Source organism: Lelliottia sp. WB101 (assembly GCF_003051885.1).
GTDB classification, from domain to species: Bacteria; Pseudomonadota; Gammaproteobacteria; order Enterobacterales; family Enterobacteriaceae; genus Enterobacter; species Enterobacter nimipressuralis.
The window spans coordinates 288,358-345,276 of record NZ_CP028520.1 but is presented as its reverse complement, the minus strand read 5'-3'; the positions used below and the strand labels follow the sequence as shown (position 1 = coordinate 345,276).

The window sequence follows — 56,919 nt, the reverse complement described above, 5'->3', positions numbered from 1 at the left end:
AGACCTGATCCGCAAGATCCTTCAGGAGAAGGGCCGGGTGGTCTGCACGGAGTTAGCCACCCAGATGAAGGTGTCTGAGCACACAATTCGCCGTGATTTACATGAGCTTAGCAAAGAGGGCTTATGCAAAAAGGTCTACGGTGGCGCGGTGCTTCAGCTGCCGGATGCGGGAAACTTCCTTAGCCGCGAGCAAAAAAATCCTGCAAAAAAAGACATGATCGCGCAGAAAGCGGCAACCTTTATCAAACCCGGCAGCTGCATTTTTATGGATACCGGCACAACCAATCTGGCCCTGGCGAAAGCGCTGCCTGCCGATCTTAAGGTGACTATCGTGACCAATTCGCCGGCGATCGCGGCGGAGCTGCTGCGCCACCCGCTGTGTGAGGTGATCATGACCGGCGGGCAGATTCAGCGCGCCTCCGGCGGCGCAGTTGGGGCGACGGCGGCCAGCCAGATCCAGGGGATTATCTTCGATCAGGCTTTTATCGGCGGCTGCGCAATGGACCCAGAAATGGGGCTGACCGGCTTTGATTTTGCCGACTGCGAGTTCAAGAAAACGGTGATTGCCCAAAGCAATCAGACCATCGTGGCGCTGACCACCGACAAGATCCCCGGCGTCGCGCGCTTCGTGGTCGCCAAAACCGGTGATATCGACGTGCTGGTGGTTGAAGCGAGTATGAACCAGGACGTTCTTAACGCGTTCGCGACTCAGGATGTTCGCATTGTGTGCGCCTGACGACTTTGCCAGGCAAAACAGGCTACACTCTCACTTTGAGCGCTAAAAGCCGAGGATAATAACAATGCACTTCACACAGAAAGATCGCGACAACACAGAAAAATCAGAAGGGAAAAACGGCGCGGGCGCGCTTCAGCAAAAACTGCTCGAGTCTCGCTCGATCATTATCTCCGGTGAAATTGATCAGGCGCTGGCCGAGAAAGTGATCACCCAACTGATCCTGCTGCAAAGCGTGAGCAACGATCCGATCAAGCTGTACATCAACAGCCAGGGCGGCCACGTGGAAGCGGGCGATACCATTCACGATTTTATCAAGTTTATCCGCCCGGACGTGCACGTGATCGGGACCGGCTGGGTGGCGAGCGCCGGGATCACTATTTTCCTGGCGGCGAAAAAAGAGCACCGCTATGCACTGCCGAATACCCGTTTCATGATCCATCAGCCGCTGGGCGGCGTGCGTGGTCAGGCAACGGATATTGAAATCGAAGCGCGTGAAATCATCCGCATGCTGGACCGCGTGAACAAGCTGATCGCCGATGCGACCGGCCAGCCGCTGGAAAAAGTGAAGAAAGACACCGACCGTAACTTCTGGATGTCTCCTGCCGAGGCGCTGGATTACGGCGTCGTGGGCAAAATCATCACCCAGTATGATGAACTGAAACTGGATTAAGTGTTCCTGTTAGCGCCCGGTTTCGGGCGCTAACGTTCATGTAAAATAATCGCTGTCCAGTTGGGTCTTATGACCTCCGGAAATTCCGGATACGGCTCCAGCCGTGTACAAGCCCCGGCCCAGATAAAGGTATCCTCGCCCACCCGATACCAGTGTGCATTGCCTTCCACCGCATCTCCCACCACCGCCCCCTGAACCGTCACGCGACTCCCGGCAGGTAGCGCATTCGCAACGGGCGAAAAAACCGACGGATTTTCCCTGCGTATGAAAACGCCCATCGTGGTGCTAACCGTTCCTGAAACAGGAAGTTCAGTGTAATGGCTCATATCAGGCCTCGTAACAGCGCGCTCATAGTCATTAACGATATAAGTCGCCAGGGATCGGGCGATAACCTTAAAGGCTGAAACTGTCACGGTGTGTCATGCGAACGGCTTAAGGGGAGGGATTTGGCGGCCAATTGACCCACGACAAAGCAGCCTCACGGCTCGTCTCTCATAATCGGACCTGTTTCCCTTCTCACTGGTGCTTTCCATGGCGTATCAACTGAATCTCAACTGGCCGGAATTTCTTGAAAAATACTGGCAAAAACAACCCGTTGTGCTGAAAAATGCCTTCCCGAATTTTGTCGATCCGATCACGCCTGATGAACTCGCGGGCCTGGCGATGGAGCCAGAAGTCGACAGCCGTCTGGTCAGCCATTTCAACGGTGAGTGGCAGGCGAGCAACGGTCCTTTCGAGCATTTTGACGGACTGGGTGAAAACGGCTGGTCGCTGCTGGCGCAGGCGGTGAACCACTGGCACATGCCGTCCGCAGAGCTGGTACGCCCGTTCCGCGTGCTGCCAGACTGGCGTCTGGACGATCTGATGATCTCCTACTCCGTGCCTGGCGGTGGCGTTGGCCCGCACATCGATCAGTATGATGTGTTTATTATTCAGGGGATGGGCAGCCGCCGCTGGCGCGTGGGCGACAAGCTGCCGATGCGTCAGTTCTGCCCGCATCCGGCGCTGCTGCACGTCGATCCCTTTACGCCGATTATCGACGAAGATCTGGAGCCGGGCGATATTCTCTACATTCCGCCTGGATTCCCGCACGACGGCTTTACCCACGAAACGGCGCTGAATTATTCCGTGGGCTTCCGTGGGCCTAACGGTCGTGATCTGATCAGCAGCTTTGCCGACTACGCGCTGGAAAACGATCTGGGCGGCGAGCACTACAGCGATCCGGATCTGACCTGTCGCGAACACCCTGGCCGCGTAGAGCAGTACGAACTTGATCGTCTGCGCAACATGATGATCGAGATGATCAGCCAGCCGGAAGATTTCAAAAAATGGTTCGGCAGCTTTGTCAGCACTCCGCGTCACGAGCTGGATATCGCCGCGGCGGAACCGGCTTATGAACCCGAAGAGGTGCTGGATGCTCTGCAGGGTGGCGAAACGCTCTCCCGCCTGAGCGGTCTGCGCGTGCTGAACGTGGGCGGCAGTTTCTTTATTAACAGCGAACTGCTCGAAACGGTGGATGCGAAAGCGGCCGACGTGCTGTGCCGTTACACCGAGTTTGGCCAGGACGAACTCGGCGACGCGCTGCAAAACCCGGCGTTTATCGCGGAACTGACGGATCTGATTAACCAGGGTTACTGGTACTTCGAAGAGTAATCCGAACGATGAACCTGCGGCGGCGTAGCCTTTGCGCCGCTGCAGTGTTAATGTTCGTGTGTCATCCGCCCACGCATACGCCATCATGAATCTTGCCGCACAGCCTGATAGCTCAACCAAACGCCTGTTCTGCGTTGAGGATTTTATTGGCTTTGGCGAGCGCTACGGTATTGATTATCGATTTCCGCATCTGGCAGATAACGCCTGGGACAGCCCCGTTTTGCACGGTGATGTCGAAGAGATGACCCTCTCCTCCGGTATTTCCCTGACGCATTCCGACGTGCGCGTGCTTCAGCCCTACGAAACCACCTCCCGCCACAGCAGCCCGCTTTATATGCTGGTGGTGCTGGAAGGTTGCGTCACGCTAACGCTGAACGGCCAGGAATATCAGGTGCTGCCGGGGATGGCCTTTAGCTCGCAGCTGAGCGAACAGCAGGCGATGAGCGCCCGTCACGATGCGGACTGCACCCTGAAAACCCTCTCCTTTGGCGTCTATCCGAATAATGCCGATCGCCAGAGCTTACTGGAAACGCTGCTTCAGGAATGGCAGCGTCTGGATGCGCCAACGTTCGTCTGGCCGGTGCCTGGATTTGTATTGATCGGCATTCAGCATGCGCAGCAGAAGGGGCTGAGCGCCGTGGCGCGCACGCTGTTGCTCGAAGGGCTGATGTACCAGTTGCTCGGCCACGGTCTGAACCAGTGCCAGCCGCAAACAGGACGCAGTGCTTTGCCGCCGAGCGGGGAACATGCCCGCCTGGAACGTATCCGGCGCATGCTGGAACAGTCGCCGGAACAGGAGTACACCCTCGCACAGCTGGCGACGCAGGCGGCGATGAGCTCTGGCAGCCTGCGGACGAAGTTCCGCCACGCCTATGGCAAAACGGTGTTTGATTACCTGCGCGACTGCCGTCTGGAGCTGGCACGCCGCTATCTGCTGGAAGGGCACAGCGTGCAGCAGGCCGCGTGGATGTCCGGCTATCAGCACGCGACCAATTTCGCCACTGCGTTTCGCCGTCGATACGGTATCTCCCCCGGCGATCTGCGCCGACACGGCTAACTCACTTTTCGCCATCGCGCGAATCTCCCGCATACGATTTGTCATTTCGCATACGTCACCTGGCGTCGCGCATAGCTGTTTGCGATCTCAAAAAGGTAATAATTCTTATTAACAATTAGAAATACCTTTGGAGACTTTCATGTTCGCTAAATCACGGCTGGCACTGCTGGTGGGATGGGTGACCGGCAGCGTTGCGTTCCCTTTGCTGGCGCAGGATACGCCGAAAACCGAAACCGTCGTTGTCACTTCGCAAATGCAGAGTGGTGCCACCAAACTCGAAACGCCGGATATCGAAACCCCGCAGTCGGTGTCGATCGTGACGCGCGAGCAGTTCGAAGAGCAGGGCGCGACCAGCGTGCGCCAGGCGGTGAGCTATACGCCTGGCGTCTACAGCAACCAGATTGGTGCGTCGAACCGCTTTGATTACATCGTGCTGCGCGGCTTCTCCGACGGCAGCCTGGATAACGTCTATCTCGACGGCCTGAAAATGATGGGGGACACCAACTCCCACAGCTCGCTGGTCGTCGATCCCTGGTTCCTGGAAAATATCGAAGTGGTGCGTGGCCCGGCATCCGTGCTGTACGGGCGCTCCTCGCCGGGCGGTATTGTGGCGCTGACCTCGCGCAAACCCTCATTTGATGCGGGCGGTGAGATCAAACTCTTCGCCGGGAATAACGATCAGCGCGGGGCGATGTTCGACGTCACCGGGCCTCTGGACGATAACGACCGCGTGGCCGCACGTCTGAGCGGGATGACCCGCTACGCCGATTCGCAGTTTGGCCCGCTGAAGGAAGAGCGCAACGCGCTGATGCCGAGCCTCACCTGGCGTATCACCGACAACACGCGTCTCGATCTGATGGCCTATCTGCATCGCGATCCGGAAGGCGGGAGCCACTCTGGCCTGCCGTACGAAGGCACCGTGGTTCCCCACGACGGCAAGAAGATTTCCAATACCTTCTTTGAAGGCGAAGACGATTACGACAAATATGACCGCCGCGAGAACATGGTCGGCTACAACATCGAACATATGTTTGATAGCGGCTGGTCGGTGCGCCAGAAGCTGCGCTATCTGCATACTAAAGTCGAGCTGAATCAGGTCTATGCCGCAGGATGGCTGAACGAAACGGATCTGAATCGCGGCTACTCCGGTTCCGACGAGAAGATGAACGCGATCACGCTGGATAACCAGGTGGACGGCAGCTTCGATACCTGGGCGGTGAACCACCGCGTGCTGATCGGTCTGGATTATCAGGATCGCAGCAACAATACCACCGGCTACTACGGCGGTTTCCCGCCGATTAACGCCTTCCATCCAGTGTACGGCGCGAAGCCGGATTACATCACGATGTACAGCAAAGAGAAGCACAAGCTGCGCCAGACGGGCTACTACCTGCAGGATCAGATGTCCATCGACCGCTGGCGACTGACGCTGGGCGGGCGTTACGACCAGGTGAGCGTCTCCAATATCGACAAGCTCAACAGCAGCCGCAGCGATCTGGATAAGAACAACTTCAGCAGCCGTGCGGCGCTGCTGTACCTGTTCGATAACGGCATTGCACCGTACATCAGCTACTCCACGGCCTTTACGCCGACCAGCTTTGCCGATGAGAACGGCCAGATCCTGGACCCGATGAAGGGCAAGCAGTGGGAAGCGGGCGTGAAGGTGGAGCCGGAGGGGATGAACAGCCAGTTCAGCGCGTCGGTGTTCCGCATTAACCAGAAAAACATCGCTACCAAAGAGGAGCCGACAGATCCGTACCGCTCTATCGGGGAGATCGAATCGGAAGGCGTGGAGCTGGAAGCTATCGGCCAGCTCACCGACAGCCTGCGCGTGCAGGCGGCCTATACCTACACGGACATTCGCTATAAGAAGAGCAGCCCGGAAGAGGAGGGCAAACGCGCCGTCTACGCCCCGCGCAATATGGCCAGCACCTGGCTGAGCTACGACGTCAAAACCGGTCCGTTTGACGGCCTGACGCTCGGTTCCGGCGTGCGTTACGTGAACGGTGTAACGAGCGATCGCCAGAACACGCACACGCTGCCGTCCTATACGCTGGTGGACGTGGCGGTGGGCTACGATCTGTCGAAACTGGGTGTGAAGGGGTTGAGCGCGCAGCTTAACGTGAACAACCTGACGGACGAAAGCTACGTGGCGGCATGTAACTCGCTCTCTTACTGCTACTTCGGCGCAGAGCGCAGTATCGTCGGCAGCGTGTCCTGGAAGTTCTGATGTGAGGCTCATGGAGAGTGTTGCCACCCTCCGGCAACACTACTCCTCCATGGCGATATAGATCGCCTCGCCCATTTTCTTCAGCGCCTCACGATTTCTCTCGTTGGGCGGCAACGCGACGTTAATCCGCAGACAGTTGCGATATTTCCCCGATGCGGAAAACAGCGATCCCGCCGCAGCCTGAATCTTCAGCGCGCACAGTTGCTTACTGACGCACACCATATCCACCTGCTCCGGTAATTCCACCCACAGCAAAAAACTTCCCTGCGGGCGCGTCACGCAAATCTCAGCCGGGAAGTATTGCCGCACCCAGCAGGTGTAACGCTCCATATTCTGCTGATAAATCTGACGCATACGCCGCACATGCCGGTGGTAATGCCCGTCGCGGATAAACGCCGCCACCGCCATCTGCGTGGCGGGAACGTTAAACCCGCCCGCCGCGTATTTCATGTGCATCACCCGGTCGTAATAGCGACCTGGCACAATCCAGCCGACGCGCAGCCCAGGGGCGACGGTTTTGGTAAACGAACTGCACAGCAGCACGCGCCCGTCGATATCGAAAGAGTGAATGGTGCGCGGGCGCGGGTATTCCGCCGCCAGCTCGCCGTAAATATCATCTTCGACGATCACAATATCGTGTCGCTGGGCCAGCGCCAGAACCTGCCGTTTGCGCGATTCTGGCATGATAAAGCCGAGCGGGTTATTACAGTTTGGTACCAGGATCACCGCTTTGATCGGCCACTGCTCCAGCGCCAGTTCCAGCGCTTCAATGCTGATCCCGGTTTCAGGATCCGTTGGGATCTCAATGGCTTTAATATCAAACCCGCGCAGCATCTGCATGGTGCCGTGAAACGACGGCGACTCTACCGCCACAATATCCCCCGGCTTACACACGGAGAGCAGCGCCAGAGAGAGCGCACCGTGACAGCCGTTGGTGATGACGATCTCGTCTGCCGCGACGGTCGATCCGCCGTCGAGCATCAGGCGCGCGATCTGCTCACGCAGCTCTTTACGCCCCTCCAGCACGTCATAGCTCAGCATTTCCGCCGGATTGTGCTGCGCGATGCGGCTCATCTCTCGCCACAGGGGTTTCAGGCTCGGCTGGGTCAGATCCGGCGAGCCGCCGCCAAAGGAGACCATCTCGCGATCGCCGCGCGCATCGAGCAGCATCATCACTTCATCCCACTGGGTGACGTCCACCGGGCGCTGCACCGGGCGGGTCATCGCCGGAACGGGCGGCAGGGCTTTTTTCTGCGAGACAAAATAGCCTGAACGGGGCTGGGGGGTAATCAGCTGAAGATTTTCGAGGATCTGATAGGCCTGCTGAATGGTGCTGATGCTGACGCCATGCTCCTGGCTAAGGGCACGCACCGACGGCAACCGCTCGCCGCTGCGATACAGCCCCTGTTCAATGCGTTGCGCCAGAAGATTGGCCAGATGTTGGTAGCGCGTCATGCTGTATCCTCGAATGGGACCATACAGATGGTTAAACCAGTACAGATAAGGGCGAAAATCGCCATGCAGATTCATTTTTAGCGGATCTGTATGTTAAAGAAAAGTTGTTTTTGAATCTGTATTGTAAAGCCGGTTTCCGACGATGATAGAGCCTCAAACAGCGTGAGGAGAACATCATGGAATTCAACGAAAACCGCCCAAACAGACCTTTTATTGGCTTCGTTTTTATCTGGCAGGCGTTTATTAAATGGCGTCGCCGCCAGCAGACGCGACGTGTGTTGCAGGGCATGAGCGACGAACAGCTGAAGGATGTTGGATTAACGCGAAATGATGCATGCAATATCTGAATGGCAGGGCATTTATCTGCGGGGGAGCAGATAAATGCCTGAAGATTACTCTGCGGTGGTTTTGCTGGTGTTCTCCGCGATGCGGCGCAGGTATTCGTTATTTTTAAACGCCACCATAATCAGCTCGAACATCACGCGACAGCCGATCAGGCTGAAAATCATGCCGATAAAACCGGTAAACAGATGCTCGGTGAACATGGAATACACACCGCCGATCAGAATCAGCACCATGGCGATCCAGTAGAAAAAGACCAGCACGCGCGGCGTTAACAGATAATCAAATCCTAAAATTGACTTCATTTTCTTGTCCTTAGAAAAATGTCGGAATCCGACGAAATAAGCCCGCAGAGTATAAAGAGATGTTCTGCCACGCACACCTACGAAATTTATCGGGTCCGATACTGGCTACTCCAGCAGGCGCAGGGTCTCGGCCTGCGGGCGTCGCAGCAGTTCCAGTGCCTCGTCATAGCTGCGCACGTTGTTATAGCCCATCACCAGCCCGTAGCGTTTACCGGAACCGCGATACCACTCTGAAAGCGCATTGACCTGCAGCTGCTGCGCCTGCCAGCAGCGGGCGATCTCGCGGTCGCAACTGCCTGCGCTCAGGAATGCCACGATATGCATTCCTCCATCGTTTTGCTCTGTGAAAAACCGCTCGCCATACACCTCATGCAGCGCGGCGATCATCCAGTCGCGACGCTGCTGGTAGAGTGTGCGCATCTTTTTCAAATGGCGAAAAAAGTGGCCATCGTTAAGAAAGGTGGTGAGAATTTTTTGCGTCAGCACCGGCTGGCCGCTGGCAACAATATCCGCGCAGTCGGTAAAGGCCTCGACGGTGCTGGCGGGCATCACCAGATAGCCCATGCGCAGGGAGGGCATCACGGTTTTGCTGAACGTGCCCATAAAGATCACCCGGTCGTGACGATCGAGGCTTTTCAACGACGGCAGCACTTTGCGGGTGTAGTGAAACTCGCCATCGTAGTCGTCCTCGATGATCCACGCCTCGTTATGCGTTGCCCAGTCGAGCAACTGCTGTTTGCGCGGCAGGGAAAGCGTTACCGCCAGCGGGCTTTGATGTGAAGGGGTGACGATGGCAAAACGGGCGTCGCGGTGGTGGCGCAGAAGATACTCCGTGTCCATCCCGGCGCGATCCACGGGCACCGTGTGCAGGCGCGGGACGATCCGCTTTAACAGCTGCTGCCCCATAAAATAGCCCGGATCTTCGAACACCACTTTATCGCTGCGACTTGCCAGCGTATCGAGGATCAGCCGTAGGCTGCCGCTGTACCCGCTGGTGATCAGCACCTGTTCTGCCGTGCAGGACAATCCGCGCGAAATGTTCAGGTAGCTGGCAATCGCCTGGCGCAGGGGATACCAGCCCATGACCGGCGGGTTCAGCATCTCTTCCTGACGCATCGATCGCGTCGCCTGGCCTGCCAGCAGCAGCCACTTTTTATAGGGAAAACTGTCCAGCGCCGGAATACCAGGACGCAGGAAACCGGCGCGCTCGCGCTGGCTGATGAGCGATTCCGGCAGCGTGCCGGTGGCCTGCTCAGCGGGAGCCGGTTGTTTCGCCGGGAGGGTTAAATCAGGATTCACCCGCGTCCCGCGCGCCCCCTCGCTCACCAGATAGCCCTCTCCGATCAGGATCGCGTAAGCCGTTTCGACGGTTTTGCGCGCCACTTTCAGCTCCTCGGCCAGCACGCGGATGGCAGGCACTTTGTCGCCGGGCTTCAGCACGCCGCGCGTGATGTTGTCGCGATAGCGGGTGTAGATATCGTGATAGCCCGATTTCATGTCCTACCTCGTTTCCTGGATATTGTATCTTTTTACTATGTCATGATCGGCGTAGATTTGCCCCATCGCATTTGATATGCCGCACAAAAAGAGGAAAGACAATGAGCACTCGCGTTAACCACCATAAAGCCACACCTGCACTTGCCAAAGCCCTGTCCGACCTGAGCATGGCGATCGGCAAAACCTCCATCGACCCGGCCCTGAAGCACTTGATCGATATCCGCGTCTCCCAGCTGAACGGCTGCACGTTCTGTCTGGATATGCATTCGAAAGAGGCGAAAATTGCCGGTGAGCGCGAGCTGCGCCTGTATCATCTGGCGGCCTGGCGCGAATCGCCGCTGTTCAGTGCCCGTGAAAAAGCGGCGCTGGCCTTCGCCGAAGCGCTGACCCAAATCAGCGTCCACGGCATCAGCGACGAACTGTACTGCAGCGTGGCTGAGCACTTCTCCGACACCGAGATTTCAGAGCTTAACTTCGCCATCGTGGCGATCAACGCCTGGAACCGTCTGGGCATTACCTCGCGCATGGAGCCGGGTGCAATGGATGCGGCTTACGGCCTGAACAAAGCTAACCTGGAATAATCCCGCGTTCGCGAACCAGCGCCACCAGCGCCCGCAACCCCGGCGGGACGTGCCGGTGGCCGGGATAGTAGAGGCGCAGTCCGGCAAAGGGCTGCGTCCAGTCATTTAACACGCTCACCAGTTCCCCCGATGCCAGCTCTTGCTGGATATAAAGTTCCGGTAAAAAACCGACTCCCAGCCCGGCTTTCACCGCCCGTATCGAGGCAAACAGATCCGACGTCGCAAAACGCGGCGGGACGGCCAGGGCATAGCGCTCGCCGCGCCGTTCCAGCTCCCAGCGATAAATCCCGCCGTGCGACATGCGCATTCCAATCCCCTGATGGTGGCGCAAATCATCCGGCGTTTGCGGAATACCGTGGCGGGCAAAATAGTCCGGTGTGGCAGTGACCAACTGGCGGATATCGCCGGTGAGCGGGATGGCGATCATGTCCTGTGGGACAGACTCTTCCAGGCGAATCCCGGCGTCAAACCCCTCGGCGACAATGTCGATCAGGCGCGCTTCACTGACGGTCTCCACGCGCATTTTGGGGTAGCGGATCATGTAGTCGATCAGCAGATCGTCCAGAAAAAGGGTGCCGATATTGTTCGGCACGTTCAGGCGCAGCGTTCCGGCAGGTTCGTCCGTCTCGCTGTGGATCTCTTCGCTGGCCTGGCGGATCGCCTGTAATGCCGGGCCGATACGCGCCACATAGCGCTGCCCGGCGTCCGTCAGCGCAACGCTGCGGGTGGTGCGGTTAAACAGCCGCGTCTGCAGGCGGCTTTCCAGCCCGGCGATGGCATTGCTCACTGCCGTCGCCGACATGTTGAGTTCCTGCGCTGCGCCGCGAAAACTGCCGCGCCGCACCACGGCCATCACCACTTCCAGCTCTGTCAGTCCTGAACGGTGCATAGATTGTCCTGAAAATCGCAATAACCTTTGCAGGATAGCGTGGATTATCGAAACGTAAAAGGCGTGCCAGACTGGGCTCTTCCAGCCTGAGGAGGTGTTATGCGTCATATCGATCGGATTTTTATCAACGGTGAATTTGTCACACCGCACGGCACAGAGCGTTTTGATCTCTACAACCCGGCGACCGCACAGGTGTTCGGGCAGGTCCGCCTTGCGGATGAACTCGACGCGGAACGCGCCATTAGTGCGGCCAAGGCTGCGTTTCCGGCATGGGCGAGGACCACTCGCGAGGCGCGCATTGCTGCCCTCAAACGGATGTATGCGGCGGTCGCGGCGCGTCATGACGATTTGCTGGAGGCGATTATTGAAGAGTACGGTGCCCCAGCGTCGCGATCGGCGTGGATGGCGAGTTATCCGGCAGAGGTGATAGCCCAGGCCATCGACGCGCTGACGGCGTTTGAATTCACGACCCAGGTCGGCGCCGCCACGGTACAGATGGTGCCGCTTGGCGTGGCGGGGCTTATCACGCCGTGGAACAGCGATGCAGGGTTTATCTGCGGCAAACTGGCGGCATCGCTGGCGGCGGGCTGTACGGCAGTGATCAAACCGAGCGAAATGAGCGCATGGCAGACGCAGATTATCACCGAAGCCCTGAGCGAAGCCGGATTACCACCGGGGGTGTTTAACATCGTCACCGGGCGCGGCGAGACGGTGGGGGAGACTATCAGCCGTCATCCGGACGTGGCAAAAATATCGTTTACCGGTTCAACCGCTACCGGCAAAGCGATTCTGCGCAACGCCGCTGAGAGCTTTAAGCGCGTAACGCTGGAGTTAGGCGGTAAATCGCCGACGATTGTGCTGGAAGACGCCGATTTAAGCCAGGCGGTTCCGCTGGCAATCCAGGCTGGCCTGATGAACAGCGGCCAGGCGTGCGTGGCCGGGACGCGTATTCTGGTGCCACGCTCGCGCAAAACGGAATGCGAAGCGGCGCTGGCGCAGGCGATGGCGGCAGTAAAATCGGGCGATCCGCGTGACCCGGCGACGGAAGTGGGGCCGATGGTCAGCGAAAAACAGTGGCGGCGCGTGCAGGGTTACATCCGCAAAGGCACAGAAGAGGGGGCGCGTTTGCTGGCAGGGGGGAAGGGCGTCCGGAGGGCACACAAAACGGCTGGTTTGTCCGTCCGACGCTGTTTACGGATGTCGATAACCAGATGACCATCGCCCGCGAGGAGATTTTTGGCCCGGTGCTGTCGATTATCGCCTATCGCGATGAGGCCGAAGCCATCGCCATTGCCAACGATACGGATTATGGCCTGAGCGCGCTGGTGCTGGGCGGCGAGCGTGCGCGTGGCGTTGCACAACAAATTGAGGCTGGCCGGGTACTGGTTAATACGCTCGCCCACGAACCGAAAGCACCTTTCGGCGGATTCAAACACTCGGGCGTAGGCCGCGAGATGGGCGCGTGGGGGATCAGCGCGTTTATGGAGCCTAAAACGATGATTGAATAAAACCCCGCCCGGTGGGCGCCTGCCCACCGGCCTATGAATTCGCAATTCCTGCTCTTTCCCCTCTCGTTTCTTGATAGTTACCCTGATAACTATTATCTTGCTTACGGTGATGAGAGGGGGTTTCCGTGAGCGAAGATGATCTGTTTTGCCGCAGGCCGATGGGTATGCGGATGGCGATGATTGTGCGTCAATGGCGCGCGGTTATTGATGATGCCATTCTCGATACGGGACTCACCCAGTCGAGCTGGACGGTGATGATGCAGCTTAAATCGCTTGGCGATAACGTCTCGGTCAGCGAACTGGCGGAAGTGCAGGGTATCGAACTGCCGCCGCTGATGCGTACCCTGACTCAGCTGGAAAAGCAGGGTTATCTGCTGCGCACGGTATCCCCTTATGACAAGCGCATCCGCTTGCTCACCCTCACGCCGGAAGGTCACGCGGTCCTGAAAACGCTCACCCAGGTGGTCGAAAATTTTCAGCAACGCGTGTCATATAATATCGCGCCTGAACATCTTGAGATTTTCTGCGCAACATTAAATCAAATCGCCTGCAATTTGCGGTCAATCCGCGAAGAAGACAACAAGATCTAAAAATAATGACTCCTGAACAAAAGTTTGCCCGCTGGGTTAGGGTGAGTATTGCCTCTTTCCTGCTGATGTTTGTCTATTTTATCGTCGCGGATATCTGGATCCCGCTGACGCCGGACTCCACCGTGATGCGTGTGGTGACGCCGGTTTCCGCGCGCGTTTCCGGCAACGTCGCGGCGGTGTACGTCCACAACAACAGCCAGGTTAAAAAGGGCGATGTGCTGTTCGAACTCGACCCGACGCCGTTTCGCAATAAGGTCGAAGCCGCCCAGATCGCTCTGGAACAGGCCCGGCTCGCTAATCAGCAGCTGGACGCGCAGATCGTTGCCGCGCAGGCCAATCTGAAAACGGCGCAGCTGACCGCCCGCAACGATAAAGTCACCTTTGACCGCTATCAGCGCCTGAGCACCCTGCAGAACGTTTCGCAATCGGATCTGGATAAGGTGCGCACCACCTGGCAGAGCAGCGAACAGTCGGTGGCGAATCTTGAAGCTAATATCCATAACCTGCGCATCGAGCGCGGTGAGCGGGATGAGAAGCGCAACGTAACGCTGCAAAAATATCGCAACGCACTGGAAGAGGCGGAGCTAAACCTGAGCTGGACGAAGGTCTACGCGCTGGCCGACGGCACCGTGAGCAACGTGCAGCTTAGCCCCGGTTTTTACGCCTCGTCAGGCTCTGCCGCGCTGGCGTTGGTGAATAACCAGACTGATATCGTCGCCGATTTCCGCGAGAAGAGCCTGCGCCATACCCATCAGGGCACCGACGCTGCGGTGGTGTTTGACGCCTTCCCGGGCCGCGTTTTCCGCGCGCACGTCACCAGCAGTGACGCCGGGATTTTGGCGGGACAGGAGGCGGTGAACGGCGAATTATCTCAGCCTGAAACCTCCAACCGCTGGGTGCGAGACGCGCAGCGCATGCGCATTCACATTGCGCTGGACGAAACGCTGCCAAAACACCTGCCAACCGGCGCCCGCGCCACGGTGCAGCTGTACAACAGCGAAGGGCCGTTCGCCCGCTTCTTCTCCGGGCTGCAAATTCACCTCGTGAGCCTGCTGCATTATGTCTATTAATACGCTCGCGCGGGTCTTTACCCCGCACGGCAACATCGTTTACACGGCGAACGACTTTCGCCAGACTCTGCGCATCGTCTTTGCCGGGATGATCGCGCTGAGCATTTCGACGTTCTACAACACCAGCTACGGCGTCTTTTACGTGGTCTACCCGATCATGCTGTTGTCGCTGGTGCCTGTGTTTAACCGCCATGTGGCAAAGCAGTTTATCTTTAGCGCGTCGCTGAACTGCATCGAAATGGTAATTATCATCGGCTATCTCTCACAATGGCCGCTGATCATGACGCTGGTGGTGTTCGCCCTCTACGTGATGCGTTTTCGGTTTATGAGCAAGGGGCCGCTGTTCCTGTTTGGCTCGATGGGGGTGGTGTGTCAGAGCGTGATGCTCAATTTTATGAGTTACCCGACCACGAACTGGCACACGCTGCTGTTCTCAAACGTCGAGGCCAGCATCATGGCGGTCTGTTTAAGCGCGCTGATGAACTACCTGCTGCCGGACGTCGAACCGCGCAAGCCGCCGCCGCTGATTGAGAAAAACGCTGCCCGCGTGCGCCACGAATCCTTGCTCTCCGGCACCGTGGCAACGCTGATTTTTGTTGTCTTTCAGATAAGCGATCTCAGCGATTCCCTCTCGGCGCTGATGGCGGGCGTGCTGATCCTCTTCCCGATGAACTATCGCGGCGCGGTGATAAGCTCCCTGTGGCGCGTGGTCGGGGTGATCCTCGGCTGTCTGTACATTCTGGTAATGCAGCTGGTGCTTTACGATCACAGCAGCCATATGTTGCTGATGATGCCGCTGATTGGCCTCGGGCTGGCGTTTGGCGCACGTCTGCACGTCATGGAAAAAGTCGGCGCGGGCGTCGGGTTTGCCAGCATCACCACCATCGGCATTATGTTTGGTCAGAACATGCATCCTGACGGCGATCTGGTGTTCAGCGATCTCTACCGCATCGTCTCGGTGACGGTGGCGCTGGTCTCGACGCTGACGCTGGTGTTCCTGGTGCATCTGTTCCTGAACCTTTTTGAGCCGACCCGCTACGTCATTCGAGAACCGTGACACACCTATTTTCTGCGTTCTGTGCTATGACTGTCGGCCGGTCAATTGGGCGACAAAAGGAGCAGGGAGATGTGGCAGACAAGGGCGCTGGAGCTAAATAATCAGGCTTACTGGAACTGGGATAAGGCCTGCGAGCTGGTGGATTACGCCGTCGCGCATGATTTCAATACCGTGATTGTCGGGCAGGTGGACCTGTTCGACATGCTGGTTTCGCCCAAGGGCTACACCCCGCTTCAGTACAACGATCGCCTCTCCAGCCAGCAGCGCGCCCGCTGCGTCCATCTCAATCGTCTCGGTAAACTGTGCCAGCAAAAAGGGCTGCGTTTTTATCTGCAGGCCAAAGAGTTCAACTTCCCGACCGACCTGCTGCTGGCGCATCCGCATCTGTTCGAGCCGGGCCACGGCGTGCGCTTTGACATCGATTTCTGGTGCGCGTATCTGAGCGAGAAAGTGTCGCTGATTTGCCAGCGCATTCCGGCACTGAGCGGCCTGCTGGTGGCGATTTCCAATACCGACGGCCTGCTGCCCATTTCGCGCCCGAACTGGGAGCTACAGGGGCAAGACAATGCCCGGCTGCCTGAGCGTGACGAGCGCAGTTTTTCCCTCTACAGCCGCTGTTTCAGCGCGCTTTCCCGGACGATGCAGAAAGAGAACAAGCATCTGGTGCTGCGCGTGTTCCCGGCGAGCAATCACGATCTCGGCAACGTGCTGGAGGCGATCCGCCCGCTGCCCGAAAGCGTCAGCGTCTCCATCAAACTGACTCCCGAGCGCTTCTGGCCATCGTTTCCTAATAACCCGGCGCTGCTGGCAGTCCGCGAGCGCGAAGTGTGGGCGGATATCGATCTGGTGGGCGAAGAAGTGGGCTGGGGGATTTTCCCTTTCCCGCGCATCGACGAGCTGCAGGGCCGTCTGCTGTGGTGTCGCAGCAATCCAGCTATTCGCGGCGCGGTGTGCAAAACCAGCTGGGAAGGGGTCGATAACCACTGGATCATGGGCACCCTGAGCGAATGTAATCTGCTGGCATGCAGCCGGATGCTGGCGAATGATGGCGCCCATTTGTCGCGCGATCAGCTGCTGACGTACTGGCTCGACGAAAGCTACGGCTGGCGCCCTGAACCGCCGGTATTTCACCAGTTCACCGCCCTGCTGGAGCAGGCCGGACAGGTGCTCTATAACGCGATTTACGTCCGCGACCACGTGTTTCACCGCCACAGTCAAGTGCCGGAAAGCTACGGTCAGGCGGTGTGGAGCCTCTACGGTCAGCTCAATCGCAACCACTGGCTGCCAGGCTCCGAGCGCGATATCTCCTTTGACGCCAGCGATGTGGAGACATCCGCCGCCTGCCTGACGCGCATCGCCAAAGAGAAAGATGACGCCCGCGACGCCTCTGTGAGCTTACGTGAACGCGCGCTGCGTTTCGCGGAGATCGCCGCGTTCCCGTATGCCCTGAAAAACCGCTGGCTGGAGGAGTGGCAAGGCTTTGCGCTCTACTGCCACCTGTTCCTGCACGCTCAGAAAGCCTTCTTCACTCTGCGCTTTGCCCGTGAGGTGGAAAACAGCTGGAGCATGCGCGAGATCTGCCAGATCAACATTCAGGAGCTGTATCGCAGCGCCTCAGAAATGGAAGACTACTGCGCGAAACACGCGGACGCCTCGCCGGGATTGCACGTGCTGTTTGATGCCTCACGCGTACGGGCATTGGCCGATAGCCTGGGCGAGGAGCTTAAGGCGCTGAAGGGCTAAAACCGGCCAAAAATGTGACGAACGTCGCGCAAGACACGCGCACGGCGCGATGGCTGTGCGCCCATCGTCACATTCTCTTTTTTCATTTCACGTAAGGCGTGATCGTCGTCACGTCGTCTCCCCGGTGGTGGCTCGCTTTGTGAGTTGCCAGGCAGTTCCGGCCAATCCCCACTATTGGCTGCTCGCCGAAAAGTGCATTCCCGCTGATGATTGGCCCGCAATCGATAAGTCGTATGAAGGCGAGGAAAATATGTCACAGGGTGACTGGCAACTTAAACAGGGCGAAGCGCTGACGCGTTTTCTCTTTTCCGCGGCAAAGGAAGAGCGCTTTGCTGAATTCTACACCGGCGAAGCCATCGACCCGGAAATAGACTATCACTTTCGCAACGGCTCCGGCCCGAAAGCGGAAGCGTTCTGCCGCCGCGTCTTTCGCCAGACGCACGCCCGGCGCGCGGTCGATCCCGCCCAGGCGCTGCCGTGCCGTGAAGTGACCTTTAGCGGTGAGAGCGACAGCGTTTCATTTTCTGATTTTCGCCATTTGCCTTTCCACCTTCAGCGCTGGCTGACGGTTGATCTTTTCGCGCCATACACCGGGGAGTTTTCGTTTCGTGTGGGCACCTGCGGCGGCGTGCGGATATGGATTGAGGGGGCAGAAACCCTCTGCCATACGCCGTTTACGCGCAATACCCTGCAGCATGTCGAGGTGCGCCTGCCGCTGAACGCGGGCAAAAATAGCCTGCTGATCCATCTCGACGAGTTGTTTGAGCGCGACACCCTTTTTGCTCTGCAGATGGTCAATCTGGATGACGCGCCTCTTGGCGTGGCACTGCCCGGCATGTCGGGGGCTGCGGTCGATTGTCTGAGTGAGTTTGCGGGCGGGCTGCGACCGGAACTGGCGGTCATTGACCACAGCGTGCGGCTGCACGGCAGTGTGCCAGTCCCTGCGGGCGTTGTGCTTCGCGGGGAACTGCGCGGCATGGGCAACGACAACTTTACGCCGAGAACACTCGATTTTGGCGCGCTAAACGCCGGAGAAACGACGATCGCCCTGCCGTTACCGGCGGATATCGGTAAGGCGCACTATCAGCTACGTCTGACGCTCCAGCGCGGTGAAGTGACACTCACGCGTCCCGTCGGCGTCAACGTCATGCCCGATGCGCCGGCGCTTGCCCGCGCCACCACCCTTGCAGGGCGCAAACAGGAAGCGCTGCGCTATATCGCCGCGCATGGCATGGATCGCACCTGCCGCCTGCTGGCGATGATGCACCTGCACGAATACGGTCCTCAGTGTGAAACCCTGCTGAACAGCACTCTCAAGCGCATCAGCACACGCGAAGACTGCTCTGATTTTTCGCTGGTGCCGCTGCTGTGGATCTGGCGCTATCACCAGGGGGAGCATTTCCCGCAAGCCCTCTGGCGACGGGTGAAATCGACTCTGCTGGGCTATCGCTACTGGCTCGACGAACAGGGCTGCGACGTGATGTGGTTCTGGAGCGAAAACCACGCGCTCTGTTTCCACACCGCCCAGTATCTGGCGGGTCAGTTTTTCCCGGACGAACAGTTTATCGCCTCGGGCCGCTTCGGGCGCGAACAGCAGGCGATTGCCGAAGCGCGTCTGGTGAAGTGGTTCGACGCCATCGATGTGCATGGTTTCGTCGAGTGGAACTCCGCACCCTATTATCCCGTTGATTATATTGGCCTGTTCGCGCTGTATCAGCTGGCCGAGAGCCAGGCGATTCGCACCCGCGCAGGGCAGCTCATTGACCGCTTAATGCTATTAAGCTCGCTGCATTACCAGAACGGCGTCGCCGCCGGAACCATGGGCCGCGTCTACGAAAAAGAGCTGCTGGCAGGGAGGCTCACCGAGCTGTCGGCTTACGGCGCGGTGGCCTGGGGTGGCGGCAGCTATAACCGCAAATGCGCCTCGCTGCCGTTGTTCTGCGCCAGCGACTACGTGCCGCCTGCCGAGTCAGAGAAGTACGCCACGCTCTGCGAAGGCGAACTGGCCGCGTGGTACACCTGCGGCGGCGGGAATATTTGCCTCTGGAAAGCGCCGGGCGTCAGTTTGTCCTCCTGCGTCGATCACCACGCGGGGGAGCCAGGCCATCAGCAGCATCTGCTCGACCTGCAATTTGCTTCCCGTCCTGACGCCAAAATCTGGATTAATCATCCGGGTGAAGCGGAGCCAGGCGGCGAAAAGCGGCCTTCATTCTGGGCGGGAAACGGCGTAATGCCGCATGTCATGCAGCAGGAAAACGGCGCTGTGATGCGCTGGCACATCGCTGACGAAGAGGCCCTGCCGTGGACGCATCTTCACCTGTCGGTACAGGCTTTTGATCGTGTCATCGCCTCGACGCACGCCCGTATCGTTCGCGCCGGTCAGGCTTTTGCGGCGGTGATCTGCTCTGCTCCCCTGCATACCATCGACCACGGGCTTACGGCCGGAACCGAGTGTCGCGCGGCAGGACGCGACGTGGCGTGGTACGTGGAAGCGGGCTACGGCGACGACGTGGCTTTTGCGGCGTTCAGCGCCCGGATGGGCGCAATGACGATCGAGAAAAATCACGATCTCGCCGCGACGTTTCCCGCTCTGCACAGCACTGCCCCACGCATTATTTTCAAGGACGTAAACGCATGAACAAGGATGAACGGATGAGCACGCTGGACCGCGTGGTGCGCGGATTTTGCCGTCTGAAGAATTTGAATGAAGTGGGCGTTGGCGACGGTTTTGCGATCCACTTTGAGGAGTGGGAGTGGGAAATCGGCGTCGGGCTTTACGGATTCTGGCGTTACGCCGCGCACCAGCAGGACGCGGCGCTGCAGCAGTCGATCCTCGCATGGTATGAGGCGCAGATCGCCAAAGGGTTGCCGGAGATACAGATCAACACCACTGCACCGATGATCGTGCTGGCGCTGGTGGCGGGGCAACATCAGCGTGAGGATCTGCTGAAAACGGTCAACGACTGGGCCGACGCCCTGCTGCGTGATCTGCCCAAAACTGAAGAGGGCGGCTTCCAGCACGTGGTGAAAGAGCAGCCCAACACCGGCCAGCTCTGGGACGACACGCTGTTTATGACCTGCCTTTTCCTTGGCGTGGCGGGGATTGTGCTCAAACGTCGAGACCTGATTGACGAGGCGGGATACCAGTTTCTGCTGCACACCCGCTATCTCAGCGATCCGGCCAGTGGGCTGTGGTATCACGGCTGGACGTTTGTCGATAAACACCACTTTGCCGGGGCGTTTTGGGCGCGCGGCAACGCGTGGATCACCGTGGCAATCCCCGAATTTATCGAACTGATGGGCGAGCATCTGGACACCGGCGTGCGTCGCTATCTGTCGCAGGTGGTGGCGCGCCAGGTGCGATCCCTGTGCACGCTCCAGGCTGACAACGGCATGTGGCACACGGTGCTCGACGATCCGCTCTCACCTCAGGAATCCTCCGCCACGGCGGGGATTGCCTACGGCATGCTGCGCGGCGTTCGGATGGGCATTCTGGATGATTCCGTCAGCGTTTACGCGCTGCGGGCGTTTGACGCCGTAATGGCGCGCATTGACGAGGACGGCATCGTCCTCGAAGCCTCACGCGGCACCATGTTGGGCTGGGATATTCAGTATTACTGCGATATCGCGATGGCCCCCGTTCCCTACGCTCAGGCGTTAACGATGCTGCTCCTGCTGGAGAGGGAGCAGGGTGACTGGCCTGGCAAAACCTCTGTGACCTGACCCGCGAGAGCGGATAGCTGGAGATAATAATAAATGAAAAAACTCAACATCATGGGCGCCTTCCAGACGTTTGGCGGCGCGATGGCGGTCCCGATAGCATTCCTGCCGTTCACAGGGTTGCTAATGGCCGTCACCAACATCCTCACCATGCCCGATATCATGGGCGATCTGGCCCATCCGGACTCAACTTTTTACAAGGTAATGACGATTCTGAAGTCCGGCGGCTGGACGATTTTCCGCAACTTCCCGCTGCTGTTCTGTATGGCGCTGCCGATTGGCCTGGCGAAATCCGCCCAGGCGCGCGCGGCGCTGGTGGCCTTTTTCTCCTACATGGCGTTTAACTATTTTACCAACGGGATGCTCACCTTCTGGGGCGCTGATTTCGGCGTCAACTTCAGCCAGGAAGTGGGTGGGCAGAGCGGACTGGCGCTGGTGGGCGGCATCAAAACGCTGGATACCAGTATCGTCTTTTCCCTGATCGTCGGCGGGATCGTCACCTGGATCCACAACCGCTTTTTCGAGAAAAAACTCCACGACTACTTTTCGATTTTCCAGGGGATGGCGCTGGTGTTTATTATCGCCTTCTTTCTGATGATCCCACTGGCGTGGCTGACCTGTCTGGTGTGGCCAAAAGTGCAATTGGGCATCAACGCCATGCAAACGTTCTACATCGAAGCCGACGTGCTGGGAATGGGGCTGTTTGCATTTGTGGAGCGAATTCTGGTGCCGACGGGGCTACACCGCTTCGTCTATTTCCCGTTCTTCTTCGGCCCGGCGGTGGTGGATGGCGGTCTCTACACCCACTGGATCGAGAACGTCTCGACCTACGCGGCCTCTGCCGTGCCGCTGCGCGAGCAGTTTCCGGCGGCGGGCTACTCCCTTTACGGCAATATCAGCGTCTTTTGCTCGTTAGGTGCGGGGCTGGCGATTTACGCCACGGCGAAGAAAAGCCAGAAGAAAAAAGTGGCGGCCCTGGTGATCCCGGCGATCATCACCGCGATGAGCGTGGGCATTACCGAACCGATCGAATTCACCTATCTGTTTATTTCGCCGGTGCTTTATCTGCTCAACGCGCTGATCGGCGCGGTGCTCTGCATGGCGCTGTACATGGCCGGAGTGGTGGGCTTTATGGGCGGCGGGATGAACGACATGATCCTGTTCAACTGGATCTTCTACGCGCAAAACCACGCGCACCTGATTTGGATCCATCTGGCCATCGGCTTTGGATTTGCGGCGATCAACTTTATGGTCTTCCGCTACGTGATCCTCAAATACAACATCCTGACGCCGGGGCGTAACGAGGATGAAGACGAGGTGCGTCTCTATTCGAAACAGGATTACCGCGATAAAAAGGCGGCGGGCAAACAACCCGATCGCGAGAAGGCGATTGCGATCCTGCAGTGCGTCGGCGGCGCGGAAAACGTTGAAACCATCAGCAACTGCCAGACCCGCCTGCGGCTGGTGATCCACGATCCGTCGTGCGTGATGGATGATAATTCGTTGAAAGCTGCGGGTGCGTTAGGGACGATTCGTAATGGCAGGAACCTGCAAATCGTGATCGGCCTGTCGGTCACCGTGGTCCGGGAATTCTTTGAGGCAGAAGTGATTCGCGCGCGCGAGGCGGGGAGAGATTCGCCTGCGCCGCAGCCGGTAAACTCATAAAAAAATGGGGCGCTCTGCCCCCTTTTTTAGTGGGGTAGAAGCACCGGAATTTGCGACAGCAGAAACAGAATCAACCCGATAGTTCCGCCGACCAGCGTGCCGTTAACGCGAATAAACTGCAGGTCTTTGCCGATATTCAGCTCAATCTGTCGTGACATGTCTTTCGCATCCCAGCCCTTCACCGTATCGCTGATATGGCGCGTCAGGAAGGCCGCGAAATCCGGTGCCACGCGATGCGCCGCCTGCTCCAGATGTTCGTTCAGCGAGGCGCGCAGGCTGGCGTCGGCCACCAGCGTTTCGCCGAACCACTGCCCGGCGTTGGCGATGCGTTGCTTCACGCGGGAGTCGTCGCTCTGCATATCGGCTTTCAGCCACGCGCGCAGGTCGGCCCACATCTCGCCGAGATAGCGGTTAAACGCTTCGTCATTCTTCAGGTAGTGTTTGATGTTCTCCGCTTTGGTCGCCATCTCCGGATCGGTTTTCAGGTTGTCGATAAGCTTCAGCGTGGCGCGATCAAACGCCTGACGGATCTGGTGCGTGCGGTCGTGGCTGATATCGTCGAGGATCGCGTTCACCGCATCGGAGACCAGCTCGGCGCTTTGATCGCCGAGCCACTCGGTCGGCAGCATCATCGCTTTGCGCGGATGTTCGGTTTTAAGCCAGTGAACGATCTGCGCGGCGATAAAGTCCCGCGTACTGTCGCGCTGAATCAGGGTGATCAGCCGGTTAATCACCGCGTCCAGCAGTACCTGATGACGGTTGTTTTTGGTCATGCTCTCCAGCATCGCCGCGCTGGTTTGCGTAAAATCGACCTTATCGATGGCCTTGTGTACGGCGCGTTTCAGTAAGCGCTGAATGCGCCCGTCGTCCGTCAGTTCCAGGAACCCGCCCATCACCTGAATCAGATGCTGCCCGACACGCTGGGCGTTATCCGGTTGGCTGAACCAGTTGCCGATCATCTGTGCGGGTTCGTAGCGGCGGATCAGCGCAACTAAAGACTGGGTATCGAGAAATTTTTCCTGCACGAACAGGCCGAGATTGTCGGCGATCCGATCTTTGTTGCGCGGGATAATCGCCGTATGGCGCGAGATAAACGGGATCGGCACCCGGCGGAACAGGGCCACCACGGCGAACCAGTCCGCCAGCGCGCCGACCATCGCCGCCTCGGCAATCGCCTTCGCGCCGCGTACCCAGATCGTCTGCGGCAGAAACAGCGTGGCAATGAAAATCGCGGCGGCAACCAGCAGCAGCGACAGCGCCAACAGCTTGGCGCGTTTGAGTTCAGCTAATTTTTCCATAGGGTTAAGGATAGAGCGGAACGTGGGAGGAGTGCAAAAAAGTGTGATCAGTCGCGCAGGGCTGCCAGAAAACGGCTGAACAGATCCGGCAGCGGCTCGTCGTACCACAGCGCGTAGAGATCGGCGGGGATGGTCTCGGTAAGTTTCAGGAACACCACGCCCGGCCAGTGGATCAGCGCGCAGGATTCGGGTAACAGCGATACGCCATTACCGGTGCTGACCAGCGCCAGCGCGGTCTGCGGTTCAAAGACCTGATGCGTCACCAGCGGCGACACGCCCAGCGCGAGACAGCTGTCATACACCTGACGGGCAAAGTCGCTGTGGGTGAAGGAGAGGGAGATAAACGCCCGGTCGACCAGATCTTTCAGGGATATTTTGCTGCGACGACACAACGGATCGCTCTCATGTACCGCCACGCACACCGCCTCACGGGCAATCATCTGGCAGCGAATTTTGGCTTCGACGTGAGGGATCACGTTGCGGTTGATGGCGATATCCACGGTGCGGGCGCGCAGGGCCTCGGTCTGTTCCTGCTGGCCCAGCTCGTGCAGCGTCCAGTTGACGTCCGGATTGGCCTCGCGGAATGCCTTCATGCGCGTCAGCAACGGTCCCCACATCGCGCTGCCAATCACCCCGATATTGATGTGCTGCTTTTCACTGCGGCCAATCTGGCGCACATAGTTCAGGGACTGTTCGGTGGCGCTGAGCAGACGGTCGACTTCCGCTTTCAGCACTTTTCCGGCGTGAGTCAGCACCACTTTGCGGCTGGTACGCTCAAACAGCTCCACGCCCAGCAGCTCTTCCAGCTCTTTGATTTGCATGCTCAGCGGCGGCTGGGAGATATTCAGCCTGGCGGCAGCGCGCCCAAAATGCAGCTCATCGGCGAGGGTCTGGAAATAGCGCAGCATCCGGAAGCGAATGCGGCTGTTGGCCTGTGAATCGAGCATACCGGGCACCGAGAAAAAGGAGGGTGGCGATATCATGCAACCCTCCCTGGAGCCTGTCAAACCGCGACCGCCTCGCCCCGGTGCAGGCGTTCGGCCTTGCTGCAGGCGATGGCCGCCAGCAGCGTCACCATCAGCAGCGCGTAGGCGCAGGTGGAGGCATTCACTGCGCCGTGCAGGCCGTAGCGGCTGTTAACCAGCGACGAGACAGTGGCGAACAGCAGCGTGCCGACGGTGCCGCAGGTGAGCAGCGCGGAGATAAGCGTCGGGGAGCTGCGGCTGACCTGCAACGAACCGTAGCTCATCAGCCCGGAGAACAGGCCAGAGTTGAAGAAACCGAACGCGCCGCAGGCAATCAGAATCAGCGTGGTATTGGCGCTGTTGCTGATAAGCGCAATCGCCACCAGACCGACGGCGGTGCAGATCAGCAGGAAGGTGCGCAGCTTCATCCATTTGACGGTGAACTGATTGAGGAACAGCCCGGTCGCTTTCGCCACCCAGTAGACGGTGGTGTACAGCGCCGCCTGTTCTGGCAGCATCTGGAAACGCCACTGCAGATAGCCTGGCGTCCACATGGTGAAAATCGGCTCCGCCAGCAGGAACAGGAACAGCGCGCCGCACAGCAGCCAGACGGAACGACCCCACGGCTCTTTGCGGGTGGTGTCCTGATGCGCCGGTTCTGGCGCAACGGTGCTTGGGTAACGGCTGCGCAGGGTGAGGATCAGCATCAGCACGCCCAGCCCGCCCATGATGCCGTACATGGCAATCCAACTCGCGCCCATTTTAAACAGCCACGCCAGCAGGAAGGAGAGCGTCGCGCCCGCCAGGCTGAAGAAGAAATCGGTGAAGATCAGGCTCGATGAACGGCTTTTTTCGTCCGGATTGATGCGCACCACCAGGTAGCTGCCGATGGTCATAAAAATACCGCCGCAGGCACCGATAATGGCGACCGCCACGCTGAACATGGTCAGCGTCGGGGTGGCGAACAGCAGGGCGCTGATGAGGATGGTCAGCGCGGCGGCGATCACCAGCGGCTTTTGCAGACCCCATTTTTTCATCAGAATGCCGCCGAGCATGATCGGCACGAACATGCCGATATTCATCAGGGTAAACACCTGGCCGATGAAACTCGGATCCTTATTGAACGCGGCGCACAGCGGGCCGAGGACAATCCCCAGCGTCGAGACCAGCGCGCCGACGAAGTAGTAGCTCAGATACGAAATCGCATTCAGACTGCCGCGAGAGTAATTTTCTGACATCTGCATTTCTCCTGGCGGGCGCGTGCCCGCCGCTGGACGGGAAGTTAGCGGCAGTTCTTCACGAACTGGCTAATCAGGCGAATGAAATCGTCGGTGACCATCGCCGCACATTTCAGGGTTTGTTCGTGGGAGAGTTCCACGTCGCTCAGCCCTTCCGCCATGTTGGTGATGGCCGAGACCGCCAGCACTTTCAGGCCGCAGTGGCGCGCAACAATCACTTCCGGCACCACCGACATGCCAACAACATCGCCGCCCATGTTCCGCATCATGCGGATTTCTGCCGCCGTTTCGAAGTTTGGCCCCGGGTAGGAGACGAACACGCCTTCGTGCAGAGTGATGTTGAGATCACCCGCTGTGTGGTGCAGTTTTGCGCGCAGATCGTTGTCGTAGGCGTTGGCGAGGCTAAAGAAACGCGGCCCAAAACGGTCGTCGTTCGGCCCAACCAGCGGCGTGGACGGCATGGTGTTGATGTGGTCATTGAGCGCCACCAGGCTGCCCGCCGGGATGTTCGGGTTGAGTGAACCGGCGGCGTTGGTGCAGAACATGAATTCGCAGCCGAGCAGCTTAAAGGTGCGCACCGCGTGGGTCATGATGCCCATCCCGACGCCCTCATAGAAATGCCCGCGTCCTTTCATGCAGATGAGATCCACGCCGTGCAGCGAGCCCAACACCACTTCACCCGCGTGACCAATCACGGTGCTGACCGGGAAGCCCGGCAGTTTTTCGTAAGAGATAACGGTTTTGTTATCAAGCTTATCCGCCAGCGCGCCAAGGCCGGAGCCGAGGATAAATGCGATGCGCGGTTTAAAGCCGGGTTTGGAAGCCTGAATGATTTCAACGGCTTCATACGGGGTGTTGTTAATCACGGAAATAGACATGGGAACTCCTGAATGCGTAGGTTTGTACACATTCTGTGGAGAGCGTGATTGCATATCCAATTGGATAAAATAGGTTATTGATAGTGTTTTTCGAATGGATGGTTGTTGGGTATGTGGATTTTCAACGGGTTAGGATGAGCAGCCCAGAGGTAGTGGGGGAAATGAAGCAGAGGAACTGTGATGGGAGTCAATGGTGAGCCTTGTGGCTCTGCGGTTTTGCCGCTGCCATTCTGAACGGGGTATTCCTCTTTCATAAAAAATTTATCGCGCAGCACGATCGTTAATCTATTTGCGACATCCGTTAATTAATAACCCTATTCACCGGGAGTATAATTTCCCTTCCCGTTTGTTTACGCGGGAAAATATAAATAGGAATTATTAATTTCGCGGATGGAATACATGAAAAAGATTATTGTAGCAATGTTTTTGGCTTTATTTACGATGACTTCATTTACAGCACTGGCCTGCCCAAAAGGACAGCACCCTCACGGCGGAACCGGCTCGCATCATAAAGGCGGTTACTGCTCTTTTGATGAATAAACAGGTAAGGCACATCGGGTGATGTGCCTTTTTTACAACATGTTTCTAAGAAACGTCCGTATATACCCAACTTTACGCCCACCCCCGGCCATTTTGACTACCCTTAATACCCTAAGCGGTAATTAAGGAGACCTATATGGCTTACCAGACAGTGAATCCTGCTAACAACAAGCTCATTAAAGAGTACAAATCCCATACCGATGCTGATGTCGAGGCCGCGCTAAAAACGGCGGATGCCCTTTACCATTCCGACTGGGCGAAAGGCGCTATCGAACAGCGTCTGCCGGTGCTGCATAAGCTGGCGGATCTGATCGATAGCCGGAGCGAAGAGCTGGCAAAAATCGCCAGTCAGGAGATGGGGAAACTCATCGGGCAAAGCCGCGGGGAAGTGAAGCTTTGCGCGCAAATCGCCCGCTATTACGCGGATAATGCGAAGCAGTTTCTCGCCCCTGTGAAGTACAAATCGGAACTGGGTGACGCCTGGGTGGAACACCATCCTATCGGCGTGGTGATGGCCGTTGAGCCGTGGAATTTCCCGTTCTATCAGTTGATGCGTGTGCTGGCGCCGAACCTGGCGGCGGGCAACCCTGTGGTGGCGAAACACGCCAGCATCGTGCCGCACTGCGCGGAGGCGTTTGCCCATCTGGTGCGTGAAGCCGGTGCGCCGGACGGCGCCTGGACGAACCTCTTTATCTCGCAGGATCAGGTCGCGAAGATCATTGCCGATCCGCGCGTGCAGGGTGCAGCCCTGACCGGGTCTGAGAAGGCCGGGAGCGTGGTCGCAGCGCAGGCGGCGAAGCACATCAAAAAATCGACCCTCGAACTGGGCGGTAACGATGTGTTTATCGTGCTCGACGATGCGGATCTCAAGAAAGCGGTGAAGATCGGCGTCAATGCCCGACTCAACAACGCCGGGCAGGTGTGTACCGCCGCGAAACGTTTTATCGTCCATGAGAAAGTGGCCGATCAGTTCCTGACGGCTTTCACCGAGGCGTTCCGCGAGGTCAAAATCGGCGATCCGCTGGATGAGAGCACCACTTTGGGGCCGCTGTCGTCGAAAGATGCGCTGGAGACATTAACCAAACAGGTTAACGAGGCGGTGAAAAACGGCGCGAAAGTACACGTGGGCGGCAAGCCGGTGCAGCGCGACGGTAACTTCTTTGAGCCGACAATCCTGACCCATATCTCTCGTGAGAATCCGGCCTATTTTGAAGAGCTCTTCGGGCCAGTGGCGCAGTTCTATGTCGTCAAAAACGACGACGAAGCGGTGAGCCTGGCAAACGACTCGAACTACGGGCTGGGCGGGGCGGTATTCAGCCAGGACATTGAGCGTGCGAAGAAAATGGCCTCGCGAATCGAAACCGGGATGGTCTACATCAACTGGCTGACCGATACGGCGGCTGAACTGCCGTTTGGCGGCGTGAAGCGCTCCGGCTACGGTCGCGAGCTGTCGGATCTGGGCATTAAAGAGTTTGTGAATCAGAAGCTGGTGGTCGTCCGCCGCTAACCGATTTCACAGCAGTAAACAGGGTGGCTTACGAGCCGCCCTTTTTTTGCAATCAACAAATGATTGTGATTCGCCTGATATCACATAATGAATATATTCGTATCATGAATTAGTTACCAGACTCACAGTTCGCAGTGAAACAAACTGGCTGTTCTGGATAACAATTCGCCTCTTGCTAGTATCAAATCGAAAATCATACACCTGCAAGAGGATACAATGAAAAATACAAATCGTATGATCGTGAACTGTGTTGTGGCTTCCCTGACGCTAAGCTGGAGCCTCGCGGCGCTGGCGAATACCGCCCCGACAGAGGTCAAGATCGTTCGCGATAGCTACGGCATGCCGCATATCTACGCCGATGATACCTATCGTCTTTTTTACGGTTACGGCTATGTGGTGGCGCAGGATCGCCTGTTCCAGATGGAGATGGCCCGTCGCAGCACCCAGGGCACAGTGTCTGAAGTGCTCGGAAAATCTTTTGTGAGTTTTGATAAGGATATCCGCCAGAACTACTGGCCGGCGTCGATTCACGCGCAGATCGCCGCGCTCTCTGCCGATGACAAAGCGATCCTTCAGGGCTATGCCGACGGCATGAACGCCTGGATTGATAAAGTGAACGCCGAGCCGGGAAAGCGTCTGCCTGCGCAATTTACCGAGTTTGGTTTTAAGCCTGGGCACTGGCAGCCCTTTGATGTGGCGATGGTTTTTGTCGGCACGATGGCCAACCGTTTCTCCGACAGCACCAGTGAAATCGACAACCTGGCGCTTCTCACGGCGTTAAAAGATAAATACGGCGCGCAAAAAGGGATGGGGGTGTTTAACCAGCTGAAATGGCTGGTGAATCCGGCGGCGCCGACCACCATCGCCGCGCAGGAGAGTCGCTATCCGATCACTGTCGATCTGAAAAACAGCCAAACCGCCGCGCTGCTCCCGCGCTACGATCTTCCGGCCCCGATGCTCGACCGACCGGCGAAAGGCAGGGATGGCGCACTGCTGGCGCTTACCGCCGGGCAAAACCGCGAAACGATCGCCGCCCAGTTTGCCCGTAGCGGGGCCAATGGCCTGGCGGGTTACCCGACTACCAGCAATATGTGGGTGATTGGCAAGAAAAAGGCGCAGGACGCGAAAGCGATTATGGTCAACGGCCCGCAGTTTGGCTGGTACGCCCCGGCGTATACCTATGGCATTGGGCTGCACGGCGCGGGTTATGACGTGACCGGCAACACGCCGTTTGCCTATCCGGGGCTGGTATTCGGCCACAACGGGACCATTTCATGGGGCGCGACGGCGGGATTCGGCGACGATGTGGATATCTTTGCGGAGCAGACCTCCGAGAGCAAACCGGGTGAATATCTGCATAACGGCGAGTGGATCAAAATGCAGCGTCGCGAAGAGACGATCGCCGTAAAAGACGGGCAGCCGGAGACGTTTACCGTCTGGCGAACCGTTCACGGCAATGTGATCAACGTCGATCCGACGACACACACCGCCTACGCCAAAGCGCGCGCATGGGAGGGGAAAGAGGTGGCTTCCCTGCTGGCGTGGACGCACCAGATGAAGGCCAAAGACTGGCCGAGCTGGACGGCGCAGGCAGCGAAGCAGGCGCTCACTATCAACTGGTATTACGCGGATATCGACGGCAACATCGGTTATGTTCATGGGGGCGCATATCCGAAACGCCAGCCGGGGCACGATCCGCGCCTGCCGGTGCCCGGCACCGGAAAGTGGGACTGGCAGGGGCTGCTGTCGTTTGATCTCAATCCGAAAGTGTATAACCCGCAGTCGGGGTATATCGCTAACTGGAACAATGCTCCGCAGAAAGATTATCCGGCCTCGGATCTGTTCGCGTTCTTATGGGGCGGGGCGGATCGCGTCACTGAAATCACGCAGCTTATCGATAAACAGCCCACGCTGACCTACGAACAAGCATGGGGATTGATCCAAAAAACCAGCCGTCAGGATCTGAACCTGCGTCTGTTCCTGCCTGCCCTGCAAAAAGCGGCTGCCAGTTTGCCGCAGAGCGATCCCCGCCAGCAACTGGTGCAAAAGCTGACGAGCTGGGACGGTCAAAATCGCTTACGCGACGACGGGAAAACCTATGATCAGCCTGGTTCCGCCATTCTCAATGCCTGGCTGACCAGTATGTTGAAGCGCACGGTGGTTGCCGCCGTACCGGCACCCTTTAACACCTGGTACAGCGCCAGCGGATATGAAACGACGCAGGACGGGCCGACCGGCTCGCTGAATATCAGCGTCGGGGCCAAGATCCTCTTCGAAGCGCTGGAGGGAGATAAATCGGCGATCCCGCAGGAGGTCGATCTCTTTGCCGGACAGTCGCAGGAGACGGTCGTCCTCGCGGCCCTTCAGGATGCGTGGCAGACGCTTTCGGCGCGCTACGGCACGGATATCAACGCCTGGGAAACACCTGCCATGGCGCTGACCTTCCGCGCGAACAACTTCTTTGGCGTGCCGCAGGCGGCGGCGAAAGAGGCGCGTCATCAGGCCGAATATCAGAACCGGGGAACGGAAAACGACATGATTGTCTTCTCCCCTCAATCGGGAGCAAGCCCGGTGCTGGCGTGGGATGTGGTTGCGCCCGGTCAAAGTGGATTTGTGGCCCCGGACGGGACGCCGGATAAGCATTATGACGATCAGCTGAAAATGTACGAAACCTTTGGCCGGAAGCCGCTGTGGTTAACGCCGCAGGAGGTGAGTGCCAATCAGGAATCGCAGGAGATTTTGCAGGTTCAGCGCTAGCGAATCTCTCATATAAAAAAACCTGCCCTGGGGCAGGTTTTTTGTTTTGTTCGCAAGCCTTAGAAGCTCACGCCGCCGCCGACGTAGGCACCGTCAATCAGGGTGTGGTTTGGACGACCGTCTTTGCCGTCAACGCTTACGTGGCGATAGCCCACTTTCAGCGTAACCGGTTTAACCGGTGTCCAGCTCACTCCGCCATTGGCTTCGACGTAGTTTTTCACGCTGTTGTTCAGGCCGTTAGGCGCTACGTAACCTTCGCCGAAGACGTTAATGCTGTCGGTCAGAGCCACGTTTACACCACCGCCGACCGGGAATGCGACACCGTTATCGCCTTTTTTCGGGCCGAGGTAGAGGGCTTTCGCACCTGCATTCAGCATTACCGGACCCACTTCCAGGTTATAACCTGCACCCACACCACCCGTCTGAGTACCGTCATCGGTATTTTTGAGCCAGTTACTTTCAGCATAAATACCGGAGGTGGATTTGCCCATTTCGATATTTAAGTTGGTGAAGTTTTTACCCTGTTCAATAGATGCGCCCATCGCCAGTGCGGAGCCAGATGTTACGGTCAGGACAGAAAGCAGAATGAAGTTAATCTTTTTCATGGTGTATTTCCTCGTCATCAAATTAATCTGAGGACACCTTAACAAGCGATGTTTATGACTGCAAATGTGACGTGACTCGCGGTTTTATGCTGGTTTTGTTACTTTTCGGTATGATTATTGTTGAGCCAAAGTGGCTTTGTCACGGCGTCAACCATTTATCTTTTCGTGTTTAGACTTCGTTTTATTTATTAGCTAAACAAAGCCTGAATATCGCGGAAATAATGATGAGAAGTGAATTAATGAGGATTATCATTATTTCAAAATAATTTTGTAAATGACGAAAAATTACATTTCTCTAATCGACATTACGCGATATTTGCCATAACCGCCCGATAAGGGCGGTTATGTTGTCCTGCGATCAGGGCTTGAGTGAAGCAAACGCTGTCCGGATTTCCTCTTCGGGCAGCTGAATCCCGATAAAGACCATGGTGCTGTGCGGCGTTTCATCACCCCACGGACGGTCCCAGTCGGCGCTGTAGAGGCGCTGAACGCCCTGGAACAGCAGGCGATTCGGCTCGCCGTCAATCCACAGCATCCCTTTGTAGCGCAGCAGTTTGTCGGCAAACGACAGCAGCAGATTTTCCATCACGCGGGACACGGCGCTGATATCGACCGGATAATCCAGCTCGACCACGATAGAGGTGACATCGTTCTGCTTATCGCCGATAAAGTGGAAGCGTGGTTTTGAGGTGACGTTCTCCTCCAGCATAAAGCCGTTGGTGTTGAACAGCTGCGCCAGGTCGATATCGCCGTGAACCACCGTATAAATCGGCGCGCGGGCGTTAATGCGCGTCAGGCGTTCACGCAGTTTTTCGGCGTCGCCAGCCACGTCGGTTTTGGTCAGCAGAATGCGGTCCGCGTAACCTACCTGCGACTGGGCGATGGTGAACTGGTTCATCTGCTCATCGGCGTGGACCGCATCCACCAGCGCAATCACGCCGTCCAGCTGGTAGCGCTGGCAGAGGATCTCATGGGAGAAAAAGGTCTGGATAATCGGACCGGGGTCGGCCATGCCGGTGCATTCGATCACCAGGCGGTCGAAGGCGATATCGCCGCGATCGCGGCTGTCGAGCAGATCGAGCAGAGCGTCTTCCAGCTCGTTTGAGCGGGTGCAGCAGATGCAGCCGTTGGTCAGGGTTTTGATCTGGGTGGCGCGATCGCCTATCAGCTGGTCGTCAACAGAGACTTCGCCGAATTCGTTTTCGATCACCGCGATTTTAAAGCCGTGCTGTTCGTTGAGGATGTGGCGCAGCAGGGTGGTTTTGCCCGCGCCGAGAAAGCCGGTTAACAGGGTGACTGCAATAGGGGTCATGTTCTCTCCTTTAGCAACAGCGTACGCCGCCTTTGCCATCGCCGCCGTAGCGCGCTTGCTGGCGCTCGCGGAAGAATTCTGTGTAGGTCATGTACGGTTTATCCGGATGGTTGGTCTGCATATGTTCAACGTAGTTGTCATAGTCCGGAATGCCAATCAGCATTTTCGCCGCCTGACCGAGGTATTTTTTTGCTTCGCCTAAGTTACCAAACATTGTGCCATCCAGATAGAAAAAGCCCGGCGACGCTACGCTTGCCGGGCTTACAGGTATTGCGTAGGGCGGGTTAGCGTAGCCGCCACCCGCCAGGGTTTTAGTGGTGTGAAGAGGTCTTCACGCCGCCTTCCGGTACAGGCACATACGGGGTTTCTTTATCCGTACGCCCTTCGGCGTTGCGCACTTTCATCCAGGTTTTGATGCCGTAGAAGATGATGCTGTAGACCACGACCAGGAACAGAATACTCAAACCGGCGTTGGTGTAGTTGTTCACCACGATATGGTTCATGTTGGCAATCTGCTGTGCAGTCAGGTCACCGCCGCCTGCGGCAATTTTCGCTTTGTACTGGTTAGCCATAAACAGGAAGCCTTCCAGCTGCGGGTTGGTGCTGAACAGTTTCAGACCCAGCGCCCAGGTGGTGCACAGAAGCAGCCATAGCGCCGGAACGACCGTCACCCAGATGTATTTGGTGCGTTTCATCTTCACCAGCACCACGGTACCCAGGACCAGCGCCACGGCAGCCAGCATCTGGTTAGAGATACCGAACAGCGGCCACAGGCTCTTCACGCCGCCCAGCGGGTCAACGACGCCCTGATACAGCAGGTAACCCCACAGGCCCACACAGCCCGCGGTGCCCAGAACGCCCGCCACCAGAGAGTCGGTTTTCTTCAGGAATGGCACGAAGTTACCGAGCAAGTCCTGGAGCATGAAGCGGCCCGCACGGGTACCGGCGTCCAGCGCAGTCAGGATGAACAGCGCTTCGAACAGGATGCCGAAGTGGTACCAGAAGCCCATGTCAGCCCACGGCAGCACTTTGTGGAACACGTGTGCGATACCGACGGCCAGGGTTGGTGCGCCACCGGCACGGTTCAGAATCGATGGCTCACCGATGTCTTTTGCGGTCTGCATGATTTGCTCAGGCGAGATCACAAAGCCCCAGGAGCTGACGGTCGCCGCCGCGTGTGCGCTGGCGTCTTTCAGCTGAGCCATAATCAGCGCTGCGTTGTCGCCACCCATCTCATGCAGGTTTGGCATGGTGATGCCAAGGCCCGCAGGTGGGGTGTTCATCGCGAAGTACAGACCTGGCTCGATGATGGACGCTGCAACCAGTGCCATGATCGCCACGAAGGATTCCATCAGCATCGCACCGTAACCGATAAAGCGCGCGTCGGTTTCGTTGGCCATCAGCTTCGGCGTGGTGCCGGAGGCAATCAGAGCGTGGAAGCCAGAGACGGCGCCACAGGCGATGGTGATAAACAGGAACGGGAACAGCGCGCCTTTCCACAGTGGACCGGTACCGTCAATGTACTGGGTCACGGCTGGCATTTTCAGTTCCGGGTTGATGATCACGATACCGATCGCCAGACCGACGATGACACCGATTTTCAGGAACGTCGCCAGGTAGTCACGCGGGGCCAGAATCAGCCAGACCGGCAGCAGGGCGGAGATAAACGCGTAGCCGATCAATGCGAAGGTAATGGTGGTGTCTTTGAAGGTCAGTGCCGGGCCCCAGTACGGGTCGTGAGCGATGATACCGCCGAAGTAAATGGACGCCACCAGCAGCACGATACCAATCACGGACACTTCACCAACACGGCCCGGGCGGATAAAGCGCATGTAGATACCCATGAACAGCGCAATCGGTACGGTCGAGCAGACGGTGAACACACCCCACGGACTTTCTGCCAGGGCTTTCACCACGATCAGCGCCAGCACCGCAAGGATGATGATCATAATCAGGAAGCAGCCAAACAGGGCAATGGTGCCCGGCACGCGGCCCATCTCTTCTTTGATCATCTCACCCAGAGAAGCCCCGTTACGACGGGTCGAGATGAACAGCACCATGAAGTCCTGCACCGCGCCTGCCAGAACCACGCCGGCGAGCAGCCACAGGGTACCCGGCAGGTAACCCATCTGCGCGGCAAGCACCGGCCCAACCAGCGGGCCTGCACCGGCAATCGCGGCAAAGTGGTGACCAAACAGCACGTAGCGGTTGGTAGGAACGTAGTTCAGGCCGTCATTGTTAATGACCGCCGGCGTGGAACGCGTCGGGTCGAGTTTCATGACCTTCTGCGCGATGTAAAGACTGTAGTAGCGGTACGCTACCAGATAGACGGAAACCGACGCGACCACGATCCACAGGGCGCTTACGTGTTCGCCCCGGCGTAATGCGACAACCGCCAGACAGAAAGCACCGAGGATCCCGAGGAGCGCCCAGGGTACGTGCTTAAGTAGTTTTTTCGTATCCATAGTTAGACCTGGTTTTTTAGCTGGAAAAAGGGCCTGAGTTTGTTTTGAGGAGGTATTGATTAATGCTGAGGCGATCTTGCCAGATCGTCGCGCGTGTAAAGGAAGGTAAATGGGTGAGTGGTTGATTGCGGTGGTTAAGCGGTCAAAGACCGGGGCGAGTGGTTAAGGCTCGCCGCCAGCGGTCTGGTTTATGTGATTGAGATCACATCGTTTATTCGAGGGCGTCGGCGGTAGCATTTGTCATATAACCTTCGAGCGTGTCGAAGAGTTTATCCCGCAGCCACTGAGGCTCCAGAACCTGAATGTTCGGCAGCCAGTAGAAGATGAGCGGCAGGATCTGATTTTCATGTGCCGCCTGACAGCGGATCGTCACCCCGTCGTCGCTTTCTGCGACCACCTCCTGCTCCGGCAACAGGTCCCGGCGCGTGAAGTAGTGCGAGATACGATTGTTGGTAAACACTTTTACCTCGAACGTCTCTTCACTCACCCACGGGTCGAGATTTTTTTCCAGTAATTCAGCCGTATCGCTATCCAGCGAAAAGGTCTCTTTTTGAATATCCAGCCAACTGATCTGGCTTAATGAAAAGGATTTCAGCCTGCCATTTTCCGTAGCTTGTAAATACCATATATTTTTTTTGTTAATTAATTTGTATGGATTAATGAGCCGAGTTTTGTCTTTATAAACTATCTGGCAAACGTGACGCTCTTTTATCGATTTTTCAATTGCAGTGAGATGACGACGAATATCATTCTGAACCGAGTGCTCAGCGTCGTTGTTGAGGATCAGAATATGGTTCTCTTCCACGCGCGCCTCCAGACTCTGCCAGAACGCCGTGCCTCTGTCAGGGAAATAACTGTCAGCATTCAAAAAGTTAGCGACAGCGTTGTGCAGCCCTTGCCCGCTGGGATTTTGCTGGGCGTGAATCAGGCGATACAGACCATTTCCCGTGTGCTGAACAATCGGCGACAGCGCATTCAGATCCCGATATACCGTACGTTCGGTTATTTTATATTTTTGCATCAGATCGCTGCGGTTAACGACGCCGTTTAAATGCAGCTCCATAAGAATATCGACGAGTCGTTCAGCAGAGCGGCTGCGGGCTGGAGTTGTCATATTATATTCCCGTTTAGTGCGGTGAGGATCTCTGAAGAATAAGGATGCCACTGACAGAATATGTCAGTGCGACAGAGATAAAATTTATCTTATGGAATATATAACGGCGCGATTTAGGATAAACATTAATAGTTTTTTGCGAAATCATCCGTAAATGTTCAAATCATCAACACGATTTTCGTAAAGTTTTCCCTAACCAGGCCGAAAATTCTGTTATCTGTCTGATGGAAAGAGAAAACATGTTAAATCGTATCAAGATTGTCACCAGCTTGTTGCTGGTTTTGGCTATTTTTGGCCTGTTACAACTGACATCCGGTGGTCTTTTCTTTAATGCCCTGAAGCATGACAAAGAAAACTTCACTGTCCTACAAACTATTCGCCAGCAACAATCCACGCTGAACGGCAGCTGGGTCGCGTTGCTGCAAACCCGTAATACCCTGAACCGCGCGGGTATTCGCTACATGATGGATCAGAGCAATATCGGCAGCGGCGCGACCGTTGCAGAGCTGATGCAGATTGCGTCCGCTTCCCTGAAGCAGGCGGAGAAAAACTGGGCCGACTACGAAGCACTGCCGCGCGATCCGCGTCAGAGCGACGCCGCTGCCATGGAGATCAAGCGTAACTATGATATCTATCATGGTGCGCTGGCCGAGTTGATTCAGCTGCTGGGCGCAGGCAAGATCAATGACTTCTTCGATCAGCCGACCCAGAGCTATCAGGATGGTTTTGAGAAGCAGTATGTGAACTACCTGCAGCAAAACGATCATCTGTATCAGACCGCTGTGGATGACAGCAACAGCTCTTACACTCAGGCGATCTGGGTGCTGATCAGCGTGCTGATCGCGGTGCTCGTGGTGATCGTTGGCGTCTGGCTGGGCATCAAGCAATCCTTGATCTCGCCTTTGAATCGTCTGATCGACAGCATCCGTCATATCGCCAGCGGCGATCTGGTGAAGCGCATTGACGTCGAAGGCACCAACGAGATGGGACAGCTGGCCGATACCCTGCGTCATATGCAGAGCGAGCTGGTGAGCACCGTGGGCGACGTGCGTAATGGCGCGAACGCGATTTACAGCGGCGCGAGCGAAATCTCTGTCGGTAACAACGACCTCTCTTCCCGTACCGAGCAGCAGGCCGCGTCTCTCGAAGAGACCGCTGCCAGCATGGAACAGCTAACCGCTACCGTGAAGCAAAACGCCGAAAACGCCCGTCAGGCGAGCAATCTGGCGCTGAGTGCGTCCGAGACCGCGCAGAAAGGCGGGAAAGTGGTGGATAACGTGGTGCAAACCATGCGTGACATCGCCGGCAGTTCGCAGAAAATCGCTGACATCATCAGCGTGATCGACGGTATTGCCTTCCAGACCAACATCCTGGCGCTGAACGCCGCCGTCGAAGCTGCGCGTGCAGGTGAGCAGGGCCGTGGATTTGCGGTGGTGGCAGGTGAAGTGCGTAACCTGGCACAGCGTAGCGCCCAGGCGGCTCGCGAAATCAAGAGCCTGATCGAAGACTCCGTAGGCCGCGTTGAGCTGGGTTCTACTCTGGTGGAAAGCGCCGGTGAAACGATGGGTGAAATCGTGAATGCGGTGACCCGCGTGACCGACATTATGGGCGAAATCGCCTCTGCGTCTGATGAGCAGAGCCGCGGTATCGACCAGGTTGGCCTGGCTGTGGCGGAGATGGATCGTGTGACGCAGCAGAACGCCTCGCTGGTGGAAGAGTCCGCAGCGGCAGCCGCCGCGCTGGAAGAGCAGGCGAGCCGTCTGACGCAGGCTGTGGCGGTCTTCCGCATTCAGCAAGAGCAGCAGAAATCACGTGATAACGCCGGTCTGAAAACGCCAGTGATCTCGGCGAAGGGGCGTAAAGCCGCTGCCGCGACGACCGCGTCCAGTGAAAACTGGGAAACCTTCTGATGTAAAAAAGCGCCCTGTTCAGGCGGGGCGCTTTAGGCATTTGTGATGTTGTCGGGTGGCGCTGTGCTTACCCGACATGCACGCAGATGTGCCGTTAACCGGCGTTCTGTACCACTTTCATTTCGACCATCCCAATCCCCAGTTTGCGCGGCGAATGCCCGAGAATATTGCCCTCGTTCGTTGATTGCGGATCGGGCGGAACGATCACGACCGTATTGCTGCGCGACGGGTTCTCAAAATGCAGCGTGGTGGTACTGACCTCGTTGCCGAGTGTTATCGTCTGCTCTTCATCGCCGATACGCACCGGGATCGGTTTGTTGGCATTTGGGCCGAAGGCTTTTGCGGTGATCACCAGATCAAATTTCTCCGGCAGCGGTTGGGCGTATTCGATTTTCACCTCATCGCCGAGCTGCGCGTTTGACCAGCGTCCCCAGGATTCCGGGCGCGAAATACCGCTAAACTGCTTCACCTCTTCCGGCGCTCCCGCCACGTTAAACACGAAGCTGTCGGCTTTATAGCGAATATCGTTATCGACCACTTTCAGCATATCCACGTTGCGCTGATAGCGGTCGGTATTAATCACCGTATCCTTGAACGCGGTTTTGCCTTTCCACTGATCTTTATCGACGCGCTGCACGATTTGTTCGCCGCCGAGCTGGCCTTGCGACACGCACCAGTCCGTTGAAATCGACAGCGGCTGGGACCACAGCTGGCCCATTTTATAGCAGCGATCGATCCAGACGAAGTTATCGCGCGGGGCGAAGTCGGCCAGCTGGAAGCGCAGCGGCGCGGAGTATTCGCTCTCCGGCAGCGGCTCGACGCGATTATCTGAGACGCGCAGCAGCAGCGGCAGGCGGAAATGGCTGCCCGAGAAGGCAATCATGTTTTTCTGCTGGTCGATGGTGAAATCTTTCATCTCTTTCGGGAAATTCCACAGGCGGATCACGTCCGGTTTCCACGCCAGAATCTTCTCTTTCATATTGAGGAAGACTTCAGAGAGCGACTGGCCGGAGAGCGTGCTGCGCCCCAGCCCGATGAAGTTATCGCCGCCCAGAATATCCAGCACCGTTGCGCCGTTATCCATGGTGTTACGCTTTGTGGCGATGACCTCCTGCTGAGGCTGGTCGCCGCGCATCACAAAGAACAGGTTGCTTCGATCCTGCTTGTTCAGCTCATCCCACGCGGTGTTTTTCATCGCCAGATGGTCGGAAGAGACCACGATCACCGTGTTTTTGAAATACGGCGAGGTTTTGATTTTATTGATAAACGCGGCGATGTGTTCCTGGCTGCAGGTCACGGCGCTGAACGACTGATTGTCCTTGCCGTTAATCGCGTATTTTTTGCGCTCGCAGGTGCGCGAGATAAAGCCGTCCGGGTGGTGTGTATCCACGGTTAAGGCAAACAGCGAGAAGCGTTTGCCGGATTTGGACAGCTCCTCGAATTTCTTCCAGGTTTCGTCCAGCACCGTGTCGTCGTAGAAGCCCCAGTCATTGCGATAAGACGGGTCGGTGACGGTGGTTTTTAACTCTTCAGCACCGTAAAGGTGATCGAAACCGTGGGATTTCAGGAACACGTCTTTCCCGGCGAAGCGCAGGTTGGCGCCCTGCATGAAGTAGTTTTCGTAGCCGGAGTTTTTGAGGATATCGCCGAGACAAATATTCTGCGGGAAGAAGCTCGACATCGACGCGGAGGCGTTACCCTCGAACGGCGCAAACAGTGGAATACCGCACTGAGAGGCGACCATCCCGGCGATGGTGTAATCGGTGCCCGGCAACTGCGCCGTGTGGCTGAAGTCCAGCCCTTCGTCTTTCAGCGGGCCGAGATCTGGGGTCAGGTTCGGGAAGGCGTCGTTATCGAAATAGGTGCGCTCAAGGCTCTCGCCGTAGATATAGACCAGATTCAGTTTCGGGTGCGCGATGGTTTTTGACGGCTCTTTGTAATACGCCGTGAAATCGGGATCGCCGTCGCGGGACTGGGATTTCACCAGCTCCGTAATCTGATGGAAGGCCGGGCTGGCATCGACGGAACCGAGCGCCAGCACCAGGGCCAGCAGGCTATAACCCATATGATGCGGAAGATGGCGGCGGCGACGAAGCACCCAGCCGAGGGTACCAAACACCGCCACCAGCGCCAGAACCAGCCCTGCGCCCGGAAGTATGTACTTACTAACTCCTGCGCCTGTCAGACTGTTGGTGAGTGTGTACAGCACGGCGTCGTTAATGCCGTCACCGGTAAAGTAATCGCTGGCGTACAGGGTAATGTTTAAAACAATAAAAATACCCAACACCAGTAATGTGGCAATAAACCACCAGGTGTTGCGGCCGGCCTTCCAGGCATAGATGCCAACGGAAGCCAGGAACAGGGCAAGGGAAATAAACTCTGACAACAGCTTATCCTCAATAGCGCCAGTCGCTTAGCTGGCTAACTGATTATTTTTTGGTTGATACAATTTAATGGCGAAGTCACATAGCTGCAATTCTAGTGTCACTAAAATGTGCTGTTGTTAGGATTTGGTTTAGAAAGTGGAAATTTTGATCGCCGTCGCATCGCGTTATACGCGGGCTGAGACGTAAAAGAATGAGCAAAATACGAGTCTGGCGCCGCGTTGTCAGAGTAACGGAACAATCGCGGCGTGTTGTGGCAGAAAATGGGGTGAATCAGGAGAGGAAATTAACGCCTTGTTTCAGCACCAGATCGCAGGCTTTGGTCTTCACCTGTTTCGCCAGCGCGGAGTCACCGAGGGTGCTCAGGTTCAGCTGTTGGCCGTCTTTGGCATTCAGCAGGCCCTGGATCCCATCCATATAGTTGGTGTCCTGCTTCTGCTCTTGCGTATCCAGCCCCAGTTTATCTAATACCTGGTTTTTGATGTTCTGCGTGTCAGTGACTGACGCCAGCTTCTGCTTGGCGCAGTAGCCCAGAATACCCGCCGCGTTGTTCATGGTGCCAGCGCTCAGGCTCTGATTGCTGCCGCCCAGCAGGCTGGTGAGGGACGAAGCAGACAGCCCGCCGCTCTGGGCGCTACCGCTGCTTTTGCTCAGTTCGTTCGCTGCGCTGGAGAGTGACTCCTGCCAGGAGGCCGCGTGGGCGGCACCGGTGAGCAGAACGACGCTAAATGCTGTGCTGAGAAGAAGATTTTTTTTCATAAAATGCACTCTAAAAGGCCCTTATCGGGCTGGAAGTGGCTTCAGTATATACCTGTGAAAGGCGCGCCATTCCTGGAAATATCCTAATACTCTTTGCCGGTAACGCGATCGCGGTAGCTATCCCAGGTGAAGTTTACCCATAAGCTGTTGCCAAGACGCATGCGGTCCATGACGCGTTCACCCAGCAGCTTGGTCATCTCTTCCGCTTTATGGTTGGTGAGCATGCCGGTCGGGCGCTTCGACGAGGAGCGACGGTCAACGATCTGATTGATGATCACTTTTTCGTAGCGGGATTCGGTCTGGACGCCGATTTCGTCAATGACCAGCAGATCGACGTTGCTCAGATCGTTCAGCAGCTGCTCTTCCGTGGTTTCGCGGTTGCTGAAGGTGTCTTTCATCGCCGACATGATGTCTGCGACAGTAATGATCAGAACCGATTTTCCGCGCAGCAGCAGCTCATTACAGATGGCCGCCGCAAGGTGGTTTTTGCCGGTGCCCGGTTTGCCGCTGAAGATAAAGCTGGCGATGCTGCCGTCGAACTCTTCGACATACTGGCGTGCTTTGGCGAGGGCTATCATCTGACCGTCGTTTTCCACGCGATAGTTATCGAAGGAACAGTTCTGATGCAGGGGACGAATGCCGGAGCGGTTGAAGGTACGCTGCATTTTCATGGCGCGGTTTTCCCGCGTCAGGGCTTCGGAGCGCATCTTTCCCTGCTCTTTTTGCCAGGCCAGCAGCTCTTCACCCGAGGTGAAGGCCGGCTTCACGTTGGCAGGCATCATTTTTTGCAGACGTTTCATCAGGTCGCCGACGTTTTTCATATCATCCTCTGAATCCTGGTGGGATCTGATTATCGGGTTCGGAAATGGTGTTGATATCGCGCTTAGGCTGGCCGCCGTTGCTGGCGCGGTTGATCTGAATACTGCGCGCGAGCTTCTGCTGCCACTGCACGTGGTGGAACACTTTGCCTTCGGCCTGCCAGTACGCGACAAACGCGGCCAGCTCTTCCGGCGTGGCGGTCTGCGTCAGGGCGATACCCCACAGGGCGGCCTGGCGCTGGAAATCCGCATCCGGCTGCCAGCCAGAGTACATCGCAAATTTGCCCATCGGGACGGCAACCGGCGCGCTGGTCGGTTCTTCAAAGAATTGCGTATCTAACGCGACGTCACTGACCGGGCGCGACAGACGCGCTTCAATATCCAAAAGCTGTGCCAGGCGTTCAGGCGTGATGGCGTAAAACGCGGGCGCGTTATCGGCAAACACAGCGAGAGTACCGCCATCGGCTTTGGTTAAGATGCCACGGGGATCGCGCACAAAGGCATCGATTCCGGCGACGCTGGTGGTCAGGAGTCTGGATGACATAACACTTTCTCTACTGGGATACGACGTCGTGATATGGGGTCATAGTAGCACAGAGAGAAGGGGGGACGGAGGGGGATTTCCCCGGTGGCACTGCGCGCACCGGGGCTGCATACGACGGGGCTTATCAGGCGATGATATTCAGCGTCACATCAATATTGCCGCGGGTTGCGTTAGAGTACGGGCAAACGATATGCGCCGCATCGACCAGCTTTTTGGCTTCGGCTTCGTCCATACCTGGCACGTGGATATTCAGTTTGGCTTCGATACCAAAACCGGTTGGCAGTGGACCAATGCCAACTTCGCCTTCGATAAACGCATCTTTCGGCAGCGCGATTTTGTCACGGGCAGAGACGAATTTCATCGCGCCCAGGAAGCAGGCAGAGTAGCCCGCCGCAAACAGCTGCTCTGGGTTGGTGACTTCGCCGCCCATACCGCCCATCTCTTTCGGTACGCCCAGTTTGACATCCAGAACGCCATCGGAAGAGGTCGCACGGCCATCACGGCCTCCGGTGGCTTTGGCTTTGGCGGTATAGACAACTTTTTCTAAAGACATGGCAGGTTCCTCATCTTACGGTTATGCGTGCTATTAAATAGTGCGCGATATATATGGGTAAACAAAATCTTATTAACTATAGCCTCAGGCGCGATGAAGCTGCTGGCGCAGTTGCTCAAGCTGCTGCTTGAGAGCGAGCATGGAATCTGCATCGCATTGTGCGGCACAGCCCACGGCCTGGGGAATACTTTTCGCCTGCTGCTGGAGGGCGCGGCCTTCATCACTTAAGGTGACGGCGACCTGGCGTTCGTCCTGGCGTGAGCGCTGACGGACAAGCAGGCCAGCGCTTTCCAGACGCTTCAGCAGCGGGGTGAGGGTGGCGGAATCCAGGAACAGACGTTCGCCAATCTCCGACACCGTAATGTCATCCTGCTCCCACAGAATCAGCATCACCAGATACTGCGGGTAGGTCAGGTTAAGCGGTGCCAGCAGTTGCCGGTACAGCTTATTGAGCGCCAGATTTGCCGAGTAGAGGGCAAAACAGAGCTGGTTATCCAGCATCAGCGCAGCGGTGGTGTCGTTCGTTTTCGCGTTCATGAAATAAATATAGATAGCGCACGATTTAATTGCAAGCGATTTTATGGGCAGGTATAGCGAAGAGCCACCTGAACGGCCATTTTGCGATAGTGCTGGCGCTGGGCCTGCTCATCGGCGCCGTCTTCAAACAGCAGCGTGAAGGTATAGCTGTTGGCGACGTAATGAAAACTGAAGCTGCTGATCAAACGGTGCAGATCGCGCGCATCAACGGTCTGATTGAACAGTTGCTTCTCTTTGCCACGCTGCAGGATCGCTTCCAGCAGTTCGAGCGCGCTGCGATTAACCTGACGCAGATAGCTGGACTGCTGCATAAAGCGGCCACGCTGCATGTTCTCCATGCAGATAATACGAATGTAATCCGGGTGATCGGCGTGGTAATCAAAGGTCGCTTCAACCAGATGGACCAGCGCTTCAACGGGCGGCAGTCCTGACAGACTAAGCTGTTTTTCGCTGGCGCGGATCTCGGTGTAAACGTACTCCAGCGCCTGAAGATAGAGGTTCTCTTTGTTTTTATAGTGATAAACCACCATGCGCTTGGTGGTGCCGGCTTTTTCGGCAATCTGCTCCATTCGCGCGCCGTTCAGACCGTATTCGGCAAACAGGGTAATCGCGCTCTGAAAAATTTTGTCCTTCAGGCTGGAATCATCATGGTGGTCGGGGAATTCGCTGCCAGGGTTAGCCACTTCCACTCCTTACATCGCCAAACAGAATGCAGGGATTATCGCCATGGCAGCGGGAGAACACAAATTCAAACGCGTGGGCGCTTTCTGTAGAGCCACAAACCGGGAATCGACAGACCGATGGAGAGCGCGCCGACGATGGACGAGGCTTTGAGAAAATTGCTCAACAGCAGGATCATTTGCGGCTCGCTGTAGCCGAAGTGGCTGATCTTCACCGCCGAGATCATCGCTGTGTAGGCAGATATGCCGGGGAACATCGGGATCACCGCCGCCACGGTGAACACTTTCGGGTGCGCCAGATACCAGCGCGACCATTGAATGCCGATACAGCCGACCAGCATCGAGGCCATAAACGTTGACCATTCGATGTTAAACCCGGCGGTCATCATCACCATTCGCGAACCATGACCGATAGCACCCAGCAGGGCGCACCAGGGCAGCGCGCGCTGCGGCACGTTAAAGACCATCGCAAAGCCCACGGCAGGAATGGCAGCCAGCGCCATGTCTTGTGCCAGAGCGAATAAAAAGTCGATTATGCCCATCCGCGCAGCCCCCAGAGTGTCATGGCCATGACCACGCCGATGCAGGTCGCGAGGGTTAACAGGCTCGCAATCGCCCAGCGTGCCAGACCCGTATTGATGTGCCCTTTGAACATATCAGCGACGGCGTTGATCAGCGGAAAACCCGGTACCAGCAGCAGGACGCTGGCCGCCATGGCGACGCTCGGTGTGCTGACAAACACAGGCAGGCGCAGCAGCAGACCGGAGACGGTTGTTGCGACAAAGGCGGTGAGACAAAAGTTAATCTGCGGATGCATATGGCGCTGCGTCAGGAGCTGGCGCACGTACATGGCGATGGCGCTGGCGAAAAAGGTCACCACCGCGCCGTCCCATCCGCCATTATTCAGTTTGCAAAAACAGGCGCAGGACAGCCCCACCATCAGCACGACTAACCAGCGCGGGTAGCGCAGCGGCTTAATCTGGTTGAACCGTTTTTCAACGCCGGGCAAGTCCAGAAGCTTGTGTTCAGCCATGATGACGATGTGCTGCACTTCGGTGACCACGTGCATATTGATGCCGCGATCCTGGTTTTTGCGCGTCGACGTCAGACACTGGCCCTCTTTTATGGTGGTCAGCACGATGGCGTTAGACGAGATTGAGCTTTCTACGCTGTCCATCCCCAGCGCCAGACCCAGGCGGGTCGACAGCTCTTCGACCAATGCGCTCTCTGCGCCATGTTGTAATAAGAAAAGACCGCACTGTATGCATAGTCGCGTGGCGGAGCGTTGTGACGACTGATCTGCCTGCATTGGTTGCCCTGAAAATGAGAACTGCCAGAGTGTCTGGAATGTTTACTTTTAGCACAAACGGCAGCCTGTCTGGCTCTGGGTCAGATCAACATTTGTGCAATCAGTGGCAGGATGCAACGGCAGGCGCAGAGTGGTCTGGGGTGTTTTTTATTTATTTCGTGAATACTAATTGATGATATATATAATTTATTAATTTAGTTTGATGCGTTTAATATTTTGTGCAAGGACTATTATGTTATTCTGATTTTTGTATTATATTATCCTCGGATTTAACAATGTCAGGATTATAGTTGTTATCGTTAATATAACCTGTACTAATAACTTAGGGTCAGGATAATGCCCATGTCTGAGCCGTGATTTTAATATCATTAATTAGATGAAGAAAGGATTCGGAGAATCTATGTCACCAGTGAAGGGAAAATCAGTAATCGTTATCAGTAAAATCCCGGTGATGCAAACCGGTCTGGGCGGCATCATGGCCAGCCATTTTCCAGAATATGACGTGTCTTTTTGCCGCACACATGACGATCTGACTTTACAGAATTTAAATCGTGCATCTGTCGTGGTTGCTGATATTTCAGGTGATTACGTCAACCCTCGCGGCGCGCTTGAACACTATTATCTGTTATTAAGTCAATACCGGGATATCCACTGGATTTTTCTGGTCTCACGTCCTCTTTACCCTCTCGCTGTTGAGTTGCTCATACGCCCCGAAAGCACACTGCTTTCGGATATGGAACCTATCGAAGGCGTCATCAATGCGATCCGCGCGGGGAGCGAGTATTCCGACCGGATAAGTCAGACCCTGTTATCACCTGAGCCGCGAGTTGATGATAATGAGTATAAAGTCCCTGTAATACTGACCCTCTCGGAACGTAAAGTATTACGTCTGCTTGGAAAAGGCTGGGGAATAAACCAAATCGCCACATTACTGAAAAAAAGCAATAAAACCGTCAGTGCGCAAAAAAATAGTGCGATGCGTCGGTTATCTCTGCACGGAAATGCAGAAATGTACGCATGGATCAATAGTACACAGGGAATGAGAGAGCTGAACTTAATCTCAGCCTATGGAGAGCAAAAGGAATGGAAACAAATGCCTCAGGAAGAGATATTGCTGTCATAGACCAATGCACGATGAGTGCCGTGGGGCTTGAACATCTCTTTGCCATCGCGCCATTTAGCGAATATCGCCTTCATCTGTTTAAAAACTTTAGCACTTTCAAGGCTGCGCTTTCACAGACTCCTTTTTTCTCGGTGATCTATTCGCTTTCAGATGTGCGAGAAGAACGAAGAAATTGTCTGGTGTCACTGCGAGAACTGGCCCTGACACACAGTGGTATACAGCGCATTATTCTGGCAGCGGACGACGTTGAGGCAAGATTGATTGGTCAACTGACGCCTTCCCGTCTTCACGGAATAATCAGTAAGTCGGCCTCACTGGCTGAGCTGCAAAAACTGCTGATCATTCTGTTAAGCGAAACCGAGCGAGTCAATAACAACGCGTTTGCCCACTGGCAAGGAACCTTGTCCAGAATGTTAAGCCCAATGGAGCGGGCGATTATGCGCCATCTTTCGGCGGGCCTTTCCATTCCCGAAATTGCGGAGCAGCTTAAACGCAATATCAAAACCGTTCGCGCACATAAATATAATGTGATGGTGAAGCTGGGGGTGAGTTCCGATGTGGGGCTGCTGCATGCGGCAGATATTCTGGGGCAGTTGCCCATGCGTGAGCTGAAACTGACTGTTAAGGCGGCGTAGTGCTTTTCATTGTGCATCATTGCGCCAGAGGAACCTGGCGCAGCGATCAGATGCAGACATCAATCCATTTAGCCGATGTAAGCTCAGCCATTCGCTCAGGCGCAATACGCACTGCGCTGTGAATTGACCCGGCCGCAGGAAGCACTTCCTCATATTGTTTAAGGGAAACGTCGCAGTAAACGGCCAGCGGAGTCTCCAGGCCGAAGGGGCAAACTCCACCAACGGGATGCCCGGTTAGCGTCACCACTTCATCACTGCACAGCATCCGCGCTTTCGCGCCAAACGCATTTTTCAGTTTTTTGTTATCCAGGCGTGCATCGCCTTTTGCGACCACCAGAATCACCTCGTTTTTAACCTTCAGTGATAAGGTTTTCGCTATCTGTCCCGGCTCGACATGATGGGCGGCTGCGGCCAGTGCAACCGTTGCGGTGCTTTGGCTAAGCTCGATGACATCAATATCCGGGGCATTGTCAGCAAAAAATTGCCGTACGGACTGCAAACTCATTGTTATCTCCTGACAAATATCCTGCGTAATCTGTCATAAGAAATTATGCTCTGTAAATATCTCTTAGGTAACAAATATTCTGTTCACTCGTTTTCTGGATCGCCTTCACATTCACGGAAACCGGTTACAGTAACCGGTTGCAGAGTGTGATGGAGAGATTAATACTGACGATGTAACTTCCCCTGTATCCAATAATAAGAGTCGAATATGAAACCAATTTGTCCGAGCGGTACCGCTGGTACACGAACCAGCAAGGTGGTGACAATGATGTATGGATCACCGTGTGGCGCGTCTGCGTCCAAACTGAACGTCTGACAGGAGCCTCACTATGTCTGCCAACCATGCTGCGTTTAATCTTATTTTCCGGTTCGTTGAAAACTATGTCAGTCCCGTCGCCGGGCGTATCTCCTCCCAGCGCCACGTGATGGCGATTCGTGACGGATTTATTTCTGCGATGCCCTTTATGATTGTCGGCTCCTTCTTGCTGGTGTTTGCTTACCCGCCTTTCTCACCGGACACCACATGGGGCTTTGCCCGTGCGTGGCTGGATATGGCGAAACAGTTCGAAGGGCAGATCCTGACCCCGTTCGATATGACCATGGGAATCATGTCGATCTACATCTGTGCGGCTATCGCCTACAACCTGGGTAAGCACTACGTTAAGTCGCATCAGCTCGACCCGTTCATGTGCGCGATGCTGTCGCTGATGGCATTTTTACTGGTTGCTGCACCGAAAACCAAAGGGGCGATGCCGGTCGATAGCCTGGGAGGGACCGGGATCTTTACTGCGATTCTGGTGGCCGTGTACTGCGTGGAGATGATGCGTTTCCTGAAGGCACACAATATTGGCATTCGTCTGCCGGACCAGGTGCCACCGATGATCAAAAACTCATTTGATCTGCTGATCCCGGTGCTGGTCGTGGTGCTTACGCTTTATCCCCTGAGCCTGTTTATTCAGTCTCAGTTCGACATGCTGATCCCTCAGGCGATTATGTCGATCTTTAAACCGCTGGTGTCGGCGGCGGATTCTCTGCCTGCAATTCTGCTGGCTGTGTTGATTGGTCACCTGCTGTGGTTTGCCGGGATCCACGGCGCTGCGATTGTGTCAGGCATGCTGCAGATGTTCTGGCTGACCAATCTGGGCATGAACCAGACCGCGCTGGCTCAGGGCGCGCCACTGCCGCATATCTTTATGGAAGCGTTCTGGACCTTCTTTATCGTCATCGGTGGCTCGGGCGCCACGATGGGGCTGGTGATCTGCTATCTGCGCAGCCGTTCCGCACACCTGCGATCCATTGGCCGTTTAAGCGTTGTACCAAGCTTCTTTAACATTAACGAACCGGTGATTTTCGGTACGCCAATCGTGATGAACCCTGTGTTCTTCATTCCATTCCTGCTGGCACCGATGGTGAACGCGGTGCTCGCATGGGCCGCCATGAAGCTGGATCTGATTGGACGCGTGATTTCTGTGGTGCCGTGGACCGCTCCGGCCCCTGTGGGTGCTGCGTGGGCGTTGGGCTGGGACTTCCGTGCGGCGGTGCTGGTCATCCTGCTGGCGCTGGTCTCTGCCATCATCTACTACCCGTTCTTTAAAGTGTACGAGAAGCAGTTGCTGGAGCAGGAAGCCGAAGAAGCACAGCGTGCTGAAGAGGATGGCCAGCAGGTGGCTTAATCAAAAAGCAAAACGGCAACTTCGGTTGCCGTTTTTGTATTTGCATTTTCCCCCGCTGAAAGAGGGCTGTCTGTAAAGATATTACTTCAGCGTACAGTCACCACACTGCTGAACATCCGGCAGGCGATAGCGCTGGCAGCAGGTCCGACGAACCAGTAATCCGTCGCGCGGCACCACGGTGCGGAACAACGGATTATCCTGGCCATCTGAAAGCTGTTTGGCAAAGAAACAGGACTGACGCAGCCCCTCGACGGTCTCATCGCCCAGCACCGCTTTCATCTCAGTCAGATACCAGTGAATGAGATACCCGGTATTACTCCAGATAAGCTTCCCGTTGATATCGCCAGTCTCTTCCAGCGCATTAACGACCGGAATGAGCGCCTGTTTCACCAGCGTTTCCATACGCTCCTGCGCGGACAAAACTGTCGTATTCCGATCCTCATGGACGTCAATCCAGAAGCAGGCCGCGCGGCCGGTTTCATGAAACTCGACGAAAAAATGCTCCGGGGAAAGGTCCAGCGCGGCGTCCTGCGTTAACAGGGCTATCATCAGCGGAGGCACCATCAGCCCGATATACCATTGCGCCCACAGGGAGAGTAACGGTTTATTTTCTCGCGCAAGATTAGGCTGGTTTCGATAGATATGATCGGAGTACACCGCGAGCAAAGAGTGCATTTCTGCCGGGCGACACCATTGCGCCAGCGTCATGGCCTGGTGCGGATGGGGTTCATCCAGCTTGATGAAATCGAGCAGGTAAGCGCGATGTTCGGCGATGGTTTCCCGTACGGAATCCGCAAGCGTTGAACGCCCGGCGCCAGGAGGGGCTAGCCAGATGACAGGATCAACGATTTGTGCGGAACGAGTAGCCATAGGAGAATAGGATACAAATCTAAATGATAATGATTGCCAATCCTAGCTATAGAGCAAACCGATCGCAAGCCTTTTGTCGGTAAAGCGGGAGGTGGGGCTTATCCTGCCTGGAGTTCAGGGCTTAAGAGGATATTGTTGCGGCCCATGTGCTTGGCTTCGTAGAGCGCTTTATCCGCTTTTTCGAGCGCCGCTTCGATATCCTCTGACTCATAAATCGCAATGCCAATACTGATGGTGACGTTGGTCGCCACGCTCTCATTAAACATATGCGGGATCTTCAGGTCGTAGACCTTCTGGCGAATACGTTCGGCGGTCTGGCGCGCCTGATCGAGCGTGACGCTGGTCAGCAGTACCATAAACTCTTCCCCGCCAAAACGGGCGACGATATCGCGTGAGCGCACGGCGTCACGGATTGCAGCCGAAACCCGAATCAGCGCCTGATCGCCCATCATATGGCCGTAGTGGTCGTTATAGGCTTTGAAATGATCGATATCCAGCAGCAGAACGAAATGTTCTCCCTGCTCAAGCGTAGGCAGATTCTCCAGCCGGCTTTGCAGGCCACGGCGGTTATACAGGCCGGTCAGCGGGTCCATCATGCTCAGATCGTTAAGCGTTTCCCGCTCCTCAAGCAGTCGGTACAGCAAGTCCTGAGCAAAACGGTCGTTACGTCTTTGAATTACGTGATGGATTGCAATCCCAATCATCGGCAGCGCGAGGGAGTAAACGATGCGTGGCCAGTACTCGGGAGGGCAAAACCACAGACAGACCAGAAATGTCGGCAGGGAGTGGATAGTAAATGCTTTGATATCACTGGCAAACGCCAGTGAGCCGATAAACAGGACGCTTAGCAGGGCCAGCAGCAGGAAGGTATAAGGGTCCTGCGTGACCAGCATAAATTTCCAGGCAATGTGCCAGGCCCAGATTCCACCAAAGATGAATGAAATCAGCGGAATATTGATCTGCCGGGTTTTATTCTTCCAGTGCCAGACCAGCAGCGACAGGCTGAGCGTGAAAATGAGCGCGACAGGCAGGGTCAGCGTATGCACGCTGTATAAGGGATTGAACACAGTAAAAAGTGCTGACACGGCGTTCAGGAATAAAAATAAACGTAAAGATAACTGATATTTCTTGTGACGTAATGAACGCCAGGATTGTGCTGTCATGTCGGTATATTTTTAGTAATTCTGAATTAAATCAAACTAATGGCTGCCGATGTGAATGAAATACTGCGCAATAATCAGGGACTAAAATATCAGAAATTTATTATAAATAGTTAACAGGTGTGCAATTTATCACCTTACTCATTTCCTGTCATTACGGGAAAGGTAAAGGTTGCCGGATTGTATCGGCCAGTGCTGACAAATGAGAAAACCTATCATATGATATTGGTTATCATTATCACGTTGAGAGAGAAAAACATGTTGAGCAAGGCGCTGGGAAGTGGATGGGGTGTGTTGCTGCCGGGGATCGTCCTCGCTGGGCTGACATTTGCCGATCTCTCATTGGACGTCTGGAAAGCGATTATCGTGTCGGGTCTGCTGGTGACATCAGGAATGATTTGGCATAAGCAGTTGCGTCATTTCGTTCTGCTGCCGTCTTGCGTCGCGCTGATCAGTGGAATGCTGGTAATAATGATGAGTTTGAAATAAAAGGGAAATGACAGGGAGTTAATCAGGGAGGAGATAAGATAAGTGGTGCGAAGAGGGGGACTTGAACCCCCACGTCCGTAAGAACACTAACACCTGAAGCTAGCGCGTCTACCAATTCCGCCACCTTCGCACTGTTATCTTATTCTTGTTGATATTGCCTCGTTGGTGCGAGGGGGGGACTTGAACCCCCACGTCCGTTAAGACACTAACACCTGAAGCTAGCGCGTCTACCAATTCCGCCACCGTCGCCCGGTGAGAACAATATCAAACATGGTTTGTGGTGCGAGGGGAGGGACTTGAACCCTCACGTCCGTAAAGACACTAACACCTGAAGCTAGCGCGTCTACCAATTCCGCCACCGTCGCATACCATCAATACTTAAAAAGTATCGCAACCACGGAGGCGCATTCTAGATGTTTTCAGCTTTCCGTCAACAGATAATTGCCCAGGATGTTTTGATTGCTGCAAAAATCGGCATTTGTATAGCCCGGAGCGCGATGCGCAGCCGGGCTGGCGGCAAATTACTTCTTCGCCTGACGCGTCATAACCGTGCGGTAAACTTTAAAGCGACCGGTCTGCGCCAGCACTTCATGGAAGCCGAAAATCTCATCCAGAAGGTTAGGATAAGGCAAGAAGGCGTTGGCCACGATGCGCAGCTCACCGCCGCTGTTGAGGTGACGTACCGCACCGCGAATCAGCGTTTGTGCCGCTTCAAGGCTGGTTTCCATGCCGTCGTGGAATGGCGGGTTGGAGATAATCATATCGAAACGCCCTGTCACCTCTGAGAACACGTTGCTGGCGAAAACATCGCCTTCGAGTTCATTGGCGGCAAGGGTGGCACGGCTGGCTTCAACGGCCGGCGCGCTCACGTCACACAGGGTAAGACGCACTTTCGGGGAGTGGGTGGCGAGCACGGCAGACAACACGCCTGCGCCGCAGCCGACATCCAGCACTTTGCCTTTGGTGTGCGGCGTAAAGGTGGAGAGCAGCAGTTGGCTGCCCACATCCAGACCGTCGCGGCTAAAGACGCCCGGCAGCGTTTTGATTGTCAGCCCTTCGAGCTGATACTCGCCCCAGGCTTTTTCGGCATCAAACTCAGGCTGTTTTTCCAGACGACCGTGGTACAAACCGCAGCGACGCGCGCTGTCGATTTTGTTCAGCGTCGCGTATTCCGCCAGCATTTGCTCGGCGCTACGCACGCCGCTGCGGTTCTCGCCGACAACGAAAATGTCGCAGCCAACCGGCAGCATGGAGAGCAGGTTCATCAGCTGGAACTGCGCTTCAGGTTTGTTCTTCGGCCAGTAGTAGATCAGCGTATCGCAGTCGGCGATATCGCTTTGCTCCGCCACCAGGCTGAAGCGCACGCGATCTTCCATCTGACGGCTTAACACCTGCCAGTGATGGAATTGCTGGGTATGGGCGCGGCTTTCGGCGCATTCGAAACGGGCAGGCAGATCGTCCTGCATATCTCCGGCAAACAGAATACGGCTTTCTTCGAAATCATCACTGTGACGCAGCAAGACTTCACTTGCCGGGGTAAATGCAGACATGAATTGTTCCTCAATAAACTCAGCCGGGGATTATAGTAGTTTGTTGGCGGATATACGACGAATTTGCTATATTTGCGCGCCTGACAGACAGGAGTTTTCCCTATGACATCCCGACGTGACTGGCAGTTACAGCAACTGGGCATCACCCAGTGGTCTCTGCGTCGCCCGACGGCGTTGCAGGGTGAAATCGCTATCTCCATTCCGGCACACGTTCGTCTGGTCATGGTGGCTGAAGAGCTGCCCTCGCTCACTGAGACGCTGGTCAGCGACGTTCTGCGTACGCTGAAAGTGAGCGCCGATCAGGTGTTACAGCTGACGCCCGAACGCGTGGCGATGCTGCCGCCGGAGAGCCGCTGCAACAGCTGGCGGCTTGGCGTTGCGGATGAGACTCCCCTTGAGGGCGGTCAGCTGCTAACGCCGCCACTGGAAGAATTGAAAGCAAACCCAAAGGCGCGAAGCGCGCTATGGCAACAAATCTGTGAATATGAACACGATTTCTTCCCTCACGACGTCTGATCTGGCATCAGCATTCGCGATCGAGACGCGCGCCCATGCCTTTCCGTGGAGCGAAAAAACATTCGCCAGCAATCAGGGCGAGCGCTATCTGAATTTCCATCTGGATGTCGATGGCGAAATGGCGGCATTTGCCATTACGCAGGTCGTGCTGGATGAAGCGACGCTGTTTAACATTGCCGTCGATCCCGCATACCAGCGCCGTGGCCTGGCCCGGGAACTGCTGGAATATGTAATACGCGAGCTGGAGGCACGTGATGTCTTCACGCTGTGGCTGGAGGTTCGCGCCTCCAATGCGGCCGCCATCGCTCTCTACGAAAGCTTAGGCTTTAACGAGGCGACGATTCGCCGTAATTATTACCCGACTGCCGAGGGACGCGAAGACGCCATCATCATGGCGCTGCCGCTTGGATAACAAATAAGGTTGTAACGATGAAATGGGACTGGATTTTCTTTGACGCCGACGAAACGCTGTTTACGTTTGATTCGTTTGGCGGCCTACAGCGGATGTTTTTAGACTATAGCGTCACCTTTACCGCAGAAGATTTTCAGGACTATCAGGCGGTGAACAAACCGCTTTGGGTGGATTACCAGAACGGTGCCATCTCGGCGTTACAGCTCCAGCAGCAGCGTTTTCAGGGCTGGTCCGAGCGTCTGAATGTCTCTCCCGGCGCGCTGAACGAGGCTTTTCTCAACGCGATGGCGGAGATTTGCGCACCGCTGCCAGGGGCGATTTCCCTGCTTAATGCCCTTAAAGGCAAAGTGAAGCTCGGGATCATCACCAACGGCTTTACCGCCCTGCAGCAGATCCGCCTTGAACGCACGGGCCTGCGCGATCATTTCGACGCGCTGGTGATCTCTGAACAGGTGGGCGTGCCAAAACCCGATCCGCGTATTTTTGACTATGCGCTGGAAAAAGCTGGCCATCCCGCACGTGAGCGCGTGCTGATGGTCGGAGACACCGCCGAGTCGGATATTCTGGGCGGGATGAAGTCCGGGCTGGCAACCTGCTGGCTGAACGCACACGGTCGCGCGCTGCCTGAAGGCATCGAACCGACCTGGACCGTATCGTCATTGAACGAACTGGAGCAACTCCTGTGTAAACAATGATTGCCTGCCCCCCATTGATGGGTAAAATAGCCGCAATTTCGTATTCCATGATGCGTGGCCTGCTGCCGCGCTTATATAAGAAGATTTGATTATGACGTTGTCTCCTTATCTGCAAGAGGTGGCGAAGCGCCGTACTTTTGCCATTATTTCTCACCCGGATGCCGGTAAAACGACCATCACCGAAAAGGTACTGTTGTTCGGACAGGCGATTCAGACCGCCGGTACGGTAAAAGGCCGTGGCTCCAGCCAGCACGCCAAATCGGACTGGATGGAGATGGAAAAGCAGCGTGGTATTTCCATTACCACCTCCGTGATGCAGTTCCCGTATCACGACTGCCTGGTGAACCTGCT

Annotated in this window: 53 protein-coding genes, 3 tRNA genes and 1 pseudogene (2 of these 57 cut by a window edge); 27 read left to right on the top strand and 30 right to left on the bottom strand. The window is 56.2% G+C overall.

Features of this window, described 5'->3' with window-relative positions:
- Together DAI21_RS01565 and DAI21_RS01560 are read left to right on the top strand one after the other, a co-directional pair.
- Positions 1-736, top strand: partial view of a DeoR/GlpR family DNA-binding transcription regulator gene (locus DAI21_RS01565; protein ID WP_107702332.1) — the 3' portion only. The gene continues 35 nt to the left of window position 1, outside the view; 736 of the gene's 771 nt are visible here — the last part of the coding sequence; its start codon lies off the left edge, out of view; the stop codon is at positions 734-736.
- 64 nt (positions 737-800) lie between these two features.
- A complete protein-coding gene (locus DAI21_RS01560; RefSeq protein WP_102104512.1) occupies positions 801-1,406 on the top strand; it encodes an ATP-dependent Clp protease proteolytic subunit in 606 nt (201 codons plus the stop codon).
- Between the two features lie 29 nt (positions 1,407-1,435).
- Here DAI21_RS01560 and DAI21_RS01555 read toward each other — a convergent pair whose 3' ends face one another.
- Positions 1,436-1,732 carry a hypothetical protein gene (locus DAI21_RS01555; RefSeq protein WP_102104644.1) on the bottom strand — a complete coding sequence of 99 codons (297 nt, stop codon included), beginning with the start codon at positions 1,730-1,732 and terminating at the stop codon, positions 1,436-1,438.
- Between the two features lie 205 nt (positions 1,733-1,937).
- Between DAI21_RS01555 and DAI21_RS01550 the strand changes: the two genes are divergently transcribed.
- The 3 genes from DAI21_RS01550 (at position 1,938) to foxA (ending at position 6,346) form a co-directional block, all read left to right on the top strand.
- A complete protein-coding gene (locus DAI21_RS01550) occupies positions 1,938-3,059 on the top strand; it encodes a cupin domain-containing protein (protein ID WP_107702331.1) in 1,122 nt (373 codons plus the stop codon).
- Between the two features lie 85 nt (positions 3,060-3,144).
- A complete protein-coding gene (locus tag DAI21_RS01545) occupies positions 3,145-4,116 on the top strand; it encodes an AraC family transcriptional regulator (protein ID WP_107702330.1) in 972 nt (323 codons plus the stop codon).
- A gap of 121 nt (positions 4,117-4,237) precedes the next feature.
- Positions 4,238-6,346 (top strand): ferrioxamine B receptor FoxA, encoded by a 2,109-nt coding sequence (gene foxA, locus DAI21_RS01540; RefSeq protein WP_107702329.1) that lies wholly within the window; start codon positions 4,238-4,240, stop codon positions 6,344-6,346.
- A gap of 39 nt (positions 6,347-6,385) precedes the next feature.
- Here the strand turns inward: foxA and DAI21_RS01535 are convergent, their stop codons facing one another.
- Positions 6,386-7,801 carry a PLP-dependent aminotransferase family protein gene (locus DAI21_RS01535; protein ID WP_107702328.1) on the bottom strand — a complete coding sequence of 472 codons (1,416 nt, stop codon included), beginning with the start codon at positions 7,799-7,801 and terminating at the stop codon, positions 6,386-6,388.
- 176 nt (positions 7,802-7,977) lie between these two features.
- On the opposite strand from DAI21_RS01535, the gene DAI21_RS01530 reads away from it, so the two are divergent.
- Positions 7,978-8,148: a DUF1127 domain-containing protein gene (locus DAI21_RS01530; protein ID WP_100777782.1), complete on the top strand. Its 171-nt coding sequence runs from the start codon at positions 7,978-7,980 to the stop codon at positions 8,146-8,148.
- 45 nt (positions 8,149-8,193) lie between these two features.
- Here the strand turns inward: DAI21_RS01530 and DAI21_RS01525 are convergent, their stop codons facing one another.
- Complete coding sequence (locus DAI21_RS01525) at positions 8,194-8,448, bottom strand: DUF4282 domain-containing protein (RefSeq protein WP_102104517.1); 255 nt, start codon at positions 8,446-8,448, stop codon at positions 8,194-8,196.
- Between the two features lie 105 nt (positions 8,449-8,553).
- Positions 8,554-9,945: a PLP-dependent aminotransferase family protein gene (locus DAI21_RS01520; protein ID WP_107702327.1), complete on the bottom strand. Its 1,392-nt coding sequence runs from the start codon at positions 9,943-9,945 to the stop codon at positions 8,554-8,556.
- A gap of 101 nt (positions 9,946-10,046) precedes the next feature.
- Here DAI21_RS01520 and DAI21_RS01515 point away from each other — a divergent pair, with 101 nt between their 5' ends.
- Complete coding sequence (locus tag DAI21_RS01515; RefSeq protein WP_107702326.1) at positions 10,047-10,526, top strand: carboxymuconolactone decarboxylase family protein; 480 nt, start codon at positions 10,047-10,049, stop codon at positions 10,524-10,526.
- On the opposite strand, the gene DAI21_RS01510 is transcribed toward DAI21_RS01515, so the two are convergent.
- Complete coding sequence (locus tag DAI21_RS01510) at positions 10,513-11,415, bottom strand: LysR family transcriptional regulator (protein WP_107702325.1); 903 nt, start codon at positions 11,413-11,415, stop codon at positions 10,513-10,515. The genes DAI21_RS01515 and DAI21_RS01510 overlap by 14 nt on opposite strands.
- Before the next feature lie 99 nt (positions 11,416-11,514).
- Between DAI21_RS01510 and DAI21_RS01505 the strand changes: the two are divergent.
- The 8 genes and pseudogenes from DAI21_RS01505 (at position 11,515) to DAI21_RS01470 (ending at position 22,768) form a co-directional block, all read left to right on the top strand.
- Positions 11,515-12,923: pseudogene (locus DAI21_RS01505) on the top strand (aldehyde dehydrogenase family protein).
- Positions 12,924-13,048: 125 nt separating this feature from the next.
- The gene (locus DAI21_RS01500; protein WP_100777776.1) at positions 13,049-13,513 is read left to right on the top strand and encodes a MarR family winged helix-turn-helix transcriptional regulator; all 465 of its coding nucleotides are present in this window, start codon (positions 13,049-13,051) and stop codon (positions 13,511-13,513) included.
- A 2-nt stretch (positions 13,514-13,515) separates the two neighbouring features.
- Positions 13,516-14,583, top strand: coding sequence for an HlyD family secretion protein (locus tag DAI21_RS01495; protein ID WP_100777775.1), 1,068 nt, complete (start codon positions 13,516-13,518; stop codon positions 14,581-14,583).
- Positions 14,573-15,640: a DUF2955 domain-containing protein gene (locus DAI21_RS01490; protein WP_100777774.1), complete on the top strand. Its 1,068-nt coding sequence runs from the start codon at positions 14,573-14,575 to the stop codon at positions 15,638-15,640. Before DAI21_RS01495 ends, DAI21_RS01490 begins: the two co-directional genes overlap by 11 nt.
- 69 nt (positions 15,641-15,709) lie before the next feature.
- A complete protein-coding gene (locus DAI21_RS01485; protein ID WP_107702324.1) occupies positions 15,710-17,383 on the top strand; it encodes a hypothetical protein in 1,674 nt (557 codons plus the stop codon).
- A gap of 250 nt (positions 17,384-17,633) precedes the next feature.
- A complete protein-coding gene (locus DAI21_RS01480; protein WP_107702323.1) occupies positions 17,634-20,021 on the top strand; it encodes a hypothetical protein in 2,388 nt (795 codons plus the stop codon).
- Positions 20,018-21,106, top strand: coding sequence for a glycoside hydrolase family 105 protein (locus DAI21_RS01475; RefSeq protein ID WP_107702322.1), 1,089 nt, complete (start codon positions 20,018-20,020; stop codon positions 21,104-21,106). Before DAI21_RS01480 ends, DAI21_RS01475 begins: the two co-directional genes overlap by 4 nt.
- A 33-nt stretch (positions 21,107-21,139) precedes the next feature.
- A complete protein-coding gene (locus tag DAI21_RS01470; RefSeq protein WP_107702321.1) occupies positions 21,140-22,768 on the top strand; it encodes an alpha-glucoside-specific PTS transporter subunit IIBC in 1,629 nt (542 codons plus the stop codon).
- Between the two features lie 26 nt (positions 22,769-22,794).
- On the opposite strand, the gene DAI21_RS01465 is transcribed toward DAI21_RS01470, so the two are convergent.
- From DAI21_RS01465 to xapA, 4 genes are read right to left on the bottom strand one after another with little or no spacing between them, the layout of a single operon-like run.
- Positions 22,795-24,066: a DUF445 domain-containing protein gene (locus DAI21_RS01465; RefSeq protein WP_107702320.1), complete on the bottom strand. Its 1,272-nt coding sequence runs from the start codon at positions 24,064-24,066 to the stop codon at positions 22,795-22,797.
- A 47-nt stretch (positions 24,067-24,113) separates the two neighbouring features.
- Positions 24,114-25,049: a LysR family transcriptional regulator gene (locus DAI21_RS01460; protein WP_233210362.1), complete on the bottom strand. Its 936-nt coding sequence runs from the start codon at positions 25,047-25,049 to the stop codon at positions 24,114-24,116.
- Positions 25,050-25,069: 20 nt separating this feature from the next.
- On the bottom strand, positions 25,070-26,269 hold the full coding sequence (tsgA, locus tag DAI21_RS01455) for an MFS transporter TsgA (RefSeq protein WP_102104527.1): 1,200 nt from the start codon (positions 26,267-26,269) through the stop codon (positions 25,070-25,072).
- A gap of 44 nt (positions 26,270-26,313) precedes the next feature.
- On the bottom strand, positions 26,314-27,147 hold the full coding sequence (xapA, locus tag DAI21_RS01450; RefSeq protein WP_107702319.1) for a xanthosine phosphorylase: 834 nt from the start codon (positions 27,145-27,147) through the stop codon (positions 26,314-26,316).
- Positions 27,148-27,546: 399 nt separating this feature from the next.
- On the opposite strand from xapA, the gene DAI21_RS23035 reads away from it, so the two are divergent.
- From DAI21_RS23035 to DAI21_RS01440, 3 genes are all read left to right on the top strand, one after another.
- Entirely contained in the window at positions 27,547-27,687 is a 141-nt protein-coding gene (locus tag DAI21_RS23035) for a hypothetical protein (RefSeq protein ID WP_164971804.1), read from the top strand.
- Between the two features lie 136 nt (positions 27,688-27,823).
- Entirely contained in the window at positions 27,824-29,194 is a 1,371-nt protein-coding gene (locus DAI21_RS01445; RefSeq protein WP_107702318.1) for an NAD-dependent succinate-semialdehyde dehydrogenase, read from the top strand.
- A gap of 216 nt (positions 29,195-29,410) precedes the next feature.
- A complete protein-coding gene (locus DAI21_RS01440) occupies positions 29,411-31,951 on the top strand; it encodes a penicillin acylase family protein (protein WP_107702317.1) in 2,541 nt (846 codons plus the stop codon).
- A gap of 59 nt (positions 31,952-32,010) precedes the next feature.
- Here the strand turns inward: DAI21_RS01440 and DAI21_RS01435 are convergent, their stop codons facing one another.
- The 5 genes from DAI21_RS01435 to DAI21_RS01415 all read right to left on the bottom strand — a co-directional run bounded on the left by DAI21_RS01435 (position 32,011) and on the right by DAI21_RS01415 (position 37,447).
- Positions 32,011-32,556 carry a YfaZ family outer membrane protein gene (locus DAI21_RS01435; protein ID WP_100777764.1) on the bottom strand — a complete coding sequence of 182 codons (546 nt, stop codon included), beginning with the start codon at positions 32,554-32,556 and terminating at the stop codon, positions 32,011-32,013.
- 358 nt (positions 32,557-32,914) lie between these two features.
- A complete protein-coding gene (yjiA, locus tag DAI21_RS01430) occupies positions 32,915-33,868 on the bottom strand; it encodes a GTPase (RefSeq protein ID WP_107702316.1) in 954 nt (317 codons plus the stop codon).
- A gap of 10 nt (positions 33,869-33,878) precedes the next feature.
- Complete coding sequence (locus DAI21_RS01425) at positions 33,879-34,082, bottom strand: YbdD/YjiX family protein (RefSeq protein WP_100777762.1); 204 nt, start codon at positions 34,080-34,082, stop codon at positions 33,879-33,881.
- A gap of 97 nt (positions 34,083-34,179) precedes the next feature.
- A complete protein-coding gene (locus DAI21_RS01420; RefSeq protein WP_100777761.1) occupies positions 34,180-36,333 on the bottom strand; it encodes a carbon starvation CstA family protein in 2,154 nt (717 codons plus the stop codon).
- Between the two features lie 211 nt (positions 36,334-36,544).
- Positions 36,545-37,447 (bottom strand): YafY family protein, encoded by a 903-nt coding sequence (locus DAI21_RS01415; protein ID WP_107702315.1) that lies wholly within the window; start codon positions 37,445-37,447, stop codon positions 36,545-36,547.
- A gap of 239 nt (positions 37,448-37,686) precedes the next feature.
- Here DAI21_RS01415 and tsr point away from each other — a divergent pair, with 239 nt between their 5' ends.
- Positions 37,687-39,357, top strand: coding sequence for a methyl-accepting chemotaxis protein (gene tsr, locus DAI21_RS01410; RefSeq protein WP_102104533.1), 1,671 nt, complete (start codon positions 37,687-37,689; stop codon positions 39,355-39,357).
- A gap of 94 nt (positions 39,358-39,451) precedes the next feature.
- On the opposite strand, the gene opgB is transcribed toward tsr, so the two are convergent.
- From opgB to DAI21_RS01365, 9 genes are all read right to left on the bottom strand, one after another.
- A complete protein-coding gene (gene opgB / locus DAI21_RS01405; RefSeq protein WP_107702314.1) occupies positions 39,452-41,743 on the bottom strand; it encodes a phosphatidylglycerol--membrane-oligosaccharide glycerophosphotransferase in 2,292 nt (763 codons plus the stop codon).
- Positions 41,744-42,014: 271 nt separating this feature from the next.
- Positions 42,015-42,500, bottom strand: coding sequence for a DUF2501 domain-containing protein (locus DAI21_RS01400; RefSeq protein WP_100780768.1), 486 nt, complete (start codon positions 42,498-42,500; stop codon positions 42,015-42,017).
- Positions 42,501-42,583: 83 nt separating this feature from the next.
- Positions 42,584-43,321: a DNA replication protein DnaC gene (gene dnaC, locus DAI21_RS01395; RefSeq protein WP_107702313.1), complete on the bottom strand. Its 738-nt coding sequence runs from the start codon at positions 43,319-43,321 to the stop codon at positions 42,584-42,586.
- 1 nt (position 43,322) lies between these two features.
- On the bottom strand, positions 43,323-43,862 hold the full coding sequence (dnaT, locus tag DAI21_RS01390; protein WP_100777756.1) for a primosomal protein DnaT: 540 nt from the start codon (positions 43,860-43,862) through the stop codon (positions 43,323-43,325).
- 124 nt (positions 43,863-43,986) lie between these two features.
- Positions 43,987-44,415, bottom strand: coding sequence for an organic hydroperoxide resistance protein (locus DAI21_RS01385; RefSeq protein WP_100777755.1), 429 nt, complete (start codon positions 44,413-44,415; stop codon positions 43,987-43,989).
- Positions 44,416-44,499: 84 nt separating this feature from the next.
- Positions 44,500-44,952 (bottom strand): MarR family winged helix-turn-helix transcriptional regulator, encoded by a 453-nt coding sequence (locus DAI21_RS01380; RefSeq protein WP_100777754.1) that lies wholly within the window; start codon positions 44,950-44,952, stop codon positions 44,500-44,502.
- Between the two features lie 41 nt (positions 44,953-44,993).
- Positions 44,994-45,635, bottom strand: a complete 642-nt coding sequence (locus DAI21_RS01375; protein WP_107702312.1) for a TetR family transcriptional regulator — start codon at positions 45,633-45,635, stop codon at positions 44,994-44,996.
- A 65-nt stretch (positions 45,636-45,700) separates the two neighbouring features.
- Complete coding sequence (locus DAI21_RS01370) at positions 45,701-46,174, bottom strand: threonine/serine exporter (RefSeq protein ID WP_100777752.1); 474 nt, start codon at positions 46,172-46,174, stop codon at positions 45,701-45,703.
- Positions 46,165-46,941, bottom strand: a complete 777-nt coding sequence (locus DAI21_RS01365) for a threonine/serine exporter ThrE family protein (protein ID WP_107702311.1) — start codon at positions 46,939-46,941, stop codon at positions 46,165-46,167. The genes DAI21_RS01370 and DAI21_RS01365 overlap by 10 nt, the downstream gene beginning before the upstream one ends.
- Before the next feature lie 400 nt (positions 46,942-47,341).
- Between DAI21_RS01365 and DAI21_RS01360 the strand changes: the two genes are divergently transcribed.
- On the top strand, positions 47,342-48,064 hold the full coding sequence (locus DAI21_RS01360) for a response regulator transcription factor (protein ID WP_100777750.1): 723 nt from the start codon (positions 47,342-47,344) through the stop codon (positions 48,062-48,064).
- Positions 48,065-48,075: 11 nt separating this feature from the next.
- The gene (gene bglJ / locus DAI21_RS01355) at positions 48,076-48,699 is read left to right on the top strand and encodes a DNA-binding transcriptional activator BglJ (protein WP_107702310.1); all 624 of its coding nucleotides are present in this window, start codon (positions 48,076-48,078) and stop codon (positions 48,697-48,699) included.
- Positions 48,700-48,745: 46 nt separating this feature from the next.
- On the opposite strand, the gene DAI21_RS01350 is transcribed toward bglJ, so the two are convergent.
- A complete protein-coding gene (locus DAI21_RS01350) occupies positions 48,746-49,204 on the bottom strand; it encodes a YbaK/EbsC family protein (RefSeq protein ID WP_100777748.1) in 459 nt (152 codons plus the stop codon).
- 328 nt (positions 49,205-49,532) lie between these two features.
- Between DAI21_RS01350 and DAI21_RS01345 the strand changes: the two genes are divergently transcribed.
- Positions 49,533-50,876 (top strand): PTS sugar transporter subunit IIC, encoded by a 1,344-nt coding sequence (locus DAI21_RS01345; RefSeq protein WP_107702309.1) that lies wholly within the window; start codon positions 49,533-49,535, stop codon positions 50,874-50,876.
- Positions 50,877-50,957: 81 nt separating this feature from the next.
- On the opposite strand, the gene fhuF is transcribed toward DAI21_RS01345, so the two are convergent.
- On the bottom strand, positions 50,958-51,746 hold the full coding sequence (fhuF, locus tag DAI21_RS01340) for a siderophore-iron reductase FhuF (protein ID WP_107702308.1): 789 nt from the start codon (positions 51,744-51,746) through the stop codon (positions 50,958-50,960).
- A gap of 98 nt (positions 51,747-51,844) precedes the next feature.
- Positions 51,845-52,909: a GGDEF domain-containing protein gene (locus DAI21_RS01335; RefSeq protein ID WP_102104538.1), complete on the bottom strand. Its 1,065-nt coding sequence runs from the start codon at positions 52,907-52,909 to the stop codon at positions 51,845-51,847.
- Positions 52,910-53,125: 216 nt separating this feature from the next.
- Here DAI21_RS01335 and DAI21_RS01330 point away from each other — a divergent pair, with 216 nt between their 5' ends.
- Positions 53,126-53,395 carry a DUF1435 domain-containing protein gene (locus tag DAI21_RS01330; protein ID WP_107702307.1) on the top strand — a complete coding sequence of 90 codons (270 nt, stop codon included), beginning with the start codon at positions 53,126-53,128 and terminating at the stop codon, positions 53,393-53,395.
- Between the two features lie 43 nt (positions 53,396-53,438).
- Here DAI21_RS01330 and DAI21_RS01325 read toward each other — a convergent pair.
- The 4 genes from DAI21_RS01325 to rsmC form a co-directional block, all read right to left on the bottom strand.
- Positions 53,439-53,525, bottom strand: a tRNA-Leu gene (locus DAI21_RS01325).
- A gap of 33 nt (positions 53,526-53,558) precedes the next feature.
- Positions 53,559-53,644, bottom strand: a tRNA-Leu gene (locus DAI21_RS01320).
- Between the two features lie 29 nt (positions 53,645-53,673).
- A tRNA-Leu gene (locus DAI21_RS01315) sits at positions 53,674-53,760 on the bottom strand.
- A gap of 156 nt (positions 53,761-53,916) precedes the next feature.
- On the bottom strand, positions 53,917-54,945 hold the full coding sequence (rsmC, locus tag DAI21_RS01310; RefSeq protein ID WP_102104540.1) for a 16S rRNA (guanine(1207)-N(2))-methyltransferase RsmC: 1,029 nt from the start codon (positions 54,943-54,945) through the stop codon (positions 53,917-53,919).
- A 102-nt stretch (positions 54,946-55,047) separates the two neighbouring features.
- Between rsmC and DAI21_RS01305 the strand changes: the two genes are divergently transcribed.
- The 4 genes from DAI21_RS01305 to prfC form a co-directional block, all read left to right on the top strand.
- Positions 55,048-55,461: a DNA polymerase III subunit psi gene (locus tag DAI21_RS01305; RefSeq protein WP_100777743.1), complete on the top strand. Its 414-nt coding sequence runs from the start codon at positions 55,048-55,050 to the stop codon at positions 55,459-55,461.
- Positions 55,430-55,873 carry a ribosomal protein S18-alanine N-acetyltransferase gene (rimI, locus tag DAI21_RS01300; RefSeq protein WP_107702306.1) on the top strand — a complete coding sequence of 148 codons (444 nt, stop codon included), beginning with the start codon at positions 55,430-55,432 and terminating at the stop codon, positions 55,871-55,873. The genes DAI21_RS01305 and rimI overlap by 32 nt, the downstream gene beginning before the upstream one ends.
- 17 nt (positions 55,874-55,890) lie before the next feature.
- Positions 55,891-56,568: a pyrimidine 5'-nucleotidase gene (yjjG, locus tag DAI21_RS01295; protein WP_107702305.1), complete on the top strand. Its 678-nt coding sequence runs from the start codon at positions 55,891-55,893 to the stop codon at positions 56,566-56,568.
- 91 nt (positions 56,569-56,659) lie between these two features.
- On the top strand, positions 56,660-56,919 hold the 5' end (the start) of the coding sequence (gene prfC / locus DAI21_RS01290; protein WP_102104542.1) for a peptide chain release factor 3. It continues 1,330 nt past the right edge of the window; 260 of the gene's 1,590 nt are visible here — the first part of the coding sequence; its start codon is at positions 56,660-56,662; the stop codon falls past the right edge of the window.

Coding starts and splice junctions, on each gene's coding strand:
- fhuF (WP_107702308.1), bottom strand. CDS start 51,746: ATGGCTACTCGTTCCGCACAAATCGTTGATCCTGTCATCTGGCTAGCC.
- DAI21_RS01370 (WP_100777752.1), bottom strand. CDS start 46,174: ATGGGCATAATCGACTTTTTATTCGCTCTGGCACAAGACATGGCGCTG.
- DAI21_RS01510 (WP_107702325.1), bottom strand. CDS start 11,415: ATGCACCGTTCAGGACTGACAGAGCTGGAAGTGGTGATGGCCGTGGTG.
- DAI21_RS01330 (WP_107702307.1), top strand. CDS start 53,126: ATGATATTGGTTATCATTATCACGTTGAGAGAGAAAAACATGTTGAGC.
- DAI21_RS01380 (WP_100777754.1), bottom strand. CDS start 44,952: ATGAACGCGAAAACGAACGACACCACCGCTGCGCTGATGCTGGATAAC.
- DAI21_RS01470 (WP_107702321.1), top strand. CDS start 21,140: ATGAAAAAACTCAACATCATGGGCGCCTTCCAGACGTTTGGCGGCGCG.
- DAI21_RS01465 (WP_107702320.1), bottom strand. CDS start 24,066: ATGGAAAAATTAGCTGAACTCAAACGCGCCAAGCTGTTGGCGCTGTCG.
- DAI21_RS01360 (WP_100777750.1), top strand. CDS start 47,342: ATGTCACCAGTGAAGGGAAAATCAGTAATCGTTATCAGTAAAATCCCG.
- tsgA (WP_102104527.1), bottom strand. CDS start 26,269: ATGTCAGAAAATTACTCTCGCGGCAGTCTGAATGCGATTTCGTATCTG.
- dnaC (WP_107702313.1), bottom strand. CDS start 43,321: ATGAAAAACGTCGGCGACCTGATGAAACGTCTGCAAAAAATGATGCCT.
- rsmC (WP_102104540.1), bottom strand. CDS start 54,945: ATGTCTGCATTTACCCCGGCAAGTGAAGTCTTGCTGCGTCACAGTGAT.
- DAI21_RS01535 (WP_107702328.1), bottom strand. CDS start 7,801: ATGACGCGCTACCAACATCTGGCCAATCTTCTGGCGCAACGCATTGAA.
- DAI21_RS01445 (WP_107702318.1), top strand. CDS start 27,824: ATGGCTTACCAGACAGTGAATCCTGCTAACAACAAGCTCATTAAAGAG.
- DAI21_RS01485 (WP_107702324.1), top strand. CDS start 15,710: ATGTGGCAGACAAGGGCGCTGGAGCTAAATAATCAGGCTTACTGGAAC.
- dnaT (WP_100777756.1), bottom strand. CDS start 43,862: ATGTCATCCAGACTCCTGACCACCAGCGTCGCCGGAATCGATGCCTTT.
- DAI21_RS01420 (WP_100777761.1), bottom strand. CDS start 36,333: ATGGATACGAAAAAACTACTTAAGCACGTACCCTGGGCGCTCCTCGGG.
- DAI21_RS01490 (WP_100777774.1), top strand. CDS start 14,573: ATGTCTATTAATACGCTCGCGCGGGTCTTTACCCCGCACGGCAACATC.
- DAI21_RS01350 (WP_100777748.1), bottom strand. CDS start 49,204: ATGAGTTTGCAGTCCGTACGGCAATTTTTTGCTGACAATGCCCCGGAT.
- yjiA (WP_107702316.1), bottom strand. CDS start 33,868: ATGACCCCTATTGCAGTCACCCTGTTAACCGGCTTTCTCGGCGCGGGC.
- DAI21_RS01525 (WP_102104517.1), bottom strand. CDS start 8,448: ATGAAGTCAATTTTAGGATTTGATTATCTGTTAACGCCGCGCGTGCTG.
- DAI21_RS01550 (WP_107702331.1), top strand. CDS start 1,938: ATGGCGTATCAACTGAATCTCAACTGGCCGGAATTTCTTGAAAAATAC.
- DAI21_RS01530 (WP_100777782.1), top strand. CDS start 7,978: ATGGAATTCAACGAAAACCGCCCAAACAGACCTTTTATTGGCTTCGTT.
- rimI (WP_107702306.1), top strand. CDS start 55,430: ATGAACACGATTTCTTCCCTCACGACGTCTGATCTGGCATCAGCATTC.
- DAI21_RS23035 (WP_164971804.1), top strand. CDS start 27,547: ATGAAAAAGATTATTGTAGCAATGTTTTTGGCTTTATTTACGATGACT.
- DAI21_RS01545 (WP_107702330.1), top strand. CDS start 3,145: ATGAATCTTGCCGCACAGCCTGATAGCTCAACCAAACGCCTGTTCTGC.
- DAI21_RS01335 (WP_102104538.1), bottom strand. CDS start 52,909: ATGACAGCACAATCCTGGCGTTCATTACGTCACAAGAAATATCAGTTA.
- DAI21_RS01480 (WP_107702323.1), top strand. CDS start 17,634: ATGTCACAGGGTGACTGGCAACTTAAACAGGGCGAAGCGCTGACGCGT.
- DAI21_RS01440 (WP_107702317.1), top strand. CDS start 29,411: ATGAAAAATACAAATCGTATGATCGTGAACTGTGTTGTGGCTTCCCTG.
- DAI21_RS01365 (WP_107702311.1), bottom strand. CDS start 46,941: ATGCAGGCAGATCAGTCGTCACAACGCTCCGCCACGCGACTATGCATA.
- DAI21_RS01435 (WP_100777764.1), bottom strand. CDS start 32,556: ATGAAAAAGATTAACTTCATTCTGCTTTCTGTCCTGACCGTAACATCT.
- DAI21_RS01475 (WP_107702322.1), top strand. CDS start 20,018: ATGAACAAGGATGAACGGATGAGCACGCTGGACCGCGTGGTGCGCGGA.
- DAI21_RS01555 (WP_102104644.1), bottom strand. CDS start 1,732: ATGAGCCATTACACTGAACTTCCTGTTTCAGGAACGGTTAGCACCACG.
- DAI21_RS01345 (WP_107702309.1), top strand. CDS start 49,533: ATGTCTGCCAACCATGCTGCGTTTAATCTTATTTTCCGGTTCGTTGAA.
- yjjG (WP_107702305.1), top strand. CDS start 55,891: ATGAAATGGGACTGGATTTTCTTTGACGCCGACGAAACGCTGTTTACG.
- bglJ (WP_107702310.1), top strand. CDS start 48,076: ATGAGTGCCGTGGGGCTTGAACATCTCTTTGCCATCGCGCCATTTAGC.
- DAI21_RS01425 (WP_100777762.1), bottom strand. CDS start 34,082: ATGTTTGGTAACTTAGGCGAAGCAAAAAAATACCTCGGTCAGGCGGCG.
- DAI21_RS01460 (WP_233210362.1), bottom strand. CDS start 25,049: ATGATATCGCCACCCTCCTTTTTCTCGGTGCCCGGTATGCTCGATTCA.
- DAI21_RS01400 (WP_100780768.1), bottom strand. CDS start 42,500: ATGAAAAAAAATCTTCTTCTCAGCACAGCATTTAGCGTCGTTCTGCTC.
- xapA (WP_107702319.1), bottom strand. CDS start 27,147: ATGTCTATTTCCGTGATTAACAACACCCCGTATGAAGCCGTTGAAATC.
- DAI21_RS01560 (WP_102104512.1), top strand. CDS start 801: ATGCACTTCACACAGAAAGATCGCGACAACACAGAAAAATCAGAAGGG.
- DAI21_RS01515 (WP_107702326.1), top strand. CDS start 10,047: ATGAGCACTCGCGTTAACCACCATAAAGCCACACCTGCACTTGCCAAA.
- DAI21_RS01520 (WP_107702327.1), bottom strand. CDS start 9,945: ATGAAATCGGGCTATCACGATATCTACACCCGCTATCGCGACAACATC.
- DAI21_RS01385 (WP_100777755.1), bottom strand. CDS start 44,415: ATGTCTTTAGAAAAAGTTGTCTATACCGCCAAAGCCAAAGCCACCGGA.
- DAI21_RS01305 (WP_100777743.1), top strand. CDS start 55,048: ATGACATCCCGACGTGACTGGCAGTTACAGCAACTGGGCATCACCCAG.
- tsr (WP_102104533.1), top strand. CDS start 37,687: ATGTTAAATCGTATCAAGATTGTCACCAGCTTGTTGCTGGTTTTGGCT.
- DAI21_RS01415 (WP_107702315.1), bottom strand. CDS start 37,447: ATGACAACTCCAGCCCGCAGCCGCTCTGCTGAACGACTCGTCGATATT.